This is a genomic window from Citrobacter sp. MGH105, assembly GCF_001037485.2.
Taxonomy (GTDB): domain Bacteria; phylum Pseudomonadota; class Gammaproteobacteria; order Enterobacterales; family Enterobacteriaceae; genus Citrobacter; species Citrobacter portucalensis.
On sequence record NZ_CP073050.1, the window covers coordinates 1 to 55,523 of the forward strand.

Genomic DNA, 55,523 nt, shown 5'->3' on the forward strand with positions numbered 1-55,523 from the left:
ATGAACCTCCAGCATGAGCGGATCGACGCCCTGTGCCAGCAACTCAAACTCGAACGGGTGGCAACGCATTACCCCGTCCTGGCGCAGCAGGCGGTGCGCGAGGACTTCAGCTTCACCGACTTCCTGGAACACCTGTTGCGGCATGAAGCGGGGTGTCGCCAGCAGCGCAGCCGCGAACTGCTGACGCGGATGGCTTGCTTCCCGGGCATCAAGACCCTGGAGGACTATGACTTCAGCTTCAACCCCGGCGTGCCCAAGGCACTGGTGCAGGAGCTGGGCAGTCTGGCGTTTGTCGAACGGGCCGAGAACGTGGTGCTGATCGGACCCTCTGGCATCGGCAAGACCCACCTCGCCATCGCCTTGGGTTACAAGGCCGCGCAAGCCGGGGTCAAGACACGCTTCATCACGGCAGCCGACCTGATGCTGCAACTGAGCACGGCGCAGCGACAAGGGCGGCTGAAGGAATACTTCAACCGCGCCATCCTCGGTCCACGGCTGCTGGTGATCGATGAGATCGGCTACCTGCCTTTCGGACGCGAGGAAGCGAACCTGTTCTTTCAGGTGGTGGCGAAGCGCTATGAGAAAGGGGCGATGATCCTGACCTCGAACCTGCCGTTCAGCCAGTGGGCCGACGCGTTTGCCGGCGATACCACCCTGACAGCCGCGATGCTGGATCGGCTGCTGCACCATGCCCATATCCTGACCCTGAGCGGCGAAAGCTACCGCTTGAAGGACAAGAGGAAGGCGGGAGTGGTCAGGAAAAATTCCAAACCCGAATGATCCAGGTGGGTCAGTATTACTTTGGTGATTCAGGGGTAAAGTGGGTCAGTTTTCAGTTGGTGTTGACACCGGCGTACCCTCGGTGCTATCTTCGCGCCCCAATAGTCGGGGCTTGGCCAGGACTTCCTGAGGCCGTCCGTAACGTGGATGCCGAGGTCAGGCGAGGTGGCCGACCCATGAACGCCGACCTGATTCGTTTTTCAATAGCGCTGGACGTTGTGGTGCCAGGGACTTACCAACCCGATGTGTGCCCATCCGGGGCAGTTACAGCCGTTACAGCCTCTGGAGAGGGAGCGGCTTGCCGCTCGGTGATAATCCCAGCTGTAGCGGCCTGATTACATCCGGCCGCTACACCTAGCTCCACCTTCAAACAAGGAATATCGTTGATGTCACTGTATCGCCGTCTAGTTCTGCTGTCTTGTCTCTCATGGCCGCTGGCTGGCTTTTCTGCCACCGCGCTGACCAACCTCGTCGCGGAACCATTCGCTAAACTCGAACAGGACTTTGGCGGCTCCATCGGTGTGTACGCGATGGATACCGGCTCAGGCGCAACTGTAAGTTACCGCGCTGAGGAGCGCTTCCCACTGTGCAGCTCATTCAAGGGCTTTCTTGCTGCCGCTGTGCTGGCTCGCAGCCAGCAGCAGGCCGGCTTGCTGGACACACCCATCCGTTACGGCAAAAATGCGCTGGTTCCGTGGTCACCCATCTCGGAAAAATATCTGACAACAGGCATGACGGTGGCGGAGCTGTCCGCGGCCGCCGTGCAATACAGTGATAACGCCGCCGCCAATTTGTTGCTGAAGGAGTTGGGCGGCCCGGCCGGGCTGACGGCCTTCATGCGCTCTATCGGCGATACCACGTTCCGTCTGGACCGCTGGGAGCTGGAGCTGAACTCCGCCATCCCAGGCGATGCGCGCGATACCTCATCGCCGCGCGCCGTGACGGAAAGCTTACAAAAACTGACACTGGGCTCTGCACTGGCTGCGCCGCAGCGGCAGCAGTTTGTTGATTGGCTAAAGGGAAACACGACCGGCAACCACCGCATCCGCGCGGCGGTGCCGGCAGACTGGGCAGTCGGAGACAAAACCGGAACCTGCGGAGTGTATGGCACGGCAAATGACTATGCCGTCGTCTGGCCCACTGGGCGCGCACCTATTGTGTTGGCCGTCTACACCCGGGCGCCTAACAAGGATGACAAGTACAGCGAGGCCGTCATCGCCGCTGCGGCTAGACTCGCGCTCGAGGGATTGGGCGTCAACGGGCAGTAAGGCTCTGAAAATCATCTATTGGCCCACCACCGCCGCCCTTGCGGGCGGCATGGATTACCAACCACTGTCACATTTAGGCTAGGAGTCTGCGCGGCAGAGCCGTGTGACCGGTTTTCTGTAGAGCACTGACGATGGCGGCGGCGCTCTCTGCAATTGGCAAGGCGTCGGCGCCAAGGATACCAATCTTGCGGCGCGCGGCGTGTTATGACGACTGGGGTGCATTTGAGCCGCCCCATTTAACCTTCGCCCTCACAGATACGCCATTCGCCTCAGATTTAGCGCCATGCAGACGAGCTTCCACTCGGCTTGCACCTTGTCCAGGCCCCTCATGCTGAACTGACGCAATCCCATCACCGCCTTGATCCAACCATTCGGAGCCTCCACGATCGACTTGCGCCGGCGGTAAGCTGCATCGCCTTGCTCCGTTTTCAATTTCGCCGCAATCGCCGCCGTATGCGGATGGGTCTTGGCATTGACCTTGGCATCTTCACGTCCCTCGCGGCCGAGGGCAACGATGACATCGCCGTGGTGATCGGCGACCTTTGCCAGAACAGCCTCACTACGGAATCCCGCATCCGCCAGCGTCTGGGCCGGCATTTCTCCGGTGTTGGCCTGAACTGCTGCCAGCATGCCCAGCAGCGCCTGACTGTCCGCGGCGCAGTTGGTCAACTCCGCCGCCACGATGATCTGGTGCTCGGCATCGACCGCTGTGTACCCGTTGTAGCTCTGCTCGGAGCCACCACCGGCGTGTTTCATGATCCGGCTGTCCGGATCGGTGAAGCTTTCCTGATCACGGTCATCCGGCACACCAAACTCGCGTTTGTACGAGCCACCGCCCTTGTCCGAGCCATCCGGATGGCGAGGCCGGCGGCCATCGTCTTCGCTGCGCCCCCGGGCCTGGTCCGCTTCACGCTGGCGCGCTTCCAGGCGCGCCTTTGCCGCCTGGATCGCCTCCAGGCGCTTCTCGCGGCGAGAAATCTCGGCAGGAATGTCCAGCTCCGGCTCGTTACGCTCCTGGTCGTCGGTAGCCTTGGCGCGATCAAGCAGCGCCTTGATCTCGCAATGCAATTCGTCCTCGGCCGGCTTCATGCGCTTATAGCTCATCGCCTTGTGGCGGCTGGCGTTGGCTTTTACCTTGGTGCCGTCGACCGCGATCGTGCCAAGCTTCACCAGCCCACATTCGCGCGCCAGTTGCACCACCTGAACGAACAAATTCTCAAGCTCGGTCAGGTGTAGGGCACGGAAGTCACTCAGCGTGCGGTGGGCCGGGAAGTTTCCAGCGGCCAGCACACGCAACGCGACATCCTCGTACAGCTTCCTGGCTAGTTTGCGCGAAGAGAAGACGCCGCTCGCGTAACCATAGATCAGCACTTTGACCATCATCGCCGGATGAAACGGCTGATTGCCCGGACCACCGCCGGCATACCGGGCGTGGAATGCGCTCAAGTCCAGCGTATCGACAGTCTCGCTGATGAAGTAGGCAAGATGCCCTTCAGGTAGCCACTCTCCCAGAGAAGGGGGCAGCAGATAGGATTGGTCGGGTCGGTAAGGAAGGTAACTGGCAGCCATCCCCGTATCGTCCTCGATCTTCCGCCGATTTGGCTTCTGCCGCGCAGGCTCCTAGGCCACCGTAGCTAAACATACGAGAAAAACCGCTTCTTGAGCGCTCTCTGAGACCACCTTGGGGTCGGTTCCGGCTGAGGGCGAAATGACACCCTAAGCGTTAGCTCTGTGTCGTTGCACGATGTCAGCGACGGTATTCTTGCTGATACCGAGCTCGCGTGCGATCCAGCGATAGCTGCGTCCCTCGGCCCTCATCGCAACCACCTTAGGCAAAAGTCGGTCTGATTTTGGTCGCACTCCGGCCTGACGACCAAGCCTCTTACCACGTGCCTTCGCAACAGCAAGGCCTGACTTGACCCGCTCGCTGATGAGATCCCGCTCAAACTCCGCAATGCCGGAAAGAAACGTCGCCAGCATTCGTCCATACGGCGACGAAAGATCGAACGCCATTCCATTCATGGCTATCACGGAAACCTTCCAGTTCTCCAGTTCACGTAGCGTATTGAGCAGATCGAGCGTCGAGCGCCCCCACCGGGAAAGCTCAGTGACCAGGATTGCATCAATTTGTCTGGACTGGGCAAGCGCCAGGACTTTCTTTCGCTCGGCCCGGTCGAGTTTAGTTCCTGAACCTGTTTCCTTAAATATTCCCACCACGTCGTAGCCGGCACGGCCGGCGAAGGCTCGCAGATCAAATTCCTGGCGTTCACAAGACTGATCCGCTGTTGAAACCCGGCAGTAAATGGCGGCACGATGTCCCAATTGAACCCTCCTGGATTTTTGTATCGGAACGCCCTGATTTATATGGGCTGGCTGTTGTCCAAAACAGACTATACTTCAAAAGGGACGAATTTGTATGTCACGACGCCATATTTTCACCGAACGGCAGCGAGCAGCGCTGTTCGATCTGCCCACGGACGAACTGTCGCTACTGAAGTTCTACACGCTGGGCGATGATGACCTGGAAAACATTAGGCAGCGCCGCAGACCGGAAAACAGGATTGGCTTTGCCCTGCAACTTTGTGCCTTACGATATCCGGGCCGTGCACTGGCTCCTGGTGAGATGATCCCGCGTGAAATCCTTTCCTTCGTCGGTGCTCAGCTTGGAGTTCCGGCTGATGCGCTTCTCACTTATGCCACACGGCGCCAAACCCGTCAGCAGCACATGGACACGCTGCGCGAAATTTACGGCTACAAGACCTTCACGGGCCGTGGTGCCCGTGATCTGCGGGAGTGGACTTTCGGCCAGGCCGAAGATGCCAGATCAAACGAGGATCTTGCTCATCGTTTTATTGTGCGGTGTCGGGAAACTTCCACCATTCTGCCCGCAGTATCGACAATCGAGCGCTTGTGCGCGGATGCTCTGGTCGCCGCTGAGCGGCGGATTGAAACGCGGATTGTGGAAAATTTAACAGCGGATGTTCGCGATCACCTGGACAAACTTCTGAGTGAAATGCTCGCCGGCAATATCAGTCGTTTCATCTGGCTTCGCAACTTCGAGGTTGGTAACAACTCGGCTGCTGCTAACCGTTTGCTCGACAGGCTCGAATTTCGGCACTGTTGCAAATAGTCGGTGGTGATAAACTTATCATCCCCTTTTGCTGATGGAGCTGCACATGAACCCATTCAAAGGCCGGCATTTTCAGCGTGACATCATTCTGTGGGCCGTACGCTGGTACTGCAAATACGGCATCAGTTACCGTGAGCTGCAGGAGATGCTGGCTGAACGCGGAGTGAATGTCGATCACTCCACGATTTACCGCTGGGTTCAGCGTTATGCGCCTGAAATGGAAAAACGGCTGCGCTGGTACTGGCGTAACCCTTCCGATCTTTGCCCGTGGCACATGGATGAAACCTACGTGAAGGTCAATGGCCGCTGGGCGTATCTGTACCGGGCCGTCGACAGCCGGGGCCGCACTGTCGATTTTTATCTCTCCTCCCGTCGTAACAGCAAAGCTGCATACCGGTTTCTGGGTAAAATCCTCAACAACGTGAAGAAGTGGCAGATCCCGCGATTCATCAACACGGATAAAGCGCCCGCCTATGGTCGCGCGCTTGCTCTGCTCAAACGCGAAGGCCGGTGCCCGTCTGACGTTGAACACCGACAGATTAAGTACCGGAACAACGTGATTGAATGCGATCATGGCAAACTGAAACGGATAATCGGCGCCACGCTGGGATTTAAATCCATGAAGACGGCTTACGCCACCATCAAAGGTATTGAGGTGATGCGTGCACTACGCAAAGGCCAGGCCTCAGCATTTTATTATGGTGATCCCCTGGGCGAAATGCGCCTGGTAAGCAGAGTTTTTGAAATGTAAGGCCTTTGAATAAGACAAAAGGCTGCCTCATCGCTAACTTTGCAACAGTGCCAGCGGATGGATATGCACCGGCCGTTATCGAACAAATGACCACAGGCGCTGCCTACAATCTGGCTTATCCACGAATCCCGTTAAAACGCTCTGAGAACGCCACCAGCGAACGGAAGCGAAAACCTGACGTGGACATTCAGGGAGAGCCTTGCGAGCGCTTTGTGACCCAGCGGAGCGGCGCAGCGCAGACAAAATTCAAGAATCTCCTTGTTGAGAATTTCGCGGGTCGGTGTGCGGTCACGGGATGGGTTAATGGTGGTGTGCTGGTAGCGGCTCATATCGAGCATGGGACGCGCTACAACCCTTCGAACGGCATCCTGGGGTCGGTTCCGGCTGAGGGCGAAATGACACCCTAAGCTTTCGGTTCCTTGGGCCAAAGATATTCGCCAGTCAGTAGAATGTGCGCCCAGCCCAATGGGGATATGTGGGGAAGAAATTCAGGGGGAACATCCAACCCTTCGTTCCGCCGCTCCGTGACGGCATGACCAAGATGGACGGTATTCCAGTAAATGATCACCGCAGTCAATAAATTGAGCCCAGCGATTCGGTAGTGCTGCCCCTCTGTCGTGCGATCGCGAATTTCCCCCTGCCTCCCGATACGGAGCGCATTTTTGAGCGCATGGTGGGCCTCTCCCTTGTTAAGACCGATCTGAGCACGCCGCTGCATGTCCGTATCCAGGATCCACTCAATAATGAAAAGGGTCCGTTCAATACGACCAACTTCACGAAGCGCAACTGCAAGGTTGTTTTGTCGTGGGTAAGAAGCGAGCTTGCGCAGGAGTTGGCTGGGCCTGATTTTGCCAGCGGTCATCGTCGCGGCACAACGGAAAATATCAGGCCAGTTCGCAACGATAAGATCCTCCCGGGCTTTTCCACCTACCAACTTGCGTAACTCCCTGGGGGTCGTATCGGGATTAAATACGTACAACCGCTTCGATGGCAGATCCCTGATTCGCAGAACGAGATTGTAGCCGAGCAGGCTACTGGCTCCGAACAAATGGTCGGTGAATCCTGCTGTATCGGCATACTGTTCGCGAACATGGCGACCGACCTCGTTCATCAGTAGTCCATCGAGAATATACGGTGCCTCGCTCACGGTCGCCGGGATCGACTGACAAGCGAATGGCGCGAACTGGTCGCTTACGTGAGTATACGCTTTGAGGCCGGGAACAGAACCATATTTGGCATTGACCATGTTCATGGCTTCGCCATGCCGCGCTGTCGGGAAAAACTGACCATCGCTCGATGCTGACGTGCCCATCCCCCAGACGCGTGACATCGGCAGTTTACCCTGCGCGGCCACCACAATTGCCAATGCCTGGTTCATGGCTTCGCTTTCAACATGCCAGCGGGCAAGGCGTGAGAGCTGCCAGTAATCATGCGTGTTTGTAGCTTCCGCCATCTTACGCAGGCCCAGATTGAGCCCTTCAGCGAGCAGGACGTTGAGCAGACCGATCCGGTCGCGACATGGAGCCCCGGTTCTCAGATGGGTAAACGCATCTGTGAAACCAAGGGCTGCATCAACTTCAAGCAGCATGTCGGTAATCCGAACGGACGGCATTCGGCGATACAGATCCAGTATGAGTGCCTCGGCACCATCCGGCACGTCTGCTGTCAACCTGTCGATCCGCAACGTTCCATCTTCTATGCTACCGTGCGGAATAGTGCCGTTACGGGCAGCCCGGGCCAGCCGCTTAAGAGCGATCGTGAGTCGCGCCTTTCTGTCTGCCAGCCAATCCTGTGGGTTGGAAGGCACGGCCAGTTTTGCATTTTCCTGCGCCGCGATCATCGGCACCAGTACCTGCTTGAGGTCACCATAGCGGCGCGAATGAGCGAGCCAGACATCTCCGGAACGAAAAGCATCCCGGAGGTGAAAGAGTACCGCCACTTCCCAAAGACGGGTATCTCCTTTTTCCTGAGCTCGTAAATGACGGTTCCATTTGGAGCTGGGCCGCAGGAAACGCCTTTCTGGCGATGCAACACCTTTCATCTCTCCGATCGACAAAGCTGCTGCTACCAATGGTCCGGCGACCGGCGCGGCTTCGAGCTTCAGACAGCGCAACATGCGGGGCGCATAACGACGAAAGCGATGGTATCCCTGCCCGACATATGCAAGAGGCTCATCGGCTAGCGTGTTGCTGAGTTGAGTCCCTGTCGCTACCAGTTGAGCGAGCCGGTCCCATGCAACCGAACTGGCGACAGCCATCTCCAGCGGGGTTCCGTCACTGCGGGCCTCAAGCAACGAAGCTCCCAGCGCGGTGAAGGTACGGATCGTATCCGCGAGTGTGGCTTTAGAGCCGGAAATTGTTTCGTCATGCTGGCGCTTCGCTTCCCGCCAGGTTTTTCCTACGATCCTGTCATGGGTTTCGACTATGGCATCAGCAATCGCCGCTTCCCACTCCACAACACAGACGGCAAGGATCGCCCAGCGGCGGTCCGAAGTGATGTCACGCAAACCGTCGGTGAAGTAGCGTTCACCCTGCCGACGCAGCCGGGCAATGCGATGGGCAGGTATGCTGGCCAAAGCACTATGATTGATATTCAGGGTACGCAGAAATTCGGGCACTGTTGCAAAGTTAGCGATGAGGCAGCCTTTTGTCTTATTCAAAGGCCTTACATTTCAAAAACTCTGCTTACCAGGCGCATTTCGCCCAGGGGATCACCATAATAAAATGCTGAGGCCTGGCCTTTGCGTAGTGCACGCATCACCTCAATACCTTTGATGGTGGCGTAAGCCGTCTTCATGGATTTAAATCCCAGCGTGGCGCCGATTATCCGTTTCAGTTTGCCATGATCGCATTCAATCACGTTGTTCCGGTACTTAATCTGTCGGTGTTCAACGTCAGACGGGCACCGGCCTTCGCGTTTGAGCAGAGCAAGCGCGCGACCATAGGCGGGCGCTTTATCCGTGTTGATGAATCGCGGGATCTGCCACTTCTTCACGTTGTTGAGGATTTTACCCAGAAACCGGTATGCAGCTTTGCTGTTACGACGGGAGGAGAGATAAAAATCGACAGTGCGGCCCCGGCTGTCGACGGCCCGGTACAGATACGCCCAGCGGCCATTGACCTTCACGTAGGTTTCATCCATGTGCCACGGGCAAAGATCGGAAGGGTTACGCCAGTACCAGCGCAGCCGTTTTTCCATTTCAGGCGCATAACGCTGAACCCAGCGGTAAATCGTGGAGTGATCGACATTCACTCCGCGTTCAGCCAGCATCTCCTGCAGCTCACGGTAACTGATGCCGTATTTGCAGTACCAGCGTACGGCCCACAGAATGATGTCACGCTGAAAATGCCGGCCTTTGAATGGGTTCATGTGCAGCTCCATCAGCAAAAGGGGATGATAAGTTTATCACCACCGACTATTTGCAACAGTGCCGTTCGTCCTGCACTGCTTCCAGAAGAAGAGCAAGAGCGGAATCGCCACGCCAAAGGCCGACATGGACATCATCCGCGCTCGGCTGAAGGTGGCCGAGGTATTGGCACAGGAGCTATGAAATGCAAAAACGAATCATTGAAGGCGTCGAGGTTCAGCGCAGCTCGGGCAACGTCTTTGCCGACCTTGGACTGCCTGACGCTGAAAAGCTCAAGATCAAGACCGGCCTGGTGGTCGAGATCAGGAGGGCCATGCGCGCCCTTGGGCTGACTCAACAAGCGGCGGCCAAACGCATGGGCATCCCGCAACCGAAGGTGTCGGGCATGATGCGCGGCGACTTCACCAATCTATCCGAACGCAAGCTGATGGATTGTCTGAATCGCCTCGGCTACGACATCGAAATCAAGGTACGGCCAGCAGCCGAGCCGATCGGGCATCTAACGCTCGCAACCGCTTAATCGGAGCTCTCCTGATGGCAGCCCGCATCACCGACGACGAATGGGACGAACTGACTCCCGAGAATTTCGATACCACGGCACTGCTGCGTGCAGTCGATGCCGTGGACGTGCTGCGCGGCGATTTGAATGACAGCGCAGACGGCGCACCTCCGCAACTGCGCACCGACCTGTTGAAGCTGCATCAACTGGCAATGGCCGCGTTCAACGAGGGATCACGCAGCCGAGTGGCTGAGCTATTTGATCTCGCCGTGGATCTTCAGGATCAGGTTGATCATCTGATGACCTCGCTGGAACAAGTGCAAGAAACCCTGTCCCGGTTGACGGCGCTCTACCCAGAAAGCCTGTCCTGAATGTTCTTGGAGACAACCACATCATGAGCCGCAGCCGCCGCAAAACGCCCATCGTTGGGCACACGACCTGCCGTAGCGAGCGCGAGGACAAGAAACTCTGGCATCAGCGCTGGCGAACCCACGAGCGCACCGCGCTGGCCAGCGCGTCGCCGGAAGCTCTATGCGCCCATCTGCCTCTACTGGAAAACCAGGTCAGCAACGTCTGGTCGATGGGTAAGGATGGCCGCTCCTACTGGCCCATCAAGCGCCAGGCCGCCACGGCGGATCGCATTGCCAACCACAAGGGACGCAATCCGCAAGAGCGCGCCTCCCTGAAAAAGCGTCTGCTGCGCAAGTGGATGAGCAAATGAACCTGTCCACCATCGAGGCGCTGGCTATCGCTTGGGCGCGAATCGCTGAAGAAGCAGAACTCCCAGCCGGCTACGAGGGCACGGCGACGCCAGAGGCGCATCGGGCCTGCGAGGTGATCCAGGAGCGGATTCGAGAGCACGTCGTCGCCACCAATGACATGCGGCTGTTCGGCCTGCTGCACCTGCTTGGGCAGGCGTCGCTGCGCATGGAGCAAGCGCTGTGGCCGGAAGAATATGCGCGGATGACCCGCGAGGTCGAGGAAGCTCTCCGAGAGGCCGACGACCCCAACGCCAAGTCGTACACCCACGAAGAAGTCATGCAGGCGATGCAGGAACGCATCGACCGAGCGCGAGACAAAGCCATGTTGATCGGCTGACGGAAATTTCGGCGGTTCCGGCTGATCCAAGAATCTTGGCGTGACCTTACCTCCGCTCTACCGCTGGGTGCCAGCCTCGGCGCACGCCTAACCACCCAACTCAGAAAGGAAAATAAGTTGGTAAAACGCATTCCCGTATCCGAGCTTCGTCTCGGCATGTACATCCACAAGCTCGCCGGCTCTTGGTTTCGACACCCATTCTGGCGCGGCAGCTTCCTGCTGACCGAGCCTCAGGATCTCTCTGCCATTCGAGAATGTGGCGTCGGGGAGGTCTGGGTCGACTTGGCCAAAAGCCAAGTCGACCCAGAGAGCCCAGAGAGCCCAGAGAGCCCAGAGCCCAGAGCCCAGAGCCCAGAGCCCAGAGCCCAGAGCCCAGAGCCCAGAGCCCAGAGCCCAGAGCCCAGAGAATTGTCGGAGGAGCAATCTCTGCCGTCTAGTCCACTAAGCAAGAAAAGTGACGGCGCAACCTCAATGGAGAGCGAAATGTGTTATGCACGGAAACTCTGTCTTGCGGCCAAGTCCCAAGTCATGGACATGTTCCAGGAAGCCCGGCTTGGCAAGGCCGTCGACCCAAGCACGACGTTGCCGCTGGTCGGAGAAATCGCTGCCTCGGTGCTGCGCCAACCTCATGCCCTCATCAGCGTCGCACGCATCAAAACGCACGACGATTACACCTACCTGCACTCGGTTGCCGTCTGCGCCCTGATGCTATCGCTGGCCCGGCATCTCGATCTAGACGAGGAGCAAACGCGCCTGGCTGGCATCGGCGGACTGATGCACGACCTAGGCAAGGCCGCGATGCCGCTGGAAGTGCTTAACAAACCAGGCAAGCTCACCGATGCCGAGTTCGCCATCATGAAGCGCCACCCTGTGGAGGGCGCAAAGATGCTGCGCGCAGGCGGGGCCGAGCCCGGGGTGGTGGACATTGCCCTGCACCATCACGAGAAGATCGACGGAACCGGCTACCCGGATCGCTTGGCCGGTGACGCCATTTCACTCCTGGCCCGCATGGGCGCAATCTGCGACGTCTATGATGCCGTGACGTCGGAGCGAGCCTACAAAAAGCCGTGGGACCCGTCCGCGGCGATGCGGCAGATGGCCAAGTGGGAGGGCCATTTCGACAAACGCATCTTCCACGCCTTCGTCAAGGCCGTGGGCATCTACCCCGTCGGCTCCTTGGTTCGCCTGTCCTCTCAGCGTCTGGCCGTTGTCGTTGAGCCGGGAATGGAATCACTGCTGACTCCCAAGGTTCGCGTGTTCTTCTCGCTACGCTCGAGAGAGCCGATCCCGATGCAGACCATCGACCTGGCGGCCACGAGTTGCAAGGACAGTATCACTGGCCCCGAAGACCCGACGCTCTGGAACTTCAAGAACCTCGACGACTTGTGGATGGAATAGCCCCCACAAAACGACGGCCCCGTGAGGGAGCCGTTGAACATCGTCGAGCGATGCCCGTCCAGGGAGGGATGGCCGAGCTCGATTCTCCAGAAGGTAGCTGGTGACACGAGTGTTGAGCCCACCCAACTAGGGTGACGGAAATTTCTGGGGTTCCGGCTTACATCCCCTGACTACGCCTTAGCGTGCTTTATTTTCCGAATTCTGAGACGACCCCATGAAGGCGCCAGCTTGAGCTGAATGTGGCTCTTCTGGTTAGTGGCGCCGTAGCCCGGCGCAGCCGGTTGATCTATAGAGGATCGCTATCAACCCCCCCTTCCCTGCAAAGCCATAACCCGCTAATCGCGACGCAGAAGCATCTGTGCGCCATCGGAGTGGTCACGACAAGGCGTAGCCGCAGTCGGGGCGTATCTCCGCGTTAGCGGGCCGTCAGGGCCGCTTACGGGCGTGTACTAAAAACTCACAGCGACACTACTCACAGCCACTCAGAATTCTAGTTACAACATCCATCATTAAAAGCGACGTTGTTCCGGGCCTTCGGCCCGGGGCGGCCTCGCTTTTCAGTGGTGGGGAGGGGCTGTGAGGGTTCAGGCAGGCACTGTTCCTGCTTTTGAGTGAGTATTTTGAATGTTGTAACTATATGTGCCGTGCCGGGGCCCGTCGCGTAGCGATGGGAGCTACTTGGGGTCAGTTTGGATATAGAGAATTATTGTACGGTAAGCCTGTTTTTTGAACAGGCTTACCTGTAGCAATAGGGTGTACTCCCGCGCTATACAGCGTTTTCAGGGGATTTTGTCTTAATCGGATAACCTAAATGCGATACAGCAAGAGCGACAACCTAAAAGCGATAGCCACTGACGATAAATCAATCACTTACGTATCCGAATTGGTTAAATAATGTGCTTAACGTACAAAAATTTCCGATCTCCAAACTGACCCCTACTTTAGGCAGTTGCCGAACCGGCGCGGACGTGAGTCCGCTGCAAGGGCGGGCATTTTCAGGAGCCTGTCCACAGGTCAGGCGACGAACAGGTTATATATTTATATGAATGAAATAAAAGATATTTAAAAGAAGTATAGAGCAGGTTTTTAAAGGAAACCACGCACTTTGAAATCAGGTCGGCTGGCGCTCTGTAAGCATAACGGTTGTAACCTTATGGAAAGGTCCCTTGCAGTTATTTGTGGGTAACTGAATCTGGCGACGAGATGTGCCACTCTGATGCAATTTCTGGCCATTCTGATGGCGGAATGGGGTGAATGTCAGGAAGGACGGCCGTCATTTCGTGCAGAAAACCGTCAACGATGGACTGCAGACGTGCGAAACCCTCCGGCGCCAGCCGGATTTTTCACACAGGAAGGGTTATATGGGGACGGTGGCCAGCCGCGTGTAGTTGTTACCACGCGACATCAGCATGCGCTCTTTCACGCGCCGCTCCAGCTCACGCTGGAGAGCATCCCTGTCGCCGACGAAACGCCCTTTGGCGTAGTCACGCGTCAGCTGCTGTTTCACCAGCGTCACAATGTCCTTACGGGCTCTGTCCGCGTCACGTCGGGCGCGGGCGCGCTTCAGGCCATGCTGTTTACGTTCGGACTGGTAGCTGCGGAACCGTTCGCGCACAAACCGCCAGGCCTTCGCTATCAGCTCGTCCATCTCCAGCGGCTTCAGGTTCTGCTTCTTACGCTGCTGATTCTCCCATTCCACACGGCTGCGCCTCGCGGCCACAACGGCCACGTCAGAGACGTCGAGCGCGGAGAACAGTGCCGGCGTGAAGGTGATATCGGTCGGGATATTGCAGCCAATCTGCGGGTCATACTCGGTCTGATAGGTAATCAGCCCCAGCTCCGCCATAAACGTCAGCGCCCGCGTGGCGCGGGTGATGGACAGATTACCGCTTTTCGACTCGGTGGCGAGACCGCACTCGATGGCCAGATTGGTGATGGAGCGCTGAACGCGGTTGGCCAGCGGGTCATAGTGGAAACACAGCCCCTGGAGCAGGGCATCGATGGCCCGGCGGCGCAACAGTGGCGGCATCCGGTGACGTTTACCCAGCGAGCGTAAGAACGCCACATGGATGGAAAAGTCAAAACGGGACGTGAAGCCTTCGGCTTTCGCCATCAGCTTACGACAGAACGGCAGTGTCTTTTTGCCTTCACGCGGCGTGAATGCCGGGTTCGGGTTTTTGACCTGACGGTAATGGGAGAACAGGGTCTGGGCGTCAGTCACACCTTCCCGCACTTATGTTGCACGGAAGGAGTAAATGGCACAGAAACGGGTATTGCAGTTTTCTGAGCATAAAACTATACTCCCTGCATAGAGCAACAGCTTCTATACAGTTTAAGTAGGCCCCGTTAATCTTCTCTTAGTCGCCAAACCTGGTGAAGATTATCGGGGTTTTTGCTTTTCTGGTCCCGGGTAGACACCTCATCAGAACCAGTTCCCTGCCACCTTATGGCGTGGCCAACCAAGAATTCACTAAAACGATCAGTAATCTAGCATCCAATGAGAAAACGTTCAAGAATGTGAAGTCTTTACATCGAGAACGCCGCGTTCAGAAAGTTCACGTTCGAGTAAGGTCTCAATAAACTGAGCTTGAGTGAGCCCTTCCTCTTCACAGATCGTAATCATCCAATCTTTAAGAGGATTTTTAACAAAAACCTTCACTTCTTTATGTGTTTCACGTTTACGCGCAATCGCGGCAAGCTGTCTTTCACTCGCCGACATCGGCTTACCTTTTCGGTAAGAACGCTTTTCTTTCGATGAGGAAGTTACTGCATTTTCGATCTGCGACATCTCTGCCTCCTCAAGGATCAAACTTGGATCGTTTGCAGAGAATACTACAGATATCTGAAATCAGCGACTTAACTTTACGCGAAGGTGTGAGCCATGTTGGCGCATGGTTCACCAGGATAGATGTAGATTGCGGATCAAATGACGATGCGACTTAGTATGAAGAATGCCAGTCCGTTCCTCCGTCCCAGCGCGACTGCCAGTGCTGAAGGTAGGTTTGTGCCACTTCCGGCACCTCATTAATAACCAGCACATTCTCGCTATTCCGCGATGCAGCAGAGCGAGTGTAGTTAAAGCTACCAGCCTCAACTGTATGATTATCAACAATAATGACTTTGTCATGCATGATGGCGTAGCGACCGTTGGTGCGCAGCGGAATTCCCGCGTTCACCACGATGTTCATCGCCGCCTGGCTGGCTTTGCTCCGGTTGCCCTTTTCATCAAGCACTATCTTCACATCCACACCACGACGTTTTGCCCTGACAAGCGCACTAACCACCTCCGGAGACGTAAATGAGTAGCCCATCAGCCGAATTTCCTGCTGTGCTGACTCAATCGTCTTAAGGACCAGCTGCAACGCGCTGCCTTCAGGTGAAAAGCCGACCTGAACGGAGGATGCCGCTGCTGCGGGCTGAATACAGCTCAGCGAAAGACATACCAGACCGGACACGGCCAGCTGGCGAAAGGTGAACTTACGCATTAAATAACCTCAGAAATACTGTTCGGATGTGTTAACCAGAAACGCCGGAGACGGGGAAAACTTGCTTTTACCCTTCTCCGGGGTTGGACAACTGAGCACGGCGAAGGCGTCAGTCTCTTTTAGCGGTATCAGTTGGCGGACGCCTGATTATTTTTTGGTATCACCGGCAGCATGACTGATGGCCTGCTGCAGGGCCTCCGCGCTGGTGTATCCCGGAATAACCGTCACGTTATCAGCACTGGCGCCGGCTGACGGGAGAACCACCAGGGCCGGGGTACCGCTGAAGCCCAGCTGCTGCGCAAGTGTGTTTATGCCATCCAGGGTCCCCTGAACATCTGGGGCTGTTTTCGCATCGAACTTCACGGCTTTTGCGGCCGCGCTGATATCAGCATCGGTCAGCTTACCCTCGTTGTGGGCGGTAGCGTAAATCGCGTTGTGATAGTTAAGGTAAGCATCGGCCCCCTTCTGCTTCCAGATCTGAAGCCCGGTTTTCGCCGCACTGAGCGACGTCGGCCAGCGCTGGCCAAATATCGGGAATTCCTTGAACACAAAGCGCACGTCCGGGTTAGCTTTTATTACCTTCTCCAGTTCCGGCGCCAGGCGGGCACAGTAGATGCACTGGTAATCAAAGAATTCAACGACCGTCACTTTCGCATCAGCAGGACCATATGATGGTGTGCCTTTATCGTTCAGCAGCGCTGCCTGATTCTGAACCACGGCGGCCGTCATCGCCTGCTGCTGCTTCTCCTGCTGTTGGGCCTGCAGCTTCTGGCTGACCTCAACCAGCACTTCCGGATGAGCCAGCAGGTAGTCTTTCGCGATTTCACCAATGCGGGCTTCCTGTTCCGGGGTAAAGGCAACGGCAGGTTTCTCTGCTGCCCCCGCCACGCCGGAGACCAGAAGGCCTGCGGCAAGCATGACTGAAAGGGTTTTATTCATGTTCATCCTGTGTTTTTCTCTTCTCGGTTGTTATCAGTTCGTTCCGTGCACGGGTGGCGACGCTTCTGACCGCCCTGCGCTGTCGTTTAGCGTGCTCCTGAGCCCTGCGCTCCACGGCATACGCCGCCTCCTCCGCACTCACCGCTGCGACCGGTTCACCGGCAAGGTTTTTACGCCACGCGCCCACCGTCATGGCGCCCAGATACGCATCCGAGCGGGTGACGGCGGCAAGGCAGCGTTTCAGCGTCTTCACGGAAATCTCCAGCCCGCGCCGGCGAATGTCATTGACCATTGCCTCCCGGATGTTGACCGCCAGGAGCTGCGGCTGGCCGTCCGTCACCAGGGCTGGCCAGCAACGCTTCAGGAGCGCGAGCGCGTCCGCAAGCGGCATGACCTTCCGGTACACCGGTTCCGGGGCAGGTTTGCGCCTGGCCGCCCGCATGGCCTCCCTCTCCTGGGCCTGTTGCTCAGCCCACTGCCGGGCTTTCTCTGCTTTTCTGGCGGCCTTCTCGTCCGCCTGCGCCTTTTTCGCGCTCTCATCCACCGCCTGCTTCCTGACCTTCCAGGCAGGCGTCGTGTTCACCACCACGGTCTTTTTACGCGTGACCCGGCCCGGACCCGCACCGTCCGGTTCACTGTTGCTTACGGCACGCTGACCTTCTGGCTCCGCTTTGCGGCGCAGCGTCAGCGTGGGGCGCCCCTGCTCTGTCATCCTGCCTCCGGATAAATCTGTTTCACGTATACTCCCCTGACTGACCCTATTCTGACACGGCAGATATCACATCACCATCAGTCCGATGACGGCAAGGTGCACCGCGTAGAACAGCGGGAAAAATTCGCGCGGCCAGAACCTCGGCACGCGGCAACAGGTCCGGCTCAGCACCGTCAGGGTAACGCCGGGTATTACCAGACCCGCGATGGCAAAGGCGGGGCTGTCCGCGGCATTCAGCGCGAGTATCGCCAGTGCCAGACACAGCGCCAGCCCCGTGCGCGTGGTGCGCCGGCCCGTCATACATACGCCGCAGGCCAGCATCAGCATCACTACCCCCGCCAGCCCGTAGCTTCCCGCCGAAAACGGCAGCCAGGCCAGAACCAGCATCAGGGAGAGCGGCCACGTGCGCGGCCCGTGCCGCTGCATCATCGCCAGTGCCTGTCCGCTGACCGCAAAGGCAAACAGAATATTGCCCAGGTCCGGGCGCAGCCCGGCCAGTATCCAGCCGCCCTGCGCCACCCCGGCCCATATCCAGAGCCGGTTCAGGGCGCGCTGCTGAATCTGCGGATGGCGGGCGAGGTTCATGGCCCAGACCAGGCCAAAGAGCGGAAACGCTCCCCGACCGGCAAGACGCAGCCAGTCATTATCCAGTCCGCACAGCATGCTGATGTGGTCGGCCACCATCAGCAGCAGCGCCACGGTTTTGATAAGGTCGGTCTGGCCCGGCGTCCACACAAGCAGACGCTGCAGCCAGCAGTCGGCCACCACCACAAGGGGGAAGAGCGGATGGTTTTCAGCGCGCATATCAGTCGCCTCCCAGAGTCTTTTCACGCTCAAGGTCTCGCACCGTTTCGCGCTCCATCTGCTGCAGGCGGTCCCGCTGCACGCTCTCGCGCACCACCTGAGACACCGCCTCATCCCGGCGGCGTTCTTCCGGCGCATCCGGCAGCGTGAGGGGAGATGCCGGCGTTTCTTTTATCCGATCCATATCCCGCACCACATCCCGGACGGCGACGTCAGCCCCTCCGGCCGGCCTGTCGCCGCTGCGGGCCATCTCGCGGACCGCCTCTTCGGCACGCTTATCCAGCTCCCGCTGCACCTCAGCCTCCCGGGCCTGCTGTGCCAGCACCTCCGGCGGCACCGTTTCTGCGGGCTGCGTACCGGTGGCATCGGGCAGGCCGTCGGCCCAGACCCGACCGCCGGTAATGGCGCCGGGGTTCCACGGTCGCGCCTCGCCTTCGAGCCGCACCACCACGCCGCTCTGCGGATTCTCCCTCGCGAGCCGCACGCCCTCTTCCATATCCCGCGCCAGCAGCGACTCGCCGTTACGGCTGGCCTGCAGACCCGCAAACGCCGCGTCCCCGCTGCCCATCACCCGGCCTTCACCAGCGAGCCCCTTAAGCTGCCCGTCTCCGGACGTCAGGGCGCTCAGCCAGACGCCCGCCTTCCTGCCGTTGCGGTCGAAGGCCGGGAGCGCCACGTGCAGCTGCGGGTATTTACGCCCCGGCGAGATATATTTCGCCATCGAGCCCTCGGGCTGCAGCCCGGCCTGGCGCAGCGCGGCGCGACCGGCAGGCACCTCACCCAGCGCTTTTGCCGTCGCCGTCAGGCGGGCGGCATTCGCGACGGCGCGGTCGCCGCGCGGCTCCAGAATGTCATGCGCCGTACTTTTCGCCTGCGATTTTTCCATCGCGGCCACCCACTTATCCCGGTTGTCGGTATAGACCTGCGCGTGCTGCTTCATGCGGCTCAGCGCCACGTAGGCTGACTCGAAGCTCACCATCCGCTTACGTCCGCCGTCCGTACCCTGCAGGGAGATGGAGAAGGGCTCGCTCGCACCCTGTGAGCCTTCAACGGTGACGGCATAGGCCAGGTCGATGTGCTGCTCTGCCTGCTCGGCTGACGGCGTGAGCGTACGGGTCTGTTTCCCGTCCGACAGCGTGACACTGTCACCTTTTATCTCACTGACCGACCAGACGCTGTTGGCCACGAAGCCCCGCTCGTTGTCGCTTTTCGAAAAGCGCATCCGGTCGCCTTCCGACACGGTAATGGTGTCCTGACGGTAGAGCGTGACGCCCTCTGTCGCCGCCTGCGCGGGCGACAGGCTGCGGGTGTTGCCCTGCGCATCCTTCAGCATCACCAGGTGCGCCTCCCCGTCCAGCGCCTCAATGCTGTAATAGGTGCTGTCCAGCAGAACCAGGCTGTCGCGGGATGCCTCCCACGTTGCCATGCGCCGCAGCTCCCCGTCGCGGATATTGGCAGGCGTGAGAACCGGCAGCGTGACCTCTTTTTCGCCCACCTCGCCGGCACCCTGACGGGCGTCATGAATCATGGCGTTCACCTGGCGGCGGTCGGCGTTCAGGGCGGTGATAACGATGGTCTGCGCCTGCGCCTCTGACGTGCGCCCCGTGTAGTCCTTCACGATGGCCTCCAGCAGCGTCGCGGGCTGCCCGCCGGGCATCAGGTCGCCGGCCGCCACGGCTTTCGCAATGGCCTCCTCCCGTTCGCGGCTGAACTCCATGACGGAGCTGTCCGGCTGCCAGGCATCCGCCCTGCGCGGCACCTGTGCCGGCGCCACGCTCTCAATGGTCGTCAGGGCGCTGCCGATATCGCGGCTAATCAGGCTGTAGACGGCAGGTTTTAGTTCCGGCGTCTGGCGGACGATCTCCTGCATCACCGCCACGTCAATGGCGCTGCGCTTCTGCAGCAGGCGGAAGGGCTGGCCCGGGGCAATGGACTGCAGCTGGTCGGTATCCCCGCTGGAGACCGCGCGCCCCCCGCCCCCGGCAATCAGGCTGTACGCCTTCGCCATGTCGGCGTTACCGACCATTGAGCTTTCATCCACGAGAAACAGCACGTTGCTGAAGTCCGTTCGTTCGCCGCCGCGCAGCTGCTGCTGCGTGTCGTGAATAAAGGCCGCCAGCGTCTGCGTTTCAGGCACGCCCGCATCGCGCATCTCGCTCACCGCCCGGTGGGTGGGGGCCACGCCGATAACGCGCGGCTGCTCCCGTTCCGGCAGCGTGCCGATGGCCGACATGACTGCCCGGAACTGGGTGGTTTTACCCACCCCGGCGTAGCCCTGCACCAGGGTAAAGCGGTCGGGGGATTCAAGTATCATGCGCGTGGCGCTCCGCTGCCCGTCGGTCAGGCCCGCCAGCTGCGCGTCCGGAACCTTATCCATCAGCGGGGTGACGGCCTCCTTTCCCTCAAGGACGTGGCGGATAATGCTTTTTTCAGCGTTGTACGACTGGCGTGAGACCAGCAGCTGCAGGCCGTTTCCCGGCGATACCGGCACCGACAGCAGGTCGCCGCTGCGCACCTGACGGTCCGCTTCCTTTTCGATGGCCTGCAGGCTGAGGCTGTCCTGCTCAAATTCTTTCGCGGCGGCCATCAGTTGCGGCTTCGTGAACGCCAGGCCGTTCCCCTCCAGCACCGGAATGGCCAGATGGATAGCCTGCTGCTCCGGCGTGTGCAGACCGGCCTTCTGGTGCGCCAGGGCATCATCGAGCCTGTCATGCCCCGCCGCATCCTTAATCTGTTCGGACACGACGCTCCAGGCAGACTGACGCGACAGCTTCTCCGTCGTTTTCTGCGCCGTCTGCGCGGAATAGAGCCGCACCGCCCGGCCGCTGAGCGCCAGTTTGTTCAGCGTGGTGTTATCCAGCTCGCGCTGCGACAGCGAGGCAAAAACCGTGGCGCTGTCGCTCACCGAGCGGCCCGGCGACTCCACCCAGCCTTGAACCACCTTCGCGGCGGTAAACGGGCTGTCGCCGGCGGGCAGGACCACGTCCGCCTTACGCCCCGGCAGGCTGACGACGAGCCCCGCCTCCCCGAGCGCCTTAACGGTCACCGTATCGCCTCCCCTGAGCCGCGTCCCCTGCGCCTGACCCAGCACTGCCAGACGGTCGCCTTCGGCCACCTGCAGCGTGCCGGTGCGGTACAGCGACCAGCTGCTGTTGAGTTCAGACAGGCGGGTCACCCGCGTCTCACCCTGGGCGTTGCGCAGCGTCAGGCTGTTGTTGCGGCCCGTCACGCGGTCAATGACAAAGCGTTCCCGGCTGCGCTCTTCGGCATTCGAGCGCTCCATGACCATCCCCTCCCGGTAGTGGTCGCGCACCTGCTGATGGCGGCTGTCGAGCCAGACCGGCTCCAGCGTGGTGATACTGACCTCCCGCTCGCCCAGCACCTTTTCCGCCTTAAGCGCCTCGCGGACTACGCCTGCGAGCACCGCCTGCTCGCGCGGACCGGTGACCTGCGCCACGCTGTGTTCACCTGCGCGGACGCTTCGGGCAAAGTCAGCGGCCAGGCGGTCATACCGCTGCCGCCGGTCAGGCTCGCTGATAACCGAGACCTGCGTCTTCTCACCGCCCTGCCACGCGAGCGTGCTCACTCCCGCTTCCTTCATGACGGTGAGGGCGCTGCCGGTCCCGGTGCGCTGACCGCTGTCGGCAATCAGCAGCTGGACGTTATGGCGCAGCGCACCGTCGAGCAGCGTGAGCGTTTCTTTCAGGGTCAGCTTCTCCCCCTGGTCCACAATCAGCGTGCTGCCGGGCGTAAAGGCCATGCCCTCCGTCAGCCCCCGCCTGTCGGTGATATGCTCGCCGCTGAGGCGCTCATCCTGCATAAGGGCGCTGCGCGAACGCCTGTCGGCGGCGATAATCTGCACGTCACGCCCCTGTTCGCGCGCCATCATCGTCAGCTCCGCCACGCGCTCACGCTGGCCGGCCGCCCCGCCCTGACCCGAAATGATCGCCACCGGCGGACGGTCCTGGGCCAGGACACTCACGGCATCGCTGTATGACCGGCTGCGGGGCACGCTTTTATCCGGAAAAATGTCGGCCTGCCCCGTCCGCTGTAAATCGCGGGTCATCGCCGACACCGACAGCTCATCCAGCACGTGGATGTTCGAGGTAAACAGCCCCTTCTCTTTATCCAGCGGGATGAGCTGCTCATTTTTTATCGCCGCATCGATGCCGTCACGCGCCATCTCCACCATGCCCGACCGCGCGGGCAGCTGCCCGAGGGTGGTGGCCAGCAGTTCGGAATACGTGAACCGCGCCCGCCGGTCGCTCAGCATCGCGATGGCCTGCCCGACGCTGCTGTTAATATCAATGGCTTCAGGCGTCGTTGCGGGAATATTCCCCTGCACAACCCGCAGGTCTGCCGCCTCACGGTAGGCTTTAATGTCAAACCCCGTCTCTTTCAGGGTCTGCATCCACTCGGCCATGCGCTGTTCGGGGTCAACCTTCTGCTTCGACTGGCGGGTATCGAGCGCCGCCACGTCGCGGGACTTCAGGGACGCGTCATCCCCGACCGCCTCGCTGATGGTCCTGCTGCGGCTGGAATACGGCTCCGTCGGTACGCCCTTCAGCTCCCACATGCCGTGTTTGCCGACCGTCTCAGTCTCATAGCCCATCGCCGCGACGTCATCCTTCAGCGCGGCACGATACAGGCGGCCAAAGGCAATCTGGTTGGCGTAGATATTCTCAATAAACCCGGTTTTACCCACTTTGTCGCTGCTGAGCGTTCGCCACTCATCGCCATGCTGAGTGGCATTGGCCACCACCGCGTGGGTGTGCAGCTGCGGCTCCTGGTCGCGGCTGGTATCGTGGTTAAACAGCGCCATCACCAGGTTGCCGGTCAGCTGCGTCTCGCTCCTGCCCTCCGTCATAACCCGCGTGGAGGCCATTGCCTCTATCTGCTTAATGGCGGTCTCCACCGCGCGGTTGTGTGCCTCAATAAGACGCTTGTCGCCTCCCAGCATGGCCATCACGGAGACACTTTTGGGCGCAGAGAAGGTGAAGTCGTAGCCCGGACGGTGTTTGTTCGCCCCGTCCTGAGTCCGGCTGAGGTCGCTGCCGTCCGGCAGGCGTCCCTCCAGAACCTTCGTAAAGACCTTCTGGTCCACCCCGCCGCTGAGCCCCAGCGCTTCAGCCCCTTTTCCGGCCCAGCGCTCGCCCATACTACCGATAACGTAGTAGTTGTCCTTGTCGGTGTAATAATTGCCCGCGCTGCCGGCGGATTTTACCGATCCGATGCTCATCATCAGATGTATCCTCCCGGCTCAAGATCCTTTTCAGGCGCCCGGTGAACGTTGATGTTCACTTCTTCACGACGCTGCCTCTCCTGAGGAGACAGTTCGTCCTGCTCCGCCTGCCACGCCTCCCATGCCGCCATATCCACTACTTCACCGCTTTCACTGATGCCGGGCGGCAGCTGCTCTGCCTCTTCCGCCTTTGTCTTCAGCTCAGGCTCCACACCGCCGGCGCCTGCCGCACCTGCTACGGATGCCGCGTCTGCAGCGCGGGGCGCGGGCGTCAGTTGCTGTGGCTGCTGTGGCTGCTGTGGCTGCTGTGGCTGCTGTGGCTGCTGTGGCTGCTGTGGCTGCTGTGGCTGACCAGCATTCTCCGCACCGCCCTCTGGCGCGACAACTTCGGCATCCGGTTCAAAGAGCATGGCGATGCTGCGGGATTCATGTTCACGTGCAGCCAGCGCGGCATTCAGGCGTTCCTCCGCTTTCCCGTCGATGGTGCGCGGAATGAATTCCGGTGCCACCTTTGGACGCTGCTGATACTTCAGCGCCATTTTCACGGCAGGATAAGGTCCGGGAAGCGTGACGTAGCAGGAGAGATCCGGCAACGTCTGGACGTCGGAGTAACTCACCAGGGTGACGCGCTCCATGTCCTTGCCGACCGAGGTACCGTCGCGTACCGGGTCCACACCGTAGGAATACTGCTCGGACGCCTTGAGGATTTCTTTTTCACCGATTTCGCCAACGGCGAACTCGGCGATATTGCGCGACGGCGAGCGGAAGAAGGCACGGGTGTTCAGCACGTCGAACAGCGTTTCCGCCGGCTTCTGCCCGTAAATATCTTCCAGCTGGGCGTAGGACTGAATGCCAATGACGTAGCAGCCGCCAAACTTACGCGCCTCCGGCAGGATCTCAACCAGGTCCGGCAGCTTGTGCAGGGTAGGCAGCTCGTCGGCGAAGATCCACACGCGGCGGTTACGGTTTTCCCCCATCGCCAGCAGCCCGCGAATGGCGATGGACAACCACATGGAGATAACCGGCTTGAGGGAAGCGTGGGTGTCAGCATTGGAGGAGATAAACAGCCAGCCGTTTTTACCATCCTCACGAACGCCGCGCATCCAGTCGCGTATGGTGAATGACTCGCCGTTATTTTCGATGCCCTGCAGGTAGCGGATAGCCTTGACGTAGTTGGTCAGCACGGCGCGGATGGAGATGGCCGTTTTCTCGATTTTCTCTTCCACCAGGTTCGCCGCCGGGGAGTTTTTCAGGTACGAGCGCAGCTTCTCAATCTTGATGGAAAGCAGCGTGTCGACCAGCTTGCTGTAGCTGCGGTCCTTGTCGTTGCGCATCAGATATGCGGCTTCGGCAAAGATGGTACGTCCCGACCCCTGCCAGAAGGGGTCTTCCTTCGTGCCCATAGGAATAAGCGTGTTGGAAACGTTGTCGAAGTCAGGCTGCGTCAGGCACTCCCGCCACAGGTCCCATGCAGCGCAGCGCGCATCCAGCGGGTTAAGGATTTTATCTGTGGCCGGATCATAGTAGCTTTTGACGAACTCACAGGAGCGGTCATACACGATGACCATATCGCCACGCTGGCGGGCGTAGTTCATCAGACGGCGGATAACTTCTGATTTACCGGCCCCGACGGTACCGTGCAGACAGAAGTTCTGGATCTCCGAGTCCTTAATAAGCGGCAGCTCACCGATTTTGATGTCGGATGCGAGACCGTCGCGCCTGAGCATTTTCGCCACCGCTTTCGGGTCGTCAGTCAGCTGGCGCCCTCCCGTTATCTCGTCCTCACTCTGCTGCTTACCCTGATGGCCCAGAATCCAGGTGGTGACAAAGAAGGTAATAACGCACACCACGGCCGCGATGATGGCAGCAAGAATAAAGGCCGTCCAGACCTGGTCGGCGCACCACTGGATATATTTGTCCTGCAGTATTTGCTGCGCGTTGTACTTCAGCTCATGGCCGTAATAACGGATGGTATAGACAGGCTGGGATTTAAAAATATCGCGCATGGGGGCCAGCGTCTGACACCAGTAATAAACCATGCCGTTCACGAACGTCTGCCAGGTCAGTTTAACCGACAGCGTAATCGCGACAATGATGCCGAAGAGAATGACGAGACAGTACACGATGATATTGGCAATTTGACTGAACATACGGATACGCATGCTCGCGATCTGACCGCCCTGGGTCATATCCTTAGCATTAAAACTCATATTAGCCTCATAGAGGTTGGTCTATATGTATAGCGACCATGATTTCAGAAAGCAATTGATTTAATGTCATCCGTTACAAAACACTAGGATGACATCATTTAACTAAAGGCGGGGAGATTATTAATAATGAATGTTATTTTTTAAGTAAATCACACGCTCCTGCATATCCATGTGAGCATGATTTTTTCAAATAGATATCTGCCATTCCAGAATCTGGAAATACACCATCACCTCTCATATAAGCCCCTGCCAAATTAAACTCAGCCTGTCCGTTATTTTTAATGGATGCTTTCTCCCACCAGATCACCGCCTCGTGCATATCCCTATTAACACACTCACCTGTAGAATACAGGTTTCCAATATTCAAATATGCCAACTCAAAATCTTTTTGAGCTGAGGAGTTAAGCAAATCCATTATTTTATCACAACGGGCATCTTTCAATAATCCATTTTTATAAAGCATTGCCAAGTCATTCTGAGCAGATGCATTCCCTGCATCTGCTGCCTTCCCCCACCAATAGCCTGCTTTTTTTATATTTTTATCAACACCTTGCCCATAATAATAGAGCAGACCTAGGTTATTTTGGGCATCTGAATTACCCTGAATCGCCGACTTATTAGTCCAATAAAAAGCTTTTTTATAATCACCAGATACGACCAAATACATTGCACCTAGCTTATATTGAGCTAATGCGTTTCCAGAATTCGCATCTTTTTTTAAGTTAGTGTAGTAGTCGTCGCTAGCCCTTACACTCAAGGTACACGACAGGAAAACAAAAACTCCCAACATCCCATAGAACACTCGCATTGTTTATCTCCATAAAACTAAATATTATATCCATACACAACCATGAAACTGACTATGAAATCCTACAACTCAATCTAACGCTTCCAACCCATTGGATAATTACTTTCCGGATTATAATTAACATTATCAAAGTCCACGGATTCAAAGTCATTATTTATAGAGTGGGCGCCATCTACCTTGTTTTTTTCAAGCCACTCTTTGATGCTTATACACCCGCTAACCTTATATAAATCCATCAATGTACCCACAATGAATACAAAAAAAGTAACAAGAGGAGGAGCCAGTGAACATATAGGCATTATCACATACCAAACTACCCTGTTGTATGTGTAGGGTTCAACACTGCCTTTATTCTTAGATATTTTATAAAACAAATAGATGAACAATCCTTGCCATAAGAGCACAGTTGCACCAATGAATACCACCTCCGTAACTAACCATCCAGCCAGATAACAAGCAATAGACTGAAACAACACTACCATGAATATCTGAAGCAGATTTCTCATCGCACCCTCTCTGGCATCCTGTTACTGCTTATGTTTATCTTGATATTTTTTTGCCTTCTTCATCAGTTCTTCAGGACTGTCAGCCCCCGGCACTCGTTCTTGAGACTCCTTTTCCTTATTATACGTATTCATTTGCGAAGATTGCTCTGAATTATGATGTTTTTGCAGATCAGAATACTGTTGATTTATGCTGCCTTCTTCATCGCGTATTCCTCCTTTAGTATCGGCTATATTCTCTCTCGATGTTGTGAACATATTATCAACTTGGTCTTTTACATTATTCTGAATTCCGCTGTCCTGTGTACGTTGTTCGATAGTAGCCTGATGAGACTGGTGATCGGCACTAACATCGCTATTTCCACCGCCACCAGAAATGGCCCCCATACCATGGCCAACATTTCCTTTAGCTGCTGAATATGATGCATCAACGCTCGGTTGTACCTGCTCCTGAACAAATCCCCAAGCCAGTTCCCGACGTTTTCCTGCGATTTCTGCTGAGCTGGTATTAGTAAGCAATGTATCTGCATCTTGAGGTGCATGTTTACGGACATACTGGGCAAACTGCTGATTTAGATCCTCGCTCATTTGACCACTCATACTTTCTGTACGAGACGCCATTTCAGCATATTCATGGCTACGAGCCTGACTTGTGGTGTACTGATCATAGCTCTGTTTTGCTGAGTTCAACGATGCCGAAAGTTGATCTGCTCGGGAAGCCGCATTATTGTCCGTATGGCTCCCAGATTCACTGACTTTACGGCTAGTAAAGTAATCACTCGCCTCCTTAAAGTCCTGGGTTGCTTTAGCATCCATATCATGTCGAGCATCATGGCTAGCTCGAGAGCTATTTGTTGCTTGGTGCATATCGTCATCGGAAAAATCAACTCCCGCCTTAACTCCTGCCTGAAACCCTACCCCTCCTCCGGTACCCAGCACATTCAGCCCCATACTTCCTTTAGCATGTGCATCACCATACAATCCGAGTGACGCTCTGGTGCTCCTTGACGCTAACTCTTGAGTGGCCTGTTCATTACTAATATTATGCCCTTTCGCATAGCTTTCTACTGCGCTGCGCATCCTGCTGGCCATCATAGAATCCTGAGCACTCATAGTGCTGTCTGCGCCACTGGTCATTGAATTACTGCTACCACGGTTTGAGCCAAACTGACTAAGCGTATTCCATGCGCTACTCAAACTACTGTTATATCCATGCAATGCACTCTCTGACTGGGTTTGTGCCTCGCGGGCCATTGCCTGCTGTGCGGTTGCAATCTGACGAGTCATGTTGATACTCATAGGAATACGTGACGTAGCACCGCTGGAATCTGTCACTACACTACCATCACGCATTTGCGTCGAACTGGCTCCGTTAGCCAACTGTTGGCTCATTTGTCCAAATACTGTTGAGCTATTGGTATTCCAGTTAAAACCACTCACATTTTCTGTCTGCATGTTAGCGTAAGAGTAGTTACCATCAACAGCACCAGAGGCAGCAGTGGCTGCAGGGCTGATAGCGGAAGAGGCCAGATGGCTGTAGAGATTTGAGAACCCCGCCCCCAGTCCCTTCAGCATTCCCCATGCCAGTGGCGGGATAAGCATCGACAGATAGCCTGCCGTGGTAGCGAGGTCTGAGTATTTTATCTGCACCTGTGACAACTCCGAGAGAACCACTGGTGAACCGTTGGCCTTCGCATAGAAGGTCATGCAGCTGTTGAGGATGGCGTAAAGCAGTGGCCAGCTCTGCACCCACATGATAGCCAGCACGTACCCCTTCAGCACATTAAGGGTGACGGCGTTAAACATCCCGCCCAGCACCATCAGGGGGAATATTCCGATGGTCAGACCGACAATCAACGTCTGAGACATAGGTAGTGAGCGTAATGCCACCTGACCGACCGTCGCATGCGCCAGCCGCTGCTTCTCCATCGATGACGTAGTGGCGATATTCAGCAGGCTTGAGGTGTCACCGTTGCGGGCTGCATAGCTCATGATGCCATTTCGCAAAGCGTTCATCGTCACATTCTGACGGACAATCGACGCGGCGCTCTGACCAGCACCATAGAAATAGTTATAGCTGTCCCCGATCATCTGGCTGAACAAAATGTCAGGATTCGGACGTCCGCCAAAAAGCTGACGCACGTAGTAACTCCATGTTTTTCCTCCGGTCTGAGTATCCAGGGCAAGCTTTGGCTTAATTACCGCAGCGGCTTCTTCACAGGTTAAAAACTGATTATTGTTGTTGAATACCCCCCTCAGCGGACTCGGCTTTGAGAAAATCAGCGTATACGGGTCTGCACTGTTCATTAGATCTTCCATGGTATATTTTCCGTTCAGGAAAATATCGCCCATCACGCAGTTCTGCACATAGTCCGTGAATATCGTAGTTATCTCTGGGTTCTGTGATAAAAAGTCCGTACTGCGTGAAACCAGATTCGCCCCAAATATCATGCCGGTTTTGCTGTAGGTGATGCTGTCGGGCTGTGAAAAGACCATTTCATACCCCTGAACAAGGGCATATCCGATTTTGGTGGTCAGCGATGCAGGCAGTGCCAGCCCGACGGGCACGTTATCGACTTTATAGACCTTTGTCTGATTACTGATATCGATTATTTGTACGGAGGTGCGAACACTGACCAGCAGCGACATCAGCACAATGACGCCTGCCCAGCCCAGCATATCCATGATGTTGTGCCGTCGTATCCACGAAATGGCTACAACCAGCACAGAGAAAGCCGTCGCAATACGCCGAATAACAACCCAGTTCTCCGTCGACATGAACGTGACGATGGCATTCAGCGTCTGCGTCAGCCAGTCGCCGCCCGCGATGACATAGATTTCCTGCATCAGCGCGCCCCCCCGAAGTGATAGTTGTTCTGGTAGCGCTGCAGCATGCGTGCCGAGACCTGCTGGCGCATGTAGCTCATCTGGCGGTCAACAACCAAAAGCGCATCCTGCTGTACCTGCACCTGTGCCTGGAAGGAGGCTATCTGCCGCGTGGCTTCGTTGAGGTTATTATTGATGCTGTCGATAACCGCCTGGTCATAGTTTCCCGTTGCCACCATTGCACGGGCCTGCTGGACCAGCTCCTGGATGTACTGGAGAAGAATGTCGTAGCCGATGTAATCGGTTAGCTGATAAACGAGGCTGTTAGAAACCCCCAGCATCTGTGGATCAACCAGGTACTTGAAGACCGGGATGGTAGTACTTGTGATAAATCCCTTCTCTTTCTCGGTTAACTTTAGATCGGCAACGGCTTTATTCTGAATGCTGGAAAGGATGTCTTTTATCTGATTTTTCAGTGCATTTTTCTGGCTGATCGTGACATTAGCATCGGCAACCACCTTCAGACATTTATCGCTGTCATTACAGTGATACACCCGTGCAGTCCCCCCCTCCATCATGGCCCGAATAAGGTCGCGATCGGTCGTTCTTGCCGGAAGCGGGGTTATATTACCCTTCTCATCAAAGACCATTGTTCCGGTCAGGGTCATGATGAACTCCTTAAGCTCTTTATTCCCGTCAAACATGCGGTTCTTTCCGAGCGCATTCCAGATGACATTGATATTCTTCGTTATGCGCTCTTTATCCTTATCACTGGCCTTATCACGGACCTTATCCATGCTTCCCCCCACCGTGCAGCCCTGGCGGGATGCCGCCCAGTCGGCAAACATGTTGCTCTCACCGGCAATGTCCTGGCAGACCTTCTGCTGGGAGACCTGAGTGCGCGGAAACAGACCGCCGACAATCCCCTGCGCCGCCTGGCAGGAGCTGAGGTTCATGCTGTTAATGTCGCTGGCCATCTTCTGCAGGAAGTCTTTAGCGGTCTTGATTTCCGGTACCGTGGTCTGCAGCGCCAGATCGAAGAAGTATCCGGCCGCATTGGACATAATCTGCTTGGCGAAACGCTGCAACTGATCGCTGTTAATAAAGCTGAAGGAGCCCAGATAGGCATCGATGCCGCCGCAGCCGGCGTTGATGTCGGGCAGCGTCATGGAGATAAGCTGGACGGTTTTCACCTGCGTGCGCGCGTAGAGTGAGCCGCCCGTGGCGTAGCCCGCGGCCTGGCCCTGCCAGACCTGTGGCTGGCTGGTGTTGGACGCAAAGCCCAGCTTATTAAAGAAGGTGTTCATGTCACTGTTCACGTCGGCACTCACGCTCGCTGAACACGCAAGAAGGAGGCCACACAGTATGGAGAGAGGTTTACGGACGAACATCGGCACCCTCCCGACTCGCCTGCAGGGCGAGTTTTCCCATTTTTCGTTTTAGTATGAACAATTGCCCTTTCGTATAAAGCGAGTTCAGGATTGCATAAACGCCACCTGCAACGGCAAGCCCGCCGCTCAGCGCGATAAATATCAGTGGAATGGCGTACATCAACACGTTCCACAAATCTTTCAGCTGCAGGTGACCGTCCCTGAGCCAGTCGCCGACGCAGGCATTGAAAACGTATGTCATAAAGACGCGCGACAGCACGCCGGCAATGAGCAAAATGCCCGCCCACTCAGCATAAACGCCGAACCGTGCGTCCTCTTTCCGTGCCCTGAGCGCGATTAACTCTGGCGTCGTAGCTCTCTGAAGCATTCCGGAGGTCATCATGTCGTGTTCCTCTGCATTGTTCTGATCAGCCATTGTTACCCACTCCACGCATCTGAAGGACCGTATCCATGCGGGCCATAAAGCCCTGTTCGTCGGTCGCGCCCTGCAGCAGGGGCAGGGCTTCAAGGGTGTTTACGTTGACGAGAAAGGTGGTTGGCGTGGCCACGGGCAGGTTAGGGAAAAAGGTTTTCATCACCTCCGGCGGCGCGGGCAACGCATCGGGAAAGGACGCATCCCCCTGACCGTCGATGGTGTAGGCCATCACCCCAAACCCCACCCGTGCCGACAGCGACTTCAGGACCGGATCAAACTGGTGGCAGTACGGGCAGTGTCCCTGCATAAACAGCACGACCTTCCAGTCGGCCAGATTGATCTGGCGGCCGTTGCTGAGGCGGTACCAGACCGGCGGCTTCGCCGGAAGTGGCTTAACTTCAGGGTCTTCCGGGGATGTTGGCAGAGATCCCGACGTTCGCGCCCCCTGTGGATGCCATAACGATTTGATCTCGTCCATTGTGGAAGCCTGTGTGGCCAGGCAGAGGGACATGAGCACCACGGTAAACACGGTATGTCTAAGGTTCATGTCGGCATCCTCCGGCATCACGGGCCTTTTCGGCCTCACGGGCGGCATCAATCCAGCGGTTGATGATGCGGTAGCCCCCCCAGAGCGCCATCGATACGCCGATTATCTGCGCCAGAAGAATGGCCATCTCCGGCTCGCGCCGGACCAGGCGGGAAACAATGTGAAACCATATCCCGAGGCTCAGCACCCATAATCCGGGCACGTCGAACTCAGGCAGGCGAAAACGGAATTTGCGCATGCGAACTCTTCCTGTATTAAAAGTTGGGGGCAAAATCTGTGGAAACGTTGAGGAACTGCTTCGCCAGGTCATCCTGGCTGATAAAGCCATACGAGACGGGTTTGACCGCCCCGCTTTTAGGGTCGGCCAGCATCAGCGCCGGGAAGTAACGAATACCCAGCCGGCTGGCCTGTCCACCGTCCATTCGGGTATCCGGCAGGAGTGGATTCACGATACCGTCCACGGAAACCGGAATGACGCTGAGGTGATACGTTTCGCGGAAGTTTTTAATGACCTGAACCAGCTGGCCGTCGATCGGGTCCTGTCCGCGGTAGAAGAACATCACGCCATAGTGCTGAGCCAGCGTTTCAATGGCGCGGCGCTGGTCGGCAAAGTCCGCCGCCAGCTGGTTGCGCACGGTACCGTTGTAGTGGCTGTGCTGCAGGTTGTAGTCCAGTTCGGGGTGCTCGAGCATGGCTTTTTTGGCGCTCATCGAGAACAGCCCGGCCTGCTGCGTCCAGTAGTTCTGCAGGCGGAAGTAGCGGGTAAAGTTCTCCACGCCCGGATACAGAATGGCCTCGTACATGGCGCGCTTCGTGGCCTGCTGAAGCGTGGCAAGCTTCTCCATGATGTCCGGCGAGGCCTGCTGAGGCTGTGTTGAAGAGGATTTGTCGTCCTCCGGCGTTCTGCGCGTTTCGTTGTACCACTGCCAGCCGGCATCTTTTCCTGTGGCGGTAAAAACGCTGCCAAGAAGCAGCAGCGCTAACGCTGTCTTTCTCTTTTTCACTGGAACCTTCCTTATCCCGAAGCAGGTCGGTTATCGTTTGAAAAGCGGGTTTAACAGCCACGCCAGCAGAACTCCCGCCACGAAAAGCACAACCATCAGCGCCATAAAAAACACATCGATGCGGGTTGTTTCATCAACGATATTCCCGCGCCAGTAAAGCACCGGTGAGGCGACAATCAGGCTGATGATAAGGCGTCCAGTAAATCCTTTAATTTTCATGATGGAGAGTCCTGAGTGAGTGATGAGTGGCTTACTGTTTGTTCTTCAGTTGCGCGGCGATTTCCTCGCGGACGCGCTTCGTCAGGGTGTCGTTATCCGGGATTTTCTTGTTCTTTTGCAGATCGTCGAAAAAGTTTGAGAAGTCGAGTTTGTCGAACTTGATTTGTTGCAACTCAGTCTGGGTGATGCCGCGACAGTCCGGGCTGCTGGCCTTGCCAAAGCCGATGTGAAGCTGACCGTTACGTCCCTGCTGCTGCACAATCTGGGCAAGCTTTGAGTCAAACTGACAGTAGCTGCGCTTCTTCTCGAGACAGACGCCGAGCACTTTTTTTGAACAGAACTCACCGATACTGACCGTGAGCTTATTCTCTTTGGCCTTGCCCAGCGCTTTCTCCTCGCTGCTGCACCTGGCAAGCCCGACGTCCTGGCCCCAGCCGCCGTCCTTACAGCAGTTGCTGAAGCCTGCCGCAAACTTCTTGCAGAACTTCGCGCTGCCGGTAAAGGCGCGTACGTTAACGCTGTTAATGGCTGCCACGTCCTTGCCCGCAGCGGCCAGCGCGGCGAGTGCCGAAACGACAGGTGCAAAATCGTTGTTTTTACCGTTCTGCGCCCGCTCACAGTCACCATCGAGACAGAAGGTGTCGCCGCCACATATCATCACCTGGCCGGAAGTACGTGTTTCACAGGAGTACGTCGCGTATTCATGCAGGCAGCCGCTGCCGTCTTCTGCCGTGAAGGCGCAGGTGCGTGAGGCAAGCGTACAGGCCGGATTGTTCATGTAGGTTTTGCAGGTGCCATTGTCAGCAGCCTGGGTCATATACGTGTCTTTGTACTTCCAGCAAGCCTGCGTGACCGGGTATGACACGCCGTCAACCACCACCGTTTTTGTGCTCCCCGGCTCAATACATTCCGTCTTTTTGAGCGTACCTTCGCTCTTGCTGAACGGGCAGGATTCGTTCCAGACCACGTCTGGTACCCATTTTTTGGCGGGAATTTCAATCTGGAGCGTAACGGTGAAGCTGTAGCGCATATTGCTGTGCTTCCAGATTGAATCTGTAGTGGGATTGTTTCTCCTGGTACGAATGGAAAACACCATCCCTGCGCCTTTCTTCAGCTGCATGCCGCTACTCAGCGCCAGGCTACCGGTATCGTTATCCATGGAAATCAACCCGAAAGGCGTGGTTACTCGCATAAACCAGTTAGGATTACTGAACGCCAGACGTTTATTCCAGGAATAGGTGGCTGTTGCAGCAACAACCTTCCCTGTCACCGGCGCAGTCCATGTTCCTGTGTATCCCGCTTCGGAGGAAGCAAACGAAATATTCTGAGACTGGATAACAATCTGTTTTGTTTCAGATGTATCTTCATAGTGGCCGGTAATGCTGGCCGTGCGCGTACAGGCCTGCTCAACCAGCAGGTCGCGCTCACAGGTATAGTTGGTGAACTCACTGCGGCTGATATTCTGCGCTTCGCACTGCGTCTGCCCCGTTTTGCCGATGATGGTATCAGCGCGGGACTGGACATCCTGGCTGGCCTTAATAAACGGCGCGTCGGGCGAAATGGGCTCCTTCGGGTTGTTAACAAACGAGTCGGTGACGGCTTTTGTAGCCTCATTAGTAGTCCAGCCCGTGGTACCGTCCGCTTTCAGCGCACCATCACCGGTCGCCGTCACACCGCCATAGTACTTTTTCTCACCGGGTGAGGCGGTATAGTTGGGGATAGACGCTGAGGGGTTAAAGTTTTTCAGGCTGCTCTCACCCTGCCCCTGTACCTGACGGGCAAAATCAGCCCCCGCCCTGTACTGCGCGTCAGCATCGGCAAATGCATTCACGCTTGCCATCGTGGTGGCAATGGCCAGCATCGACATCAGTATTGCTCTTTTCATCGGGCATCTCCTTTATTAAGCAGCTGTTGCGCCTCATCCCTGCACTCGCCCTTCCCCACCACCTTTTCCAGCGCCTGCTTCAGATGAAGATTGCCGCGAATCACGTCGTGGCCCGCCTCGCAGTACACCACCAGGGACGGCACGCTGGTGATCCCGTACTCACGAAAGCGGGTCGGGTCGATGGCGACGCCGCTGGCTGAGCCGTCCTGAACAAGCGCCATCACGGCGGTTGCCGTCGTTTTCATGTCGTTGTTGACCATACCCCGCAGGGTGGCGGGAATATCGTAGCGGCGGGCCTCGGTCAGCATGCGCTTAAGCCCCGCCTGCGGGATGGCAAAAGAGACGAAATACAGGGCACCGTGCGTGGGTTTATCCTGCTGGTCCTCGCGCTGGCGCTGTTTCAGCTCCCCGATAAAGCGGGCGTCGTCTGCTGAAAGAGGGTTCTGGCGCACCTGCTGCTCCAGCATCTGGCGCAGCGGCGCGTTGTCCTGCCCCCTCAGCTGCTGGCTGAAAGACTCCTGCTGACGAATAAACTCGCGGTTCGCCTCATCAGCCCCTGACGCCAGCGCAGTGCAACAGTATGCTGACAGCAGCAGCGCCGCCGTCAGACCGGACAGAGTTTTCATGGAAGTTTCCTTTTTCTCAGAGGAAGACGCAGTTGCGCTTGCGCCAGAGAAGATAGCCGTAGTTTTTCTTCGTGTTCGGCGGGTTACGCCCCGTTTCCCAGCGCATGACCGTTCGGCCGAAGGGATGGCACTGCGCCACGTCCGGATACATATTCACCATCTGATAGCGCCAGCGCGTTTTGGGAATAATGGGTGACGGATACTCGAAGCAGACCTTTTTATCCTCCCCGACGCTCTCCATTATCTGACCCTGACGGTGCAGCTTGAACGCCATGCGCTCGCTGACCAGAACGGAAGACTGCAGGGGGCTGGACTCATTGCTCACCCAGCCGTTAAAGGGATACATTGACCCCTGCGATCCGGCACACCAGAACAGCGCGTCAACCGACGTTTTTGCTGCACTGGCCACCGCGTCGGCCGCACATGCGCCCTGCGCGATGGGGTTGGCAAAAATGACCGCCTCCGGATTCAGAATGGAGGTCAGGGCGCTGTCCCCCCATGTCGGGTCGATTTCAGACAGGTATCCGATATCCAGATCGCCGCCCTGCAGACACCCGAGGGAGGTGATGATATTGAGCCAGTACGTCAGCGGATATTTGTACCAGTGCACGTGGTAGAACGCGCCATTGACCTGTTTGTCATCTTTTTTGGCGGCGCCCATCCCCATTTTCCCGAGATTAACGGTGAATCCGCCGAGGTTCACCATGCAGCCCGGAGAACGTGCCACATCGGTCATGGCCATCGGCTCCCAGTACCCTATTGCCAGGCCAACGCGCTGAAATACCGGCGGTGGCATGGGACAAAACTGTATCGGGCTACCGGGATTGGACGTGTCCGGTAAATCCCCGCCCGTGACTTTTGTGCTGCCGAGCGACAGGGGGAACATGCAGCGCCAGCAGATATCGGTGATCGGATTGACGAAGCGCCCTTCGCAGGCGGCGTCCGCCGCTGCCATGTGGCTGTTACCCCACAGAAGCAGCCCGAACAGAGAGACGGTCAGCATTTTCACCGGACACCTCCTGCATCATGCTGCGCCATATCGGGCGGAATGATTTCCACCTGCAGGCGCTTTCCGCTGGGTGCCGCCGTTACCCGCGCCGGCACCTGGCTTATGCCGAACCGGGCGGTCAGCACCCCGTTCTGGTCGAAGAAAATGCGGCTGTCGAGCTTCTCCGACGTCTGCGGAATGTTGCCCTGAACCAGAATGATGCGGGTGATCAGGGTGTCAGGCTTCTGTCGCTGTACCCACGCGAGCTGCTCCGCATCGTCGCCGTTGATAAACAGCAGGGTTTCGTTAAACGGCACCACATCAAGCGGATTAAAGACCTGCCCCGCCTGAGCAAACACGTTGCCCCTGTCGTCGGCAAGCGCCTTGTCCACCCGCACGCTCGGGTCAAACCAGCGCCGCTCGTAGCGCACCGCGCGGGTTATTCCCTCAACGGCAGGCGGGCGCTGGCTGTTGCGCACCACGCGCGCCTTAAACTCCGCCATCTTTTTGTCCATCTCGCCGGACTGCGCCAGCGTCTGCAGCCGGCTTTCGATAACGGTCAGCATATCCGGCTCCGCCACCGGCCAGAGATCGCCCCACGTCCCGAGGTCAGCGGCCGTCACGCTGCCGGTCAGCAGCGTCAGGCCCAGGGCAAGGGCGCGCATCACCCCCCCTCCTTCATCCGGCGGGCCACGTCAGTCTGGATTTCACGCGTGATATCCGGCGCCCCCTGCACCACGGCAGGTGCGACAAGGATGAGGGCACGATGGCGGACCTGCCAGTCCCTGAGGCTGGCCTCCAGTGACGCGTTAAAGCGGTCTGAAAGTGCTTTTGTCTGCGCCTCGTCCAGTGAACGGCGACCGGCGCTGTCAAAGAAGGCATCCACCGTGGATTTCATGTTGAAGGCCACAACCACAGGACGGTTAAGCTGGCAGACCAGCCAGCTGATGCCTGCGCCCGCAGCCAGCGTGCCGGCAATCAGCGCGGCGTTAATGAGTACGTGTTTTTTCATGAGATGGTCTTCCCTTCATGCTCGTGAAGCCAGCGCTCCAGCGCGGCCATTTCCGGCCCGGATTTTTTCCACGCCAGCTCCCAGACGGCTTCGTGAATACTCAGCCCTTCCCGGCGTCGCTGCTGCAGAAACTCAAAGTCCGGACCGTCCGAGGAGTACATTGCCCGGCTGAGCGGATCGACGAACAGGCGGTGCCAGGACGTCAGGTGCTCAACCGACAGCATAAAGCTGCTGAACCAGTTGTCCTTCGCGCTGCCAAAACCTTTAATCATGTCGCGCTGCAGCTGCGAATACTGGTCCGGGTACAGCTGGTTGTACTTGGCGAACTCTTTGGCGGACTGCTTGAGGATAATTTTGTAGGACGAGTTACCCCATGCCGCGCGGGCGGCGCTGGAGGCCGTTTCCGAGTCAAAATCGACGATGTTCTGCGTAATGGTGATGTACGAACCTGTATGGCGGCGGGCGGTACGGTAGCCCTTCTCGATAAACGCCCCGACCTTGTTGTTCTTGAAGTCCAGCAGGCGCCAGCCTTCGTCTATCACGTTGAGCTTCTTCAGGCTGCGCGGCGTGCGGTACATGCGGTTCTCAATGTAGAGAATGAGCGAGAACATCACCGCCACCAGGAGGGACGGCCTGTCCTCCAGTCCGCCGAGCTCAAGCACCACCATCCGGGCTTCGTCCTTCAGGGACGGTTCGTCGGAGTTGAAGTAGCTGCCGTACACCCCGTCGCGGGTGTACTGGGTCAGCAGTACCACCATCTCATCGAGGCGGCTGCGGATGGTTGGCGATCCGCTGTACTCCTCGCTGTCGCGGGCCATCATCAGGTAGTCCACCACGTCGTCAATGCGCGCCTGGTTTTTCTTCGTAAGCCAGGTGGCCTTCACCGCCTTGAGCAGCAGACCTTCGTGCACCTCGTCCAGGTTGCCGTTGGGGCTGGCCATCACGGACAGCTGGTCCCGCAGGCGTTCGGCCATCTCATCGATGGTATCGTCGGTGACGTTAGCGAACGGATTAAACTTCAGCGTCTCGCCGTCGAGGTAGACCCCGCCCATGTTCTCGCACAGGGACTTGTAGCCGTCGCCCATGTCGAACACCACGGCGAAGCCGCCGGAGTCGATAACGCTGCGTATCAGGGGCTGGATAAGCCCGGTTTTCCCCGCGCCGGAGGTGCCACACACCGCCATATTGAAGTTGGTGTTACCCATGCCGCGGCTGAACAGGTCGATAAACGCCAGCTGGTTGCGGTAGGTCGGTGCCAGCAGGCCGGAAGTGGCCAGCGGGCTGTCCGCCACCACCGGCATCAGATTGGCGACATTAAAGCTTTCGGCGCGCTGCAGCACGCCGGACTCGCGCAGCTGCTTAAAGAGGCCGCCGCCCGCCATAAACGGCAGATTCACGAGAAAATTGCGCATATGGTTAAAGCGCGGGGAAATCAGCTCGAAGCCATTTTTACGGAAGCTGTTCAGTACGTCCTGCTCGACCTTCAGCGCAGTTTCCTGGTCATCGCGGCAGAAGAGGGTCACGTTCAGAAAATAGCTCACCAGCGAGGACTGCCCGGACGACAGGCGCTGGCGCAGATCGCCCCACTCTTTTGCCTCCTGCGCCACGCCCGGGAAGAACTTGGCGTAGCTGGTCTTGGACTTCTTCTCAAGATCCATGAACTTCAGGTTGGCCTCGTTCTGCGCCTTTACCTGGTCTTCCACGCTAAGGACCAGCGTCAGGATAAACGGGCACGAAACGGACAGTTCCGGGTTGAGAAGGTTGCTGTAGTTGTCGGCCATATTCCAGAGGAAGGCCAGCTCCGGATTTTTGGTCAGCTGGAAGTTCATGATGCGCGCGGTGCTGTTGCGACCGTTACCGCGCAGCCCCAGCGTCATGTAGTCGGCCTTCACCTTCAGGTCAAAGGTATCGTCCACGCACTGGTAGTTCAGATCCTTGAGCGGGTCCAGTTCCCGTTCGGTGGGATACAGCGCATCCGGGTTGTGGTTAATCATTTCGCCCGCAATGCGGATAAAGGCATCCGCATCCACGCTGCGGGTGGCTATCTGCGCCCCCTGCAGCGAGGCGCGGATGATTTTGACCTGGTTTTCCATCTCCATCACGCTGGCCTTACTTCCGCGCTTACGGGGGACGCAGCAGGAGATGTACACCCGGTAGTTACGCAGGGTCAGCGGCAGGTTGAGGTGATCGGGCAGCGGGAACCCTTCTTCTGCGGCCCTGAGATAGTAGGCGCGGGTGATGGCGTTGAACGTATCAGCCTTTTCCCCCGTCCATGAGAGCTCGCGCAGGCCATACTCGATATCCTGACCCACCAGATGGCTGGACACCAGGTGAACGGCCACCGGCACCTCGCGGGGCAGCTTGGTGCGCATCAGGTTTTCCAGCGACGAAACGATAGTTTCGTTGGCGCCGTTGATGGGCTGCGCCTCGAGCATAAAGCCCATCGTCTTTTCGTTCATGAAGAGGCCGGTTTCCGCATCGTAGTCGCGGTACGGCAGCACGCGGCTAAACTGCGGGAAGCGCATCTGCCCGAGGACATCGTTCGCCTCAGAGGACGCATCGGGCATCTTCAGGGCCGTCAGCAGCGAGTTGACCGTGCGGGTGACGGAGTCCAGCGGATTACTCATGATCCCCCTCCTTTTTATTGTCGGCCGTTTTGACCGCTTCCGTCGCAGGGGCCGGGCGGCTGGCGGGGATACCGTAGCGAAAACGCACTGAGCGCATCTGACCGTACAGGCAGAAATACGGACGGCATCCCATAAGCAGCGCCGCCCCTGAAAACACAATGGCCATCACAATCCACAGCAACTTAAACGCACTCAGCGCCCCGTCAACATGACCGGCATATCCTTTAGCATCGGTGACGACGCTGCCCCGGTCATGGCAGACGGCAGAGGGAGCGTCATGCAGCGTGAGGCCGGAGGACTTGTTCTGCGGAGCAGGCGGTATAAAGGGTTGTAAAGGTTCATCACGGCAGACCGCAATACGAAACTCGCCACTGCTGACGTTATGCGTGACGGCCATAATTTCCTGCGCCATCGCCTCTCCGGGCGTGGTGTTATCCATCCACAAAAGCATGGCAACCAGCAGCATCAGCGTGGCGGCAGGCCAGATAATCAGATAGTGAAAAGCCCAGGCAAGCCATCTAAGGCAATACAGCAGGACGGACAGAAGCTTAAGCATCATTCCCTTTACCTCCGGGATTCAGCGGAAACCAGACGCTGCAGTTGTGTCTGATAGCCTCCGCCAGCCTCTCCCCGTCCTCTCCGCTGTACAGCGCTTTAATCCGGGTGACGTAAGACTTCGCCAGGAAAACCCTCATCTGCTGTTTTGTTACGCTCATACCTGAGCCTGCTTTACCCAGGAACAGACAGTGCCCACGCTGCCGTTGCATTATGTGTTGAGAAATCCCAGCCTTCCCGTCAAGGGCGGGAGCGCTCTGCTGAGACGCTGAAAGCCAGAAGTCGCGCTCTGCGGCATTAACACAGATGACACGCATCCCCATCGCCTCGCAGCAGGCCGCTATATCGTTAAGGTGGCGGGTCTTACCCGGACCGCTGTTACTGTTGGTTGTCATGATGTTCGTCTCCTGGTTTTTTGCCATCGTTCTGAATGTCTTTGCGCAATTCACGCCAGTCGCGGAGTTGTCGTTCTGATAAAAAGGTCCGCATAACCTCAACGCTGATGGCTGTCTTACCGCTACCGGTTTTCCCCACGACCATCACATTGGTTTTTCTTCTTCCCATCGGTCACCTCAGATACTGTTTTTCTCGTATTTCCAGAACCCGCTGGCATTCCGTACAGGTACGTACGCCCGGGATGGCCTGCTGCCGCCTGAGGAGGATGCGATTGCCACAGCATTCGCACCGGTTGCGGCTTTTGCCCTGCAGGCAGGATCGCTGCCTCGCGGCCTGTATATGAAGCTGGTTCAGCAATTCGTCCTGCTCCTGCAGGAGATCGAGTTCGTCTGCCATCAACGCTCCCTGCTCACACTGTCCGGACACGCTACCGCCCATCCCTTTTTACGTTTCAGGGCACGCGTGATAACGACAGATTGTTAAAATGGGTGCCACACGCGGTGGCGGTTCAGGTTTCAGTTAACGCGTGGGGTTCCCCACGCTGAGGGTTTCACAACAAAAAACACCCGCGTCGGCTGGTGATAAACGTCCTGCGTATCGATATAGGGCGCGATCCACAGCCCGGCCGTCTTTTCACCGACGCGAAGCGGCCTCGGGTCCACGATGGACTCGCGCCCTGGCGGCGACACAGTAACCGGCGTGACCGTGGAGAGCGGCGCCCGTGAGGCTGAGTGCGGCTGCGGGCGGGGGAGAGTCGGTGTACCCGTCAGAGGTGCATTCCTGGATGCGATGGCATGCACCGGTTCAGCCGGCAGCGTCAGGGGCTGCACGGACCGGGTCCGGAAATTACCCTCAGCCAGGCGCGGCAGCGATGTCGCACCCGGCTTTACCGCGCTGGCCTCCTCCAGTCGTTTGGCTTTCTCATTGGCCTGCTCGATGGTCATGCAGGTATCGGATGTCGTCGCGTTACACTCAAAATCGCTCGTTGTACCGGCACATCCCGACAGCGTCAGGAGACTGGCCAGCGTGAGCGCAACAGGCACTGTCTTGTTCATTTGCGGTTCCTTTACGTGGGGTTATTGTGAGTCGGCCTTCGGCATAAACTGGCTCTGGTTAAGCCTGCCCAGCTGGTTGAGCATCTGGTCGGTACTGAACCCGTTCATGCCGCCCTGCGGGACTGACGGCGGCGGAACCGGGCTGCGGTCGTCGCCCTCCGCTTTGCTTCTGTCATTCTCGTGCGCCAGCTCTTCAATGGTTTTCAGCTGAAAACCGTCCTGAAAGACAACGGTCACTTCGTTACCCGCCCCAATAGGAATGACGGGGTGGTACTGCTCTGCGCGTTTGATGTAGTAGTCGCTGAGGGTCTGGGCGGCTTTGGAGGCGCCTCCGCCAATCCCCATCTTCATCACGTCACCCGCGCCGAGTGATGCCGTGGCGCCGAGGCCGACCGAAGGCTGGGACGCGGTCTGCACGCCCTGACCGATGCCGTCAACAAATCCCGCGCCCCATGCCCAGCCGAGGATTTTGCCGTTTCGCATCACCACCTCGCCCTTGATGCCGTTTTTTCCCCGGAAGCTCACGTGCCCGGCAATGGGCTGGTCGATGGTGACGCCGTGCTTCAGGCAGCTGATGTTGCGGGTGCGTACGATGGCGCGTTCGCTGGACACGTCGCCCCAGGCTTCAAGCCCGATGAAGCAGCCGGTCAGGTCGTAGCTTTTGCTGTTGGGCATTTCCACCCTGCCCGTAATGCGCAGCTGCATCGGCACCGTGGACTCGTTACCGGTTACGGAGGCATTGGCGTCAGCCCCCTCAATCAGCATCGATTTGGCGAAGCTGCCCGACGGGATGTACGGCAGGGACGGACCTTTACTCTCGTCGCTGTGGGCAAAAGACTGCCGGCGCAGCTGGTTGGGTACGGGGATGGGCTGGTACTGCACCTGCGCCGGCGGCGTGACGCCGTTACCAGGATAGAACGCGGTCGGCGGCGGGACGGCCCCCGTCTGCGGCGGGAAACCGGTCGGCTGCGGCTCACCTTCAGGCCCCGGCGCAGGCACTGGCGGCTGCGGGGCCGGCTCACCCGATGCGGTGACGGGTTTCGCCCCCAGCGCGCTGACCTGAGCGGAAAGCGCCGCATTATCCTGACTGAGTTTGTCAATCTGGTGCTGATAGCCTGCCTGCCCCTTGCTGAGCAGCTCAAGCTCGCGGCGCATTTCGGCATACTGCTTCTGCATCTCGGAGGCCGTAGCCTGCATCTCGGTCGTGGCATGCTGCTGCACCTTCTGGTCAAAGGTGCTGTCCACCACGCCGGTCATATCGGGCGCAGGCTCGCCGGCGGCTGCCGCATCGCTGCTGCCCTCGTAGCGTGCATCCGCCAGATACCAGCCGCCGCCGCCCACCACGCCCACGGTCGCCAGCACGATACTCAGCCAGATAAACTGCTTGCGCTTCACCACTGAATTAATGCTGGCCATCAGCCGCACCTCCGCTGCTGATAATGAAGACCTGCAGGGCGCCGCCCGCCATCAGCTGACGCGAGGCTTCACCAAACAGCACGCCGCGAATGCCGCTCTGCCAGAAGTCGCTTTCCGCGATGTTGCGGGCCATCCCGGTATTGTTGGTGACGCGATAGCGCACCACCTTAAGGTGATTACCCACCCAGACGCGCTCGGGGACTGCAGAAAGTCCGGCGGGAGCGTTGAGGGCTTCATGCGTAACGGGGATAGCCTGCCAGCCGGACGGAAGCTGCCCGCCCAGCAGATGCTGGCTCAGGGAAACCAGCGTGGCCTCGTAGGGGGAAGACTCTTCCCAGGTGCGCGCCGCTTCACCCGTACCGGACAGCTCGCTGACCAGCCGGATGGTTCGCCCCGCGCCCGCACGTGGCACGGCCTGTACCGAGAAGTTGAGGCCGCGTTCGGTTTCCAGAATGAACGTGAAGGGCTTTTTGTTGAGGGTGCTGACAATCACACCACCGCTTGCCGTCTGTTCCTGACGCGTCAGCTCACCGTCGAGGCTGGTCAGGGCCGTCACGCGGTCACCTGCGACTGTAAAAAGGTTCGGGTCGGTATTGCTGACCACGATGCTGGCCTGTCCGCCGTTCGTCAACGGGACAATCGTGGCAGAAAGCGCAGCGGGTGCGGCTACCGTCTGACCGGAAGCGAGCATCAGCAACGCCAGCAGCGCACGGCGACTATTTTTGTTCATCGGTGATTTCTCCGAAGTGACTGAGCCAGCTGATGCCGTCCTCGCGCTCGAACTTGAGAACGTACTGTTTCAGCTCGGGATACGGTTTCGAGTCGCCTATCCAGGTCTTCAACTGGCCGCGTACGTCCACGCGGCTGCTTGCCGGGTAAACCTTCACGCTGGTCATATAGAAAGACGAGTTAACGTTGTTGTCCTTAATGCGCTTCGCATCCTCAGCAAGCCGGATTTTCAGCTCGTTCTGCGCTGCGGGTTTGACATAGGACAGCAGCTGCTCATGAGAGGCATCAACGGTTTCCGGGGTAACATTGAGGCGAAGGGCGATAAGCGACAGGGCCATCTGTTGCAGGTAGGAGGCATCTGCCTGGTTCTGCGACACGGCAAACGGCGCGTTGAAAAGCATTGGCGTGACGATAGACTTCTGCTCATTCTGAAGGCGGTAGTTGTTGACGGCCTGAATAACATTGGTGGTGATGCTTCCCAGAATAACCACCCCCATGGCAATAAAGCCGATGGCAATAACCCGCTGTGTACTTAATCGTGCTCCGTGTTCCATCTGATTATTCCTGTCTATTTAATCCACTGGCGGTAGCATGAGTCGGGTACATCATGAAAAATCCCCCTCAGCAGTGAGGTCGGCATATACCAGTAGACCAGGTCCCGTAGCCATGAACTGCCCCGCCCTTTTTTGAGCTTTTTAATTCCGAGATAGGCCAGTACGGCAGCGATAATTCCGGGGATATAATGCTGGGTCCAGAATCCCCACCCCAGGCAGACAATCGCCGGAATAAGCTCATCCACAGGAAGGCCAAACCAGCGGCTCTGATTCGTCAGGGTTTCGGGAAAGCGATATTTTTTGAGAGATTCATCTGCCATATATGTTCCGTCTCCGGTACAGCTGGCAGTATGGAAATACCTGCCAGCCGGATTACAGGCAAAGCCCTCCCGTGAATGCTCGTGAAGGGCATTCAGAATTAAACCGGAATTTAATAGTCGGAAGTGGCTCTGAACGGCTGTCGCTGGATATCAGTATCCTGCGACAGACATACCTACCGTGACGAATACGGACAGGATCGCAAAGCCCGCCAGGAACTTGAGGTTCTTGGTCGTCATATACATCACGGCGCCCACCAGAACTTCGGCAAGAATAACCCACTTAACCACGCTGGAGTCTTTACCAAATGTTCCTTTAACGGTTGCATCGCCGCTGGACATCAGATCTTTACCCGCAGTCGAGGCAAGAACCGTATCAGGGAAAAACGCAGCAAGGGCTGCGACAGGCAGGGCAAACTTCAGCGCTTTGAGTAACGCGACTTTGCTGAATTTTTTCTTTGCAGGGGTCGCGGGTACAGCGTTAATAACAGACACATCAGTCATATTCATTAATCCTTTAATTACACCGGATAGATTTGTTGAAATAAAAATCCTAAGAAACTAATTTTGTGACTTGGGTTCAAGATTGTTTGGGATCACCTCCGCCATTTCAGAGTTATAGAAATCAGGGAATTTTTCCAGGTGGTCACGTAACCGAATCAGCGCTTCAGCTGATTTAGAACGACCACTTCTGTCCTTCGCCTTCAAAATAAGAAGATCGGTTTGTGGGTCAAGGTAGATCGACATAGTTACCGTTGGGCCACGAAGCCTGTGACGTCTAATCATGTTTTCCCTCTCAACATATTCCTGCGTCAGGATAGTGACACATTGAATACAATTTATTCAATACGCGAAAAATTCCACTATATTTTTTACATAAATTTAACATTCAAAACCTTAAGAACAACCATTCTCACCTTTCTGTATACGTCCATTCTCATGCAGTAGAATCTGAAGTCATCGTAATCAATAAAATATTTCGCAAGCTCACTCTTCACACTAGAAAGTCTGCTTGAAATTGCTTTTTCAGAGACACCTAAATATTGCGCCATCGTATGAAGTTGAAAACCAAGAATTGAAAAACATAACGTAATCATCTTTTTATTCGTCAACCCTGATATAAAAATATCAAAATCAAACTCATCATTTTTTATCCTATTCGAGGTATTGAATAAAGCTTGATAATCCGGGAAGTAATTAATAAACCATAAAGCATATAATTCTTTATTTACCATACGAATTTCAACACGTAACTGATAAAACTCACCATTCAAATTAAAAGTTCTACAAATAGCTGTATCAGGCCCCATAACAAAGGCCTCCAACTCAATTGTCGACAAATCAAGCTCAACTTCATCAGGATCAAAACTGACACCTGAAAAACACTTTGATAATGGGTGAAAGAAATCTAAATATGCATCATTTTTATATATGGGGTTTCTGGATTGATTCCGAATGCAAAAAGGCAAAGGTGAGTACTTATAGAGCGCATCAAAACGCTTCACAATATCATCTAATGATTGACTTGATTGGGAGAGATCTCTAGGATCGCGCGGGTGCATTGAAGCCTCCTCTGAAGGTTTCTGTGTATAGTCGGTACACCCGGGGGTCTAGCCCGGTGTACCGGCGACCCGCCAAACTGAATGGCGAGCATCAAATTTTACTTATGTCTGCATAAAATATATCAATTACTGACGCCAAAGTCACTCAAAAACAGCAGATCTAAATCCTATTTATCAAACATTTTCAGCTAATTATCTTGAGACTCTTCCTCCTGGGGGAAGAATTTTTCAACAATCTGTTGCACATCTTCACGTATACACGTAACCATATCCCTGAAATCAAATTTTTCATTTCCTGCGAGATGCGGACTCAGCGACTCCATCGCCAGGAGCTTGCTGACTATAAATTGAGTTTTCATTACATTTTCAAGAATAGTTTTATTATAGAGCGCCTGATTAAAGGAAGACTCTTTTCTTTCCATTTGCGCTTCATAGACCCGAAGACCAAGTTCGACCAGCATTGATGCAATGCTCGAAAAACTTACATCTTTATCTCTCGCTCCTTCAGCGCGACGTTTTTCAGCGATTACTCTTATTTTCTCTGACACTTCATCGCTTACATAGACCTGAACTCTGGCCATAATTTTCTCCTTATTTATAGTTCCAAAACTTCTGTACCTCAGAATATTTTGAAAAGCTAAAAATGCACGACTCGGCACAAACTCCCTGCCAGAAAACAGACGACTTGCATGCCGACACACACTGTAAAAATTCACGACTCGAATATAGACTCGCCGTAGTCATAACTCAATGGATTTATTAAAAATAGTCACAAATGACTCTGAGTAGAGTTTTTACCGAGTCGAATAGAACTCGCTACCGAGTCGTTTACACACATTAAAATAAATTATTTCACATTACTTTTTCACTAACTGCATGATTTGAATACCCAATCAGCAAAACTTTAATTTTGCGTGGGGTGTGGAGCTTTTGGTGGTGAGGAGTGCATATTAGTTGAGTCTGGGCATGGGATGGGTTAACGTATTTCCGGCATGGTGCCCGGAGGGAAGAAATGAAACGGATTGCTCTTACGTTTTTAATGTTGGCTTTTTCTGGAATGTTGAACGCTGCTGATTGTTTTGATCTGGCAGGAAGGGATTATCATATAGATCCGGATCTGCTTCGGGCAATCTCCTGGAATGAATCGAACTTCCGCACATACGTAAAAGGCTACAATCCTGTTTCGGGTTTTGGCTCCGGACTTATGCAGGTGGACTCCCAGCACTTTAACGAACTGGCTCGTTATGGAATAAAACCGGAGCATCTTCTTTCCGATCCGTGTATGAATATCTACACCGGGGCTTACTATCTTGCAATTGCATTCAAAAAGTGGGGAGTCAGCTGGCAGGCCGTGGGCGCTTATAATGCAGGTTTCAGGAAAACAGAAGAACAGGCGCAGAGAAGATATGTCTATGCCAGAAAAATTGAGGCAACATATCGGGCTATAAAGAATAATAAAAATGCAGCGCAGACTCTTGCAAAACAGTAAAAAGACCTCAACAGGAGGTCTTTTTATTCATCCAGTATTTATGTCGTCAATCAATAGCCCGATAAATTAAATCTGCTTCAGGGTGTTTTATGATACTGATGTAGTCTTTCAGTGCATCCTGACGAGCGACGAGGTGTTTACAGACTTTCGAATATTCAGGCCCCATATCTGCAACCTGCCAGGACAACCAGTTCATGATCATCAGGGTCGCAATAATTCCGGCAGCATCGGCACTGACCTCTGCTTCAAAGTAATTACCGGGAATAACCATGTTATAGCGCTGTTCACCTTCCGGTGCGATATATCCGGTTTGCGTCGTGGTGAATCTGACACAGTTCGGAGCAATGTTTCCTCCGGTGCCCTGCGGAATAATCCAGTAATTCCAGAAACCGCCATCATAATCTGAATGCTGACGTAACCAGCTGGCAATCATGTTATCAGCAGAAGGCGTAAAAAAGAGCGCAGGAATAAAATCCAGACGTTCATCACCATCTGTAACAGAGTAGCGCTGGCGTTCATCGATCTTAAATTGTTCGGCTGATTCACGAGTGGCGGTTTTGACGTTTAATGTGTGCATTCTGGTTTTCTCCTCATTGGGTTATTACATCGTTCGACTTCATCACTGAGCGGCGAAGGGCAATGAGCAGCTGACAGTAAGGAAATAAAGGGGCGCGCAGCGTTTATATACCCCTTTATTTCCTTACTGGCTGATGCTAAAAGCAGCCCTCCGCGAACTGATGAAATCGGGCGATAGTCACACCAGGAGAATGCACACATCCCGTAACGGAAAATCGGCGTAAGACGAATTACCGTTACGGGCTTCAGAGTGGGGGTAATTTATTACCGCCACGGTGAAAGCGGCGCATCCATTCGGGATGCAGCAAGCGTGAATTTGAATTTACGTCAGGATGGACGCCCGAAGGGCGGAGACGGTTTACCGGCTCCGTTCACGACAGCCGTGTCCCTTCAGGGACGACGCCCGGAAAAGAAAGGATAATATCCATATCCGCGGCAGAATAATAAAGACCATCGCCAGCAGGAGAATGAGGAATATTAACCACCTGACCAAAAGACAGGAACTTCAGACTACCACGCGCCGGAATAATGCAGGCAGCGCGTCAGCGCAGCCTGCTTATTCTGCGCCGCAGGCGCGCGGCCTTTGATGCCACGAAAGGCAGGACACTCCCCTGCCCTTCTGGATAGCTATGCAGCGTCATTTATACAGCGCAAAAATTCGCGCATGGCACTGATACGGCGCTGATCGTCCAGCCGCTTACCAAAGTTGTTGATGTAGTACACAGGCGTATACCGCACCCTGTTTAACTTCATCGTCAGCGTATTGCCCGTGACCACCTCGGCAGGAATACCCAGCAGGGAAAGCTGAATAAACGCCATATCGGCCGCAACAGAATCAATATCGATGCAGCTTCCGAACATATGTTCAGACGGGTTATAGCCCGCCTCCAGCAGATATTCCGCATACGCCACAATCATTCCCGCCGCACCGCTTGCCGGATCGCTGACGGTAACGAATCCCTCACGGCGTATCGTTTCGTCGACGTCCGGCATCAGCAGCCTCGCCAGCAGTGACTGGACGTGATACGGCGTGAAATACTGTCCGTTGCGGTCGTCGCCAAGCTCAAGCTCCATGAAGATCGCGCCGAGGAAGTCGTGGAATTTGGCCTCCAGTGCGCAGACCATCAGGCAGAAAAGCGTATGCAGGTTGCTGATATCACTCTCGCTGTACTTCGCGCAGATTTTGCGGCTCTGCTCAATATTCTCTGGCGTTCTTATCCGCGCCATATCCAGCTCGCTGGCGGCCAGCGTGATAAAGTCGCTGAACACCTCCCAGCGGCGCAGGCTGCGGGCGGTATCCCTGAACACGCTGATAAACTGGCGGCGGGCCTGGTCGATTGTCATCATCCGGTGCAGTATCGGCTGCGCATTCACGGTGGGCAATACGGGTTTAGCGGGTGTTAAGGGTGCGGCTTCTCTCGCCTGATCAAAGAAGCTGGCAAAACTGAGTTGAGACATATTTCCTCCTTAAATGCCGCCCCGTAAGGAGCGGCTCAGTTATCAGTTAAATGCCCGCTTCAGTTCGAGCGTGCGTAACACCTGCCCCCACTCACTCCCGCGCATGGCAGGAATACGAACGGCGCGCCCCTTCTTCCGGCAGTGCGCTATGTGACGGCCCAGCGCCCGCATTTCGGCGCTGATGTCGTCACGGTCGATATCACTGCGTTTAATACGCACCTGTTTTTTTACGGGTGCGTTTTCCGCCTCAAGCATCTGGACATACAGGGCGGTCGGTGTAACAATCGAAACTTCACTGAATTGCATTGGTTTGTTCCTTTTGGTGAAGGCCGGATTAATCGTTGCAAGCGGGTAAATCCGGCGGGATATGGCAGACGAAAGTCTGCCTTTTTCATTTCTGGCGCTGCACTCCCTCCTTAACGCGTGCCAGAATCTCCGCGTGGTCAAGGTTGCTGTAGTCGCGCATCCGGTAATAACGGATACCGATCCGCGCGTAGATTTCGGTCACATTACCGCAGACCATTTCCGCCAGCATGAAGGTTTCACACTCGCCGTTCTGACTGCTGCGCCAGTTCATCGGGTACATCAGCCCCAGCGCATCATGGAAGGCGTGTACGTCGATTTCGACGGACGCGGTCAGATATGACTTTTCGCGGCTCAGCCAGTACGCGCGTTCGGCCTCACTGGTCGCATAAATACCCGCTTCAGCGCAGGATTCGGTCAGATTTAAGTGCATGGTTTATCTCCTTCTGGTTAATGGCGTTGATATTTCGCCGTGGTGGTTATTCGTCGAACGTGATGCCGGAAAAATGCGCCATCAGGTGCAGCATGTCGGCAATCTCGTCGACTTTCTGCTGAATGGCTGGCGTGGCTTTCAGGATGCGCGTGACAGCGGTTCTGAGTTCGCCCATATAGCGGTTTGCAGACTCGCCCAGCGCCGTTTTGTCCGTATTGCTCTGGTACTTCATCAGGGCTTTACTGACGTGGTTTTGCAGGGTATCAAGTTCGCTGAGCGCGCTTTTCTCCCATGCGTCAAAGCTGAACGTACTGTTCGTGTTGCTGTTGCTCATAATGTTTCTCCGGTGTGACTGGCGGCATCCCCTGCCGCCAGCCGGTTAAGTAATCAGTAATCCGCCGCCAGCTCGATCATCAGGTCAGCACATTCACCATCGGCACGTTCTTCTTCCGCAGTCGTCAGCATGTAACCCCGTTTCGCTGCCGCCCCCATAAACGCCGGACGGTCTTTCAGTGGCAGTTCTGCCAGGTAATGCATAGCCATACCCAGCAGACGGGACTCATAAATCTCGTAGTGCAGGCCACATCCCCGGTTAGCCTGTATTTCCATACGGGCCAGCACCACGTCCGCGCGAATAACATCGAACGGGTTACGGGAATGGATATTGCGCACAAAGCCATCAGTACGCAGGGACGAGGTTTTCACCCATCTTTCGGAAGATTCTTTGGTGGCGGTTTTGACGTTGACGTTCTGTGTGTTCATCCTGCTTTTCCTCCTGTCTGGTGGTTTATCCATCTCTCGGTGAGTTCCCTGGCGGCAAAGGGCAAAGGAGCAACGGCGGGGCGGCAGGAGAAGGGCGGAGACTAAAGTTTTTGCGGTCCCTCGCAAAAAGTTTTGGCGGAGTGCATTTCACCCTTCGGATGACGACACGACGGTGCTACGACAAGCCCTCCGCCCGGGGACTTAACGGGAGAGGGCTCGCCAGAGGTACGGGGAGAGGATGAACACACCCGACACGGCGGAACGACGTGGCGTCACCTGAGTGCCGGCGGCTTTATCGCCGGCATGGTGAAAGCGGCGTGACCGGAACGGTCACTGCGAGCCGGTGTTGACGTTGCGACAGTGGGATGGAAGCCCGTCAGGGCGGAGACGGTTTACCGGCTCCGTTTACGACAGCCCCGGTTCCCGTCAGGGAGGTCGCCCGCAGTCATGGCCAGTGACCCCGTCAGACAGCAGGCAAATTTGAAAAGATGATACAGACAACTGCCACCATAATTCGCAGCGTTCGTTCTTCAGAGGTGATTCACAGCAGGAAATTACAAAGCGTGAGGACCATATAAAAGAGCAGTTATACCGCAGGCATAACCGCTCTTTTTACTTTCCTGCCTCACGCTGGCGTATAGTTTGTTACCTTCGCCTCCAGTACACCCAGCCACTGACCAGAAGCAGAACACCGCTCAGCACCGCCAATTTCATCGGGGTTATGATCTCCCCAGAATTCCAGCTTGTATCCGATACCCCAGATAAAAAACGCCAGACCTGAAGCCACAATTCCCCACTTAAGGAGAAACAAGAGCACGTTGTCCAGCATACCTGGCGGATCGCGCTAGGTGATAACCAGCGCAATCAGGGCACAGATTGCCACCCCGGCATAGTACGCCGTGCCTCCCAACATCTCCGGCGCCGCGTAATGTATGACCAGCGTAAACAGGCCATTTAACAGCGCGACCAGTATCCAGTATCTCATCTCTAAATTATCCCTTTTAAGCACCCTGCCGACCGTATTCTGGCAGGATATGATATCAGACTCAGTGAGGCGACTTTCCCCGAAAATAATCCGGTCGCACCGTCAGTTCCCGCTCAATGAGTTCATCTGCAAACAGGGGCGCGATCCTGTTAACACGACGCGCCAGATTCCGTCGCCGCGTGGCCGCCTTTCGCTCATCGCTCCAGCGCCTGATCGGCCGTTCATACAGAAAATCAACGCAGACAGCATATCCGGCTCCTGCCACCCACAGTGACATCACGGACTCAGGGGCTGGCTTCCCGGCCTCCACCACTTCTGACGCCAGTTCAGGTTCACCGGGACAGGGACCGGGACGCTTCCAGCGCAGCGAGTAACGCCACTTCATACCTGACTCCGCGCTGTCAGCTTGTTGGGTACCATCCAGCGCTCCAGCTGCCGGACAGATCCCGGACTTTCCCTTGCCAGCGCATTCGTTTCAGCCATCACCGTCCAGAAAGGCTGACTCTCCATCGTCCAGCGCTCCATTGGCTCCAGTGACGGGAAACGCTCGCTCCAGCGCCAGAACATCTCTTCCAGGTCGTACTGGCGCAGTTCAGTCCCCGACCAGCGTGCGCTCCAGCTGCTGACCGTTTCAGGCGTATGGAATGCCAGCTCAATCTCCGCCTGCCCCGCCAGCGCCTGGTACGCCTGCTCACGCTGGCACCGTTCTTTGTGACGCTGTCGGGTGTATTTTTCATCCCGCAGGGCGTCCTGACAGCGAACCCGCTCGGTCTGCTGAAAGGCCACCTCCGGAAAGAGGCGCTGACCCGCACCAACGGGAAGCGGCAGCCAGCAACGCGTCCCGCGACTTTCAATCAGCGCATCGATGGCACTGAGCCAGCTGTCCCTGCTGCCCCGCAGCTCCCGCGCCGTCAGCACCGGCGCAAAATGATGGATTTCCCTGATAGTGATGCGCGTGCTGCCCGTGAGCCGCCGGAAAAAGGCGCTGGCATACGGATACATCGTGGACACCGCGCCGCGCGACCGCCGGCGTTCAACCTCCGCGATGGCCTCCATCGCGGCGCGTCGCTCAGGGCTGAAGGGAACCAGTGACAGGTTTGCAGGTATCATGCCGCGCCCTCCGCTGCCAGAATACTGATGATGCTGGCCTGACTGTATCCGTCCGCATCGAGACGCGCCGTCAGGCTGACGGTGTGGCTGACAAGCTCCGGCTGGTAGCCGCTCAGGGTACGAATGACGGAGAACGGGCGACCGCTGGCGGGCACGAACACCACCATCCACGCCGGACTGATGGCACCAGGACTGCACACCGCAATATGGTAATTGCCGTGCGAGGGGGTAAAGCGTATCTGTACGGGGAAGAAGCCGCCGAACTCGCTGCGGTACTCGCCGTTCACATCCCAGTTTTCAGGGCAGGACAGGTCACGCATGACGGCGTGGGTCAGTTCGCGGCGGAAGTCTTCGCCGCTGTCCCGCCAGTCCTCAAACTCATCACAGGACATCGTTTTCAGTACATCGGGGGTCAGAATAGTGCGCATGGGTATCTCCTTATCGCCGCCCCGCAGGGCGGCGCTCCGTTATCAGGCGGCGTGTGCCGTGTTGGTGGTGTCGTTGTCAGGGCTGTCGGTATCTGAAGCCGCGTCGTCTGCACCGGATTCACCCGCTGACTCCGGTCCTTTGAGCCATGCCGGAACCCAGCGGGTGTGCTGCATAAAGTGCTCCGCATGCGCTGCAGCATCGCCCTTCTTCATCTTCTCCGCGTCACCCGCCGCGCCCGTCAGCCCCGCCTCTTTCAGGGAGGCGACAATCTGCGGATGTTTCAGGCTGCCGAAGTAGTTGTCCTTCGTCGGCTGCCACCAGTCGCGCAGGTGGAAGCCGATTGCCGCCTCGACCGCATCGAGGGTACTGCGCGAGGTGTGCCCCATATCGCGGGTCTGCACCCCGTCAACGGAACAGGCCGTGCAGAAGGCCATCAGCGACATCAACACCCCGCCGTCAAGGGCAAAGAAGGTGGTGAAGTCCTTCTCCCACCCTTCCGGCAGCAGGGCTTTCAGCCTTGCCCGTTCGGTCATCAGGATGTTAAACGCTGCGCCATCCTTACCGGACGGGGCGTTCTCCGTCAGGCTGCCGTGAGATACAGTGAGGCTGATACGGAACGGATGCGTCGTGGTCAGGCAGCCCGAGAAGACGCAGGTACACATGCGCCAGACCATCAGCGCCACCGCCTTTTCGGGCTGCTGCATCAGCGCCGCCTGGACTGCCAGCGTACGTTCGGAGGTCATTTTCGTGAGCAGCGGAACACTGATCCCCTCTGCGGCGTCGGGCTGGTGTGAGGTGAATGGCACCGTTACGCTGCTGGTTACGGTTTCTTCAGGCATATCCGCTTTCAGGCGCACACC

At 56.6% G+C, this 55,523-nt stretch carries 60 protein-coding genes and 5 pseudogenes (1 of these 65 running past the window's edge); 13 read left to right on the forward strand and 52 right to left on the reverse strand.

Annotation, left to right across the window (positions count from 1 at the left end):
- Nucleotides 1–780: IS21-like element ISKpn7 family helper ATPase IstB (istB, locus tag SK35_RS26030; protein WP_004152394.1), on the forward strand; the 780-nt coding region annotated here is incomplete at its 5' end.
- 386 nt (nt 781–1,166) lie between these two features.
- Nucleotides 1,167–2,048 (forward strand): carbapenem-hydrolyzing class A beta-lactamase KPC-3, encoded by an 882-nt coding sequence (locus tag SK35_RS26035; RefSeq protein WP_004152396.1) that lies wholly within the window; start codon nt 1,167–1,169, stop codon nt 2,046–2,048.
- Between the two features lie 249 nt (nt 2,049–2,297).
- On the opposite strand, the gene SK35_RS26040 is transcribed toward SK35_RS26035, so the two are convergent.
- Together SK35_RS26040 and SK35_RS26045 are read right to left on the reverse strand one after the other, a co-directional pair.
- Nucleotides 2,298–3,617: an IS1182-like element ISKpn6 family transposase gene (locus SK35_RS26040; RefSeq protein ID WP_004152397.1), complete on the reverse strand. Its 1,320-nt coding sequence runs from the start codon at nt 3,615–3,617 to the stop codon at nt 2,298–2,300.
- A gap of 147 nt (nt 3,618–3,764) precedes the next feature.
- The gene (locus tag SK35_RS26045; RefSeq protein WP_000509966.1) at nt 3,765–4,370 is read right to left on the reverse strand and encodes a recombinase family protein; all 606 of its coding nucleotides are present in this window, start codon (nt 4,368–4,370) and stop codon (nt 3,765–3,767) included.
- A 94-nt stretch (nt 4,371–4,464) separates the two neighbouring features.
- On the opposite strand from SK35_RS26045, the pseudogene SK35_RS26050 reads away from it, so the two are divergent.
- The 3 genes and pseudogenes from SK35_RS26050 to SK35_RS26060 all read left to right on the forward strand — a co-directional run.
- Nucleotides 4,465–5,160 (forward strand): annotated as a pseudogene (locus tag SK35_RS26050) (DUF4158 domain-containing protein); the annotation flags it as partial.
- Nucleotides 5,161–5,224: 64 nt separating this feature from the next.
- Nucleotides 5,225–5,929, forward strand: coding sequence for an IS6-like element IS26 family transposase (locus SK35_RS26055; RefSeq protein ID WP_001067855.1), 705 nt, complete (start codon nt 5,225–5,227; stop codon nt 5,927–5,929).
- 5 nt (nt 5,930–5,934) lie between these two features.
- Entirely contained in the window at nt 5,935–6,336 is a 402-nt protein-coding gene (locus tag SK35_RS26060) for a hypothetical protein (protein WP_251365201.1), read from the forward strand.
- Here the strand turns inward: SK35_RS26060 and SK35_RS26065 are convergent.
- Nucleotides 6,333–8,540: pseudogene (locus tag SK35_RS26065) on the reverse strand (Tn3-like element Tn5403 family transposase); the annotation flags it as partial. The gene SK35_RS26060 and the pseudogene SK35_RS26065 sit on opposite strands and share 4 nt — an antisense overlap.
- A gap of 53 nt (nt 8,541–8,593) precedes the next feature.
- The gene (locus SK35_RS26070) at nt 8,594–9,298 is read right to left on the reverse strand and encodes an IS6-like element IS26 family transposase (protein ID WP_001067855.1); all 705 of its coding nucleotides are present in this window, start codon (nt 9,296–9,298) and stop codon (nt 8,594–8,596) included.
- A gap of 49 nt (nt 9,299–9,347) precedes the next feature.
- On the opposite strand from SK35_RS26070, the pseudogene SK35_RS27015 reads away from it, so the two are divergent.
- From SK35_RS27015 to SK35_RS26095, 6 genes and pseudogenes are all read left to right on the forward strand, one after another.
- Nucleotides 9,348–9,479: pseudogene (locus SK35_RS27015) on the forward strand (type II toxin-antitoxin system RelE/ParE family toxin); the annotation flags it as partial.
- A 1-nt stretch (nt 9,480) separates the two neighbouring features.
- Entirely contained in the window at nt 9,481–9,816 is a 336-nt protein-coding gene (locus SK35_RS26075) for a helix-turn-helix domain-containing protein (RefSeq protein WP_001172026.1), read from the forward strand.
- A gap of 14 nt (nt 9,817–9,830) precedes the next feature.
- Nucleotides 9,831–10,166, forward strand: coding sequence for a hypothetical protein (locus tag SK35_RS26080; RefSeq protein WP_000741275.1), 336 nt, complete (start codon nt 9,831–9,833; stop codon nt 10,164–10,166).
- A gap of 23 nt (nt 10,167–10,189) precedes the next feature.
- Entirely contained in the window at nt 10,190–10,516 is a 327-nt protein-coding gene (locus SK35_RS26085; RefSeq protein WP_000091614.1) for a hypothetical protein, read from the forward strand.
- Nucleotides 10,513–10,893 (forward strand): hypothetical protein, encoded by a 381-nt coding sequence (locus SK35_RS26090; protein ID WP_001054412.1) that lies wholly within the window; start codon nt 10,513–10,515, stop codon nt 10,891–10,893. Before SK35_RS26085 ends, SK35_RS26090 begins: the two co-directional genes overlap by 4 nt.
- A 156-nt stretch (nt 10,894–11,049) precedes the next feature.
- Nucleotides 11,050–12,291, forward strand: coding sequence for an HD-GYP domain-containing protein (locus SK35_RS26095; protein WP_032432579.1), 1,242 nt, complete (start codon nt 11,050–11,052; stop codon nt 12,289–12,291).
- Between the two features lie 1,357 nt (nt 12,292–13,648).
- On the opposite strand, the gene repA is transcribed toward SK35_RS26095, so the two are convergent.
- Together repA and tap are read right to left on the reverse strand one after the other, a co-directional pair.
- Nucleotides 13,649–14,524 (reverse strand): incFII family plasmid replication initiator RepA, encoded by an 876-nt coding sequence (gene repA / locus SK35_RS26100; RefSeq protein WP_024191793.1) that lies wholly within the window; start codon nt 14,522–14,524, stop codon nt 13,649–13,651.
- Nucleotides 14,505–14,582 (reverse strand): RepA leader peptide Tap, encoded by a 78-nt coding sequence (tap, locus tag SK35_RS27185; protein ID WP_011201829.1) that lies wholly within the window; start codon nt 14,580–14,582, stop codon nt 14,505–14,507. Before tap ends, repA begins: the two co-directional genes overlap by 20 nt.
- Nucleotides 14,583–14,661: 79 nt before the next feature.
- Between tap and SK35_RS27190 the strand changes: the two are divergent.
- Nucleotides 14,662–14,765, forward strand: a pseudogene (locus tag SK35_RS27190) (replication protein RepA).
- Nucleotides 14,766–14,800: 35 nt separating this feature from the next.
- Here SK35_RS27190 and SK35_RS26110 read toward each other — a convergent pair.
- From SK35_RS26110 to traM, 35 genes are all read right to left on the reverse strand, one after another.
- The gene (locus tag SK35_RS26110; protein WP_008324932.1) at nt 14,801–15,079 is read right to left on the reverse strand and encodes a replication regulatory protein RepA; all 279 of its coding nucleotides are present in this window, start codon (nt 15,077–15,079) and stop codon (nt 14,801–14,803) included.
- A gap of 151 nt (nt 15,080–15,230) precedes the next feature.
- Entirely contained in the window at nt 15,231–15,776 is a 546-nt protein-coding gene (locus SK35_RS26115) for a phospholipase D family nuclease (RefSeq protein ID WP_008324931.1), read from the reverse strand.
- Nucleotides 15,777–15,923: 147 nt separating this feature from the next.
- Nucleotides 15,924–16,715: a DsbA family protein gene (locus SK35_RS26120; RefSeq protein ID WP_016247521.1), complete on the reverse strand. Its 792-nt coding sequence runs from the start codon at nt 16,713–16,715 to the stop codon at nt 15,924–15,926.
- The gene (gene finO / locus SK35_RS26125; RefSeq protein WP_032432550.1) at nt 16,708–17,427 is read right to left on the reverse strand and encodes a fertility inhibition protein FinO; all 720 of its coding nucleotides are present in this window, start codon (nt 17,425–17,427) and stop codon (nt 16,708–16,710) included. Before finO ends, SK35_RS26120 begins: the two co-directional genes overlap by 8 nt.
- 66 nt (nt 17,428–17,493) lie before the next feature.
- A complete protein-coding gene (traX, locus tag SK35_RS26130) occupies nt 17,494–18,231 on the reverse strand; it encodes a type-F conjugative transfer system pilin acetylase TraX (RefSeq protein ID WP_008324912.1) in 738 nt (245 codons plus the stop codon).
- Between the two features lies 1 nt (nt 18,232).
- Entirely contained in the window at nt 18,233–23,473 is a 5,241-nt protein-coding gene (traI, locus tag SK35_RS26135; RefSeq protein ID WP_032432552.1) for a conjugative transfer relaxase/helicase TraI, read from the reverse strand.
- Nucleotides 23,473–25,683 (reverse strand): type IV conjugative transfer system coupling protein TraD, encoded by a 2,211-nt coding sequence (gene traD, locus SK35_RS26140; RefSeq protein ID WP_032432554.1) that lies wholly within the window; start codon nt 25,681–25,683, stop codon nt 23,473–23,475. Before traD ends, traI begins: the two co-directional genes overlap by 1 nt.
- Nucleotides 25,684–25,816: 133 nt before the next feature.
- On the reverse strand, nt 25,817–26,491 hold the full coding sequence (locus SK35_RS26145) for a tetratricopeptide repeat protein (RefSeq protein ID WP_016247525.1): 675 nt from the start codon (nt 26,489–26,491) through the stop codon (nt 25,817–25,819).
- A 74-nt stretch (nt 26,492–26,565) separates the two neighbouring features.
- Nucleotides 26,566–26,997: an entry exclusion protein gene (locus SK35_RS26150; protein ID WP_008324118.1), complete on the reverse strand. Its 432-nt coding sequence runs from the start codon at nt 26,995–26,997 to the stop codon at nt 26,566–26,568.
- A 21-nt stretch (nt 26,998–27,018) separates the two neighbouring features.
- Nucleotides 27,019–29,841 carry a conjugal transfer mating-pair stabilization protein TraG gene (gene traG, locus SK35_RS26155; RefSeq protein ID WP_032432555.1) on the reverse strand — a complete coding sequence of 941 codons (2,823 nt, stop codon included), beginning with the start codon at nt 29,839–29,841 and terminating at the stop codon, nt 27,019–27,021.
- Nucleotides 29,841–31,211, reverse strand: coding sequence for a conjugal transfer pilus assembly protein TraH (traH, locus tag SK35_RS26160; RefSeq protein ID WP_016247527.1), 1,371 nt, complete (start codon nt 31,209–31,211; stop codon nt 29,841–29,843). Before traH ends, traG begins: the two co-directional genes overlap by 1 nt.
- The gene (locus SK35_RS26165; protein ID WP_032432556.1) at nt 31,198–31,626 is read right to left on the reverse strand and encodes a hypothetical protein; all 429 of its coding nucleotides are present in this window, start codon (nt 31,624–31,626) and stop codon (nt 31,198–31,200) included. The genes traH and SK35_RS26165 overlap by 14 nt, the downstream gene beginning before the upstream one ends.
- Entirely contained in the window at nt 31,619–32,173 is a 555-nt protein-coding gene (gene trbB / locus SK35_RS26170) for a type-F conjugative transfer system pilin assembly thiol-disulfide isomerase TrbB (protein WP_016247528.1), read from the reverse strand. Before trbB ends, SK35_RS26165 begins: the two co-directional genes overlap by 8 nt.
- On the reverse strand, nt 32,163–32,411 hold the full coding sequence (gene traQ, locus SK35_RS26175; protein WP_008324126.1) for a type-F conjugative transfer system pilin chaperone TraQ: 249 nt from the start codon (nt 32,409–32,411) through the stop codon (nt 32,163–32,165). The genes trbB and traQ overlap by 11 nt, the downstream gene beginning before the upstream one ends.
- Nucleotides 32,412–32,427: 16 nt before the next feature.
- Nucleotides 32,428–33,177, reverse strand: a complete 750-nt coding sequence (traF, locus tag SK35_RS26180) for a type-F conjugative transfer system pilin assembly protein TraF (RefSeq protein WP_008324127.1) — start codon at nt 33,175–33,177, stop codon at nt 32,428–32,430.
- A gap of 30 nt (nt 33,178–33,207) precedes the next feature.
- On the reverse strand, nt 33,208–33,396 hold the full coding sequence (gene trbE, locus SK35_RS26185; protein WP_008324128.1) for a conjugal transfer protein TrbE: 189 nt from the start codon (nt 33,394–33,396) through the stop codon (nt 33,208–33,210).
- Between the two features lie 31 nt (nt 33,397–33,427).
- Nucleotides 33,428–35,281 (reverse strand): type-F conjugative transfer system mating-pair stabilization protein TraN, encoded by a 1,854-nt coding sequence (gene traN / locus SK35_RS26190; RefSeq protein WP_016247529.1) that lies wholly within the window; start codon nt 35,279–35,281, stop codon nt 33,428–33,430.
- Entirely contained in the window at nt 35,278–35,907 is a 630-nt protein-coding gene (trbC, locus tag SK35_RS26195) for a type-F conjugative transfer system pilin assembly protein TrbC (protein WP_008324130.1), read from the reverse strand. The genes traN and trbC overlap by 4 nt, the downstream gene beginning before the upstream one ends.
- 16 nt (nt 35,908–35,923) lie before the next feature.
- Nucleotides 35,924–36,910 (reverse strand): conjugal transfer pilus assembly protein TraU, encoded by a 987-nt coding sequence (traU, locus tag SK35_RS26200; RefSeq protein WP_032160671.1) that lies wholly within the window; start codon nt 36,908–36,910, stop codon nt 35,924–35,926.
- A 2-nt stretch (nt 36,911–36,912) separates the two neighbouring features.
- On the reverse strand, nt 36,913–37,560 hold the full coding sequence (gene traW / locus SK35_RS26205) for a type-F conjugative transfer system protein TraW (RefSeq protein ID WP_008324132.1): 648 nt from the start codon (nt 37,558–37,560) through the stop codon (nt 36,913–36,915).
- Nucleotides 37,560–37,907, reverse strand: a complete 348-nt coding sequence (gene trbI / locus SK35_RS26210) for a type-F conjugative transfer system protein TrbI (protein ID WP_008324133.1) — start codon at nt 37,905–37,907, stop codon at nt 37,560–37,562. Before trbI ends, traW begins: the two co-directional genes overlap by 1 nt.
- Complete coding sequence (traC, locus tag SK35_RS26215; protein ID WP_008324134.1) at nt 37,904–40,534, reverse strand: type IV secretion system protein TraC; 2,631 nt, start codon at nt 40,532–40,534, stop codon at nt 37,904–37,906. Before traC ends, trbI begins: the two co-directional genes overlap by 4 nt.
- Complete coding sequence (traP, locus tag SK35_RS26220) at nt 40,527–41,093, reverse strand: conjugal transfer pilus-stabilizing protein TraP (RefSeq protein WP_008324135.1); 567 nt, start codon at nt 41,091–41,093, stop codon at nt 40,527–40,529. The genes traC and traP overlap by 8 nt, the downstream gene beginning before the upstream one ends.
- On the reverse strand, nt 41,083–41,484 hold the full coding sequence (locus SK35_RS26225; RefSeq protein WP_032432557.1) for a hypothetical protein: 402 nt from the start codon (nt 41,482–41,484) through the stop codon (nt 41,083–41,085). The genes traP and SK35_RS26225 overlap by 11 nt, the downstream gene beginning before the upstream one ends.
- A complete protein-coding gene (locus SK35_RS26230; protein WP_008324139.1) occupies nt 41,468–41,653 on the reverse strand; it encodes a hypothetical protein in 186 nt (61 codons plus the stop codon). Before SK35_RS26230 ends, SK35_RS26225 begins: the two co-directional genes overlap by 17 nt.
- A gap of 3 nt (nt 41,654–41,656) precedes the next feature.
- Complete coding sequence (locus SK35_RS26235) at nt 41,657–41,881, reverse strand: TraR/DksA C4-type zinc finger protein (protein ID WP_016247532.1); 225 nt, start codon at nt 41,879–41,881, stop codon at nt 41,657–41,659.
- Between the two features lie 119 nt (nt 41,882–42,000).
- Nucleotides 42,001–42,540, reverse strand: coding sequence for a type IV conjugative transfer system lipoprotein TraV (gene traV / locus SK35_RS26240; RefSeq protein WP_016247533.1), 540 nt, complete (start codon nt 42,538–42,540; stop codon nt 42,001–42,003).
- Nucleotides 42,541–42,561: 21 nt separating this feature from the next.
- Entirely contained in the window at nt 42,562–43,956 is a 1,395-nt protein-coding gene (gene traB / locus SK35_RS26245; RefSeq protein ID WP_032432560.1) for an F-type conjugal transfer pilus assembly protein TraB, read from the reverse strand.
- Nucleotides 43,943–44,686 (reverse strand): type-F conjugative transfer system secretin TraK, encoded by a 744-nt coding sequence (gene traK, locus SK35_RS26250; protein ID WP_032432561.1) that lies wholly within the window; start codon nt 44,684–44,686, stop codon nt 43,943–43,945. The genes traB and traK overlap by 14 nt, the downstream gene beginning before the upstream one ends.
- Nucleotides 44,673–45,239, reverse strand: a complete 567-nt coding sequence (gene traE, locus SK35_RS26255; protein WP_016247535.1) for a type IV conjugative transfer system protein TraE — start codon at nt 45,237–45,239, stop codon at nt 44,673–44,675. Before traE ends, traK begins: the two co-directional genes overlap by 14 nt.
- A gap of 14 nt (nt 45,240–45,253) precedes the next feature.
- Nucleotides 45,254–45,559 (reverse strand): type IV conjugative transfer system protein TraL, encoded by a 306-nt coding sequence (gene traL, locus SK35_RS26260; protein WP_008324160.1) that lies wholly within the window; start codon nt 45,557–45,559, stop codon nt 45,254–45,256.
- Nucleotides 45,560–45,709: 150 nt separating this feature from the next.
- Complete coding sequence (traA, locus tag SK35_RS26265) at nt 45,710–46,060, reverse strand: type IV conjugative transfer system pilin TraA (protein ID WP_016247536.1); 351 nt, start codon at nt 46,058–46,060, stop codon at nt 45,710–45,712.
- A 57-nt stretch (nt 46,061–46,117) separates the two neighbouring features.
- Nucleotides 46,118–46,342 carry a TraY domain-containing protein gene (locus tag SK35_RS26270; protein ID WP_008324165.1) on the reverse strand — a complete coding sequence of 75 codons (225 nt, stop codon included), beginning with the start codon at nt 46,340–46,342 and terminating at the stop codon, nt 46,118–46,120.
- Between the two features lie 86 nt (nt 46,343–46,428).
- Entirely contained in the window at nt 46,429–47,118 is a 690-nt protein-coding gene (locus tag SK35_RS26275) for a hypothetical protein (RefSeq protein ID WP_008324166.1), read from the reverse strand.
- Between the two features lie 188 nt (nt 47,119–47,306).
- Nucleotides 47,307–47,699, reverse strand: coding sequence for a conjugal transfer relaxosome DNA-binding protein TraM (gene traM, locus SK35_RS26280; protein ID WP_008324167.1), 393 nt, complete (start codon nt 47,697–47,699; stop codon nt 47,307–47,309).
- A gap of 431 nt (nt 47,700–48,130) precedes the next feature.
- Between traM and SK35_RS26285 the strand changes: the two genes are divergently transcribed.
- Nucleotides 48,131–48,607 (forward strand): transglycosylase SLT domain-containing protein, encoded by a 477-nt coding sequence (locus SK35_RS26285; RefSeq protein ID WP_008324168.1) that lies wholly within the window; start codon nt 48,131–48,133, stop codon nt 48,605–48,607.
- Between the two features lie 46 nt (nt 48,608–48,653).
- Here SK35_RS26285 and SK35_RS26290 read toward each other — a convergent pair whose 3' ends face one another.
- The 11 genes and pseudogenes from SK35_RS26290 to SK35_RS26340 all read right to left on the reverse strand — a co-directional run.
- The gene (locus SK35_RS26290; RefSeq protein WP_008324170.1) at nt 48,654–49,184 is read right to left on the reverse strand and encodes an antirestriction protein; all 531 of its coding nucleotides are present in this window, start codon (nt 49,182–49,184) and stop codon (nt 48,654–48,656) included.
- Nucleotides 49,185–49,810: 626 nt separating this feature from the next.
- Nucleotides 49,811–50,641 (reverse strand): N-6 DNA methylase, encoded by an 831-nt coding sequence (locus SK35_RS26295; RefSeq protein ID WP_008324171.1) that lies wholly within the window; start codon nt 50,639–50,641, stop codon nt 49,811–49,813.
- 42 nt (nt 50,642–50,683) lie between these two features.
- Nucleotides 50,684–50,947, reverse strand: a complete 264-nt coding sequence (locus tag SK35_RS26300) for a hypothetical protein (RefSeq protein WP_008324174.1) — start codon at nt 50,945–50,947, stop codon at nt 50,684–50,686.
- 85 nt (nt 50,948–51,032) lie between these two features.
- Entirely contained in the window at nt 51,033–51,377 is a 345-nt protein-coding gene (locus SK35_RS26305) for a hypothetical protein (protein ID WP_008324177.1), read from the reverse strand.
- 46 nt (nt 51,378–51,423) lie between these two features.
- A complete protein-coding gene (locus tag SK35_RS26310) occupies nt 51,424–51,711 on the reverse strand; it encodes a hypothetical protein (RefSeq protein ID WP_008324178.1) in 288 nt (95 codons plus the stop codon).
- A 53-nt stretch (nt 51,712–51,764) separates the two neighbouring features.
- The gene (locus SK35_RS26315; RefSeq protein WP_008324180.1) at nt 51,765–52,139 is read right to left on the reverse strand and encodes a hypothetical protein; all 375 of its coding nucleotides are present in this window, start codon (nt 52,137–52,139) and stop codon (nt 51,765–51,767) included.
- 645 nt (nt 52,140–52,784) lie between these two features.
- Nucleotides 52,785–53,124, reverse strand: a pseudogene (locus tag SK35_RS27195) (hypothetical protein).
- Between the two features lie 61 nt (nt 53,125–53,185).
- Entirely contained in the window at nt 53,186–53,509 is a 324-nt protein-coding gene (locus SK35_RS26325; RefSeq protein ID WP_008324183.1) for a hypothetical protein, read from the reverse strand.
- Nucleotides 53,506–54,234, reverse strand: a complete 729-nt coding sequence (locus SK35_RS26330) for a plasmid SOS inhibition protein A (RefSeq protein ID WP_008324185.1) — start codon at nt 54,232–54,234, stop codon at nt 53,506–53,508. The genes SK35_RS26325 and SK35_RS26330 overlap by 4 nt, the downstream gene beginning before the upstream one ends.
- On the reverse strand, nt 54,231–54,662 hold the full coding sequence (psiB, locus tag SK35_RS26335; RefSeq protein ID WP_008324186.1) for a conjugation system SOS inhibitor PsiB: 432 nt from the start codon (nt 54,660–54,662) through the stop codon (nt 54,231–54,233). Before psiB ends, SK35_RS26330 begins: the two co-directional genes overlap by 4 nt.
- A 42-nt stretch (nt 54,663–54,704) precedes the next feature.
- A protein-coding gene (locus tag SK35_RS26340; protein ID WP_016479992.1) for a ParB/RepB/Spo0J family partition protein crosses the window boundary here: on the reverse strand, nt 54,705–55,523 show its 3' portion. It continues 1,191 nt past the right edge of the window; the window shows 819 of its 2,010 coding nt (coding positions 1,192–2,010); its start codon lies beyond the right edge, outside the window; its stop codon occupies nt 54,705–54,707.

Excerpts from the sequence above, each read along its gene's own strand:
- SK35_RS26035 (WP_004152396.1), top strand. The coding sequence starts at position 1,167 with ATGTCACTGTATCGCCGTCTAGTTCTGCTGTCTTGTCTCTCATGGCCG.
- SK35_RS26040 (WP_004152397.1), bottom strand. The coding sequence starts at position 3,617 with ATGGCTGCCAGTTACCTTCCTTACCGACCCGACCAATCCTATCTGCTG.
- SK35_RS26055 (WP_001067855.1), top strand. The coding sequence starts at position 5,225 with ATGAACCCATTCAAAGGCCGGCATTTTCAGCGTGACATCATTCTGTGG.
- SK35_RS26070 (WP_001067855.1), bottom strand. The coding sequence starts at position 9,298 with ATGAACCCATTCAAAGGCCGGCATTTTCAGCGTGACATCATTCTGTGG.
- SK35_RS26075 (WP_001172026.1), top strand. The coding sequence starts at position 9,481 with ATGCAAAAACGAATCATTGAAGGCGTCGAGGTTCAGCGCAGCTCGGGC.
- SK35_RS26080 (WP_000741275.1), top strand. The coding sequence starts at position 9,831 with ATGGCAGCCCGCATCACCGACGACGAATGGGACGAACTGACTCCCGAG.
- SK35_RS26085 (WP_000091614.1), top strand. The coding sequence starts at position 10,190 with ATGAGCCGCAGCCGCCGCAAAACGCCCATCGTTGGGCACACGACCTGC.
- SK35_RS26090 (WP_001054412.1), top strand. The coding sequence starts at position 10,513 with ATGAACCTGTCCACCATCGAGGCGCTGGCTATCGCTTGGGCGCGAATC.
- SK35_RS26095 (WP_032432579.1), top strand. The coding sequence starts at position 11,050 with ATGTACATCCACAAGCTCGCCGGCTCTTGGTTTCGACACCCATTCTGG.
- tap (WP_011201829.1), bottom strand. The coding sequence starts at position 14,582 with ATGCTCAGAAAACTGCAATACCCGTTTCTGTGCCATTTACTCCTTCCG.
- SK35_RS26110 (WP_008324932.1), bottom strand. The coding sequence starts at position 15,079 with ATGTCGCAGATCGAAAATGCAGTAACTTCCTCATCGAAAGAAAAGCGT.
- SK35_RS26115 (WP_008324931.1), bottom strand. The coding sequence starts at position 15,776 with ATGCGTAAGTTCACCTTTCGCCAGCTGGCCGTGTCCGGTCTGGTATGT.
- SK35_RS26120 (WP_016247521.1), bottom strand. The coding sequence starts at position 16,715 with ATGAATAAAACCCTTTCAGTCATGCTTGCCGCAGGCCTTCTGGTCTCC.
- finO (WP_032432550.1), bottom strand. The coding sequence starts at position 17,427 with ATGACAGAGCAGGGGCGCCCCACGCTGACGCTGCGCCGCAAAGCGGAG.
- traX (WP_008324912.1), bottom strand. The coding sequence starts at position 18,231 with ATGCGCGCTGAAAACCATCCGCTCTTCCCCCTTGTGGTGGTGGCCGAC.
- traI (WP_032432552.1), bottom strand. The coding sequence starts at position 23,473 with ATGATGAGCATCGGATCGGTAAAATCCGCCGGCAGCGCGGGCAATTAT.
- traD (WP_032432554.1), bottom strand. The coding sequence starts at position 25,683 with ATGAGTTTTAATGCTAAGGATATGACCCAGGGCGGTCAGATCGCGAGC.
- SK35_RS26145 (WP_016247525.1), bottom strand. The coding sequence starts at position 26,491 with ATGCGAGTGTTCTATGGGATGTTGGGAGTTTTTGTTTTCCTGTCGTGT.
- SK35_RS26150 (WP_008324118.1), bottom strand. The coding sequence starts at position 26,997 with ATGAGAAATCTGCTTCAGATATTCATGGTAGTGTTGTTTCAGTCTATT.
- traG (WP_032432555.1), bottom strand. The coding sequence starts at position 29,841 with ATGCAGGAAATCTATGTCATCGCGGGCGGCGACTGGCTGACGCAGACG.
- traH (WP_016247527.1), bottom strand. The coding sequence starts at position 31,211 with ATGTTCGTCCGTAAACCTCTCTCCATACTGTGTGGCCTCCTTCTTGCG.
- SK35_RS26165 (WP_032432556.1), bottom strand. The coding sequence starts at position 31,626 with ATGGCTGATCAGAACAATGCAGAGGAACACGACATGATGACCTCCGGA.
- trbB (WP_016247528.1), bottom strand. The coding sequence starts at position 32,173 with ATGAACCTTAGACATACCGTGTTTACCGTGGTGCTCATGTCCCTCTGC.
- traQ (WP_008324126.1), bottom strand. The coding sequence starts at position 32,411 with ATGCGCAAATTCCGTTTTCGCCTGCCTGAGTTCGACGTGCCCGGATTA.
- trbE (WP_008324128.1), bottom strand. The coding sequence starts at position 33,396 with ATGAAAATTAAAGGATTTACTGGACGCCTTATCATCAGCCTGATTGTC.
- traN (WP_016247529.1), bottom strand. The coding sequence starts at position 35,281 with ATGAAAAGAGCAATACTGATGTCGATGCTGGCCATTGCCACCACGATG.
- trbC (WP_008324130.1), bottom strand. The coding sequence starts at position 35,907 with ATGAAAACTCTGTCCGGTCTGACGGCGGCGCTGCTGCTGTCAGCATAC.
- traU (WP_032160671.1), bottom strand. The coding sequence starts at position 36,910 with ATGCTGACCGTCTCTCTGTTCGGGCTGCTTCTGTGGGGTAACAGCCAC.
- traW (WP_008324132.1), bottom strand. The coding sequence starts at position 37,560 with ATGCGCGCCCTTGCCCTGGGCCTGACGCTGCTGACCGGCAGCGTGACG.
- trbI (WP_008324133.1), bottom strand. The coding sequence starts at position 37,907 with ATGAAAAAACACGTACTCATTAACGCCGCGCTGATTGCCGGCACGCTG.
- traC (WP_008324134.1), bottom strand. The coding sequence starts at position 40,534 with ATGAGTAATCCGCTGGACTCCGTCACCCGCACGGTCAACTCGCTGCTG.
- traP (WP_008324135.1), bottom strand. The coding sequence starts at position 41,093 with ATGATGCTTAAGCTTCTGTCCGTCCTGCTGTATTGCCTTAGATGGCTT.
- SK35_RS26225 (WP_032432557.1), bottom strand. The coding sequence starts at position 41,484 with ATGACAACCAACAGTAACAGCGGTCCGGGTAAGACCCGCCACCTTAAC.
- SK35_RS26230 (WP_008324139.1), bottom strand. The coding sequence starts at position 41,653 with ATGGGAAGAAGAAAAACCAATGTGATGGTCGTGGGGAAAACCGGTAGC.
- SK35_RS26235 (WP_016247532.1), bottom strand. The coding sequence starts at position 41,881 with ATGGCAGACGAACTCGATCTCCTGCAGGAGCAGGACGAATTGCTGAAC.
- traV (WP_016247533.1), bottom strand. The coding sequence starts at position 42,540 with ATGAACAAGACAGTGCCTGTTGCGCTCACGCTGGCCAGTCTCCTGACG.
- traB (WP_032432560.1), bottom strand. The coding sequence starts at position 43,956 with ATGGCCAGCATTAATTCAGTGGTGAAGCGCAAGCAGTTTATCTGGCTG.
- traK (WP_032432561.1), bottom strand. The coding sequence starts at position 44,686 with ATGAACAAAAATAGTCGCCGTGCGCTGCTGGCGTTGCTGATGCTCGCT.
- traE (WP_016247535.1), bottom strand. The coding sequence starts at position 45,239 with ATGGAACACGGAGCACGATTAAGTACACAGCGGGTTATTGCCATCGGC.
- traL (WP_008324160.1), bottom strand. The coding sequence starts at position 45,559 with ATGGCAGATGAATCTCTCAAAAAATATCGCTTTCCCGAAACCCTGACG.
- traA (WP_016247536.1), bottom strand. The coding sequence starts at position 46,060 with ATGACTGATGTGTCTGTTATTAACGCTGTACCCGCGACCCCTGCAAAG.
- SK35_RS26270 (WP_008324165.1), bottom strand. The coding sequence starts at position 46,342 with ATGATTAGACGTCACAGGCTTCGTGGCCCAACGGTAACTATGTCGATC.
- SK35_RS26275 (WP_008324166.1), bottom strand. The coding sequence starts at position 47,118 with ATGCACCCGCGCGATCCTAGAGATCTCTCCCAATCAAGTCAATCATTA.
- traM (WP_008324167.1), bottom strand. The coding sequence starts at position 47,699 with ATGGCCAGAGTTCAGGTCTATGTAAGCGATGAAGTGTCAGAGAAAATA.
- SK35_RS26285 (WP_008324168.1), top strand. The coding sequence starts at position 48,131 with ATGAAACGGATTGCTCTTACGTTTTTAATGTTGGCTTTTTCTGGAATG.
- SK35_RS26290 (WP_008324170.1), bottom strand. The coding sequence starts at position 49,184 with ATGCACACATTAAACGTCAAAACCGCCACTCGTGAATCAGCCGAACAA.
- SK35_RS26295 (WP_008324171.1), bottom strand. The coding sequence starts at position 50,641 with ATGTCTCAACTCAGTTTTGCCAGCTTCTTTGATCAGGCGAGAGAAGCC.
- SK35_RS26300 (WP_008324174.1), bottom strand. The coding sequence starts at position 50,947 with ATGCAATTCAGTGAAGTTTCGATTGTTACACCGACCGCCCTGTATGTC.
- SK35_RS26305 (WP_008324177.1), bottom strand. The coding sequence starts at position 51,377 with ATGCACTTAAATCTGACCGAATCCTGCGCTGAAGCGGGTATTTATGCG.
- SK35_RS26310 (WP_008324178.1), bottom strand. The coding sequence starts at position 51,711 with ATGAGCAACAGCAACACGAACAGTACGTTCAGCTTTGACGCATGGGAG.
- SK35_RS26315 (WP_008324180.1), bottom strand. The coding sequence starts at position 52,139 with ATGAACACACAGAACGTCAACGTCAAAACCGCCACCAAAGAATCTTCC.
- SK35_RS26325 (WP_008324183.1), bottom strand. The coding sequence starts at position 53,509 with ATGAAGTGGCGTTACTCGCTGCGCTGGAAGCGTCCCGGTCCCTGTCCC.
- SK35_RS26330 (WP_008324185.1), bottom strand. The coding sequence starts at position 54,234 with ATGATACCTGCAAACCTGTCACTGGTTCCCTTCAGCCCTGAGCGACGC.
- psiB (WP_008324186.1), bottom strand. The coding sequence starts at position 54,662 with ATGCGCACTATTCTGACCCCCGATGTACTGAAAACGATGTCCTGTGAT.